Source organism: Faecalibacterium sp. An122, assembly GCF_002160895.1.
GTDB lineage: Bacteria > Bacillota > Clostridia > Oscillospirales > Ruminococcaceae > Faecalibacterium.
The window spans coordinates 1-57,671 of the sequence record NZ_NFLL01000005.1; the positions used below are offsets into that span (position 1 = coordinate 1).

A 57,671-nucleotide genomic window follows, 5' to 3' on the forward strand; every position below is an offset into this window, starting at 1 on the left:
GCGGGGCGGCCTGGGAGGGGGAGGACGTGGTGGTCAGCGGCCCGCCCTCCTGCTGTCGGATGCCTCTGGCCGAGACCGCCCGGATGCGGGCGTCGGTGCTGTTTGCAGCGCCCCTGCTGGCCCGGCTGGGCCGGGTGGAGACGGCTCTGCCCGGCGGCTGCCGGATCGGAGCCCGGCCGGTGGATTGGCACCTGGCCGCCATGGAACAGATGGGGGCCCAGATTACCCAGGCGGGGGACCGGCTGGTGCTGACCGCTCCCTGGGGGCTGCGGGGAACCGAAATCTGTCTGCCGGGGCCCAGCGTGGGGGCCACCGAGACGGTGCTGCTGGCGGGATGCACCGCCCGGGGCGAGACCATCCTGCACGGCGCGGCCAGAGAACCGGAAATTTGTGATTTGGCGCAGTTTTTGAACCGGTGCGGCGGAAAAGTCCAGGGAGCCGGCACCGACGAAATCCACATTCAGGGGGTGGGGGCGCTCCATGGGGTGACCTACCGCCCCATGCCCGACCGGATCTGTGCTTCCACCCTGGCCTGCGCCGTGGCGGCGGCCCGGGGCTGGATCACCATTGCAGGGTGCAGCCCCTCCCTCTATGGGCCGGTGCTGGATGTGCTGGAGCAGGCAGGCTGCACCGTCAGCCGCACCGCCGGCAGCGCCACGGTGGGCCGGATGGGCAGCCTGCAGGGAGCCGGCCGCCTGGTCACCGGGGGATACCCGGCCCTGGCCACCGACGCCGCGCCCCTGGTGGCGGCGGCCCTGCTCTTTGGGGAGGGAACCACCGTCCTGGAGGACCGGGTGTTTGAGGCCCGTTTCGGCTGCGCCGAGGGCTTTGCGGCCATGGGGGCCCAGGTGAAGGTGGAGGGCCGGACGCTGCAGATTCGGGGCGGGCGGCCCCTCCGGGGAGCGGCGGTCACCGCCTGCGATCTGCGGGGCGGGGCGGCCCTGGTGGTGGCGGCTCTGGGGGCGCAGGGCAAAACCAGGATCGCCGGGTGCGAATATATCGCCCGGGGTTATGCCTCTCTGGGGGAAATGCTGACCGGTTTGGGGGCACGAATTGAGTAGGAAATACGGATGTGAAGAAACAAATTCCAAAAAAGCGCCTTGAAAAGAAAAAAACAACTTGCAATCAAGGCCAAAAGATGATAGGATAAACTTGTGTAACTCACGAGAGTTTTATCTGTGCGGCTGGGGACAACAGGACCAGGGCTTGGCGGCACGGTGACCATATTGCCTGACGGAGGAACAAAACTATGGCTTTGATGCTTGACGAAGAATTGGACGAAAACGTTACCACGATTAAAGTGGTAGGCGTGGGCGGCGGCGGCGGCAACGCCGTGAACCGGATGGTGGCCGACGGTCTGCAGGGCGTGGAGTTCATCGCGCTCAACACCGACCAGCAGGCCCTGACCAAGAACCATGCCACGGTGAAGGTGCAGCTGGGCTCCAAGCTGACCAAGGGCCGTGGTGCGGGTGCAGATCCCGAGGTGGGCCAGCGCGCCGCCGAGGAGAGCAAGGATGAGATCGCCAATGTGCTCAAGGGGGCACAGATGGTGTTTATCACCGCCGGCATGGGCGGCGGCACCGGCACCGGTGCAGCCCCCGTGGTGGCTGAGGTTGCCCATGACCTGGGCATCCTGACGGTGGGCATTGTCACCAAGCCCTTTGCCTTTGAGGGCAAGCGGAAGATGGGCCTGGCCGAGCAGGGCATCGCCAATCTGCTGATGCACGTGGACAGCCTGATCGTCATCCCCAACGAGCGCCTGAAGATGATCAGCCAGGAGAAGATCACCCTGATGAACGCCTTCCAGGCCGCCGACAATGTGCTGCGCCAGGGCGTCGAGTCCATCTCGGCCCTGATCAACGTGCCCGCCTTCATTAACCTGGACTTCGCGGACGTCCGTTCCATCATGAAGGACGCCGGCTACGCCCACATGGGCACCGGCAGCGCCAAGGGCGCCGGCAAGGCAGAGAATGCCGCCAAGGCCGCCGTCAGCAGCCCGCTGCTGGAGACCAGCATCGCAGGCGCCCACGGCGTCATCATCAACATCACTTCCAGCCCCGACATCGGCCTGGAGGACATCGAGACGGCCGCAGGCCTCATCACCCAGAGCGCACACCCCGACGCCAACATCATTTGGGGTACTGCGTTTGATGAGAACCTGTCGGATGAGATGCGGATCACCGTGGTGGCCACCGGCTTTGAAAACCGGACCGGCGATGCTCTGCGCTCGGCTCTGGACAGCGCCAGCGCCGGCTCTGCTGCGTCCAGCGCGGCGGCTTCTTCTTCCACCACCAGCGGCGCTGTCTTCAACGCCGACGGCACGGCTCCCGGCTCTGCCAAGCCCGCCCCCGCTGTGGAGGAGGAGAACACCGATAACCGGTACTACGATGAGCTGCTGGCCATCCTGAACAAGCGCAAGTAAACACATCGGACAACGACACGTAAAGGGAAGCGGCTATGACGGAGGAGATGCTTCGGCTTTTGGCGGTGCAGAACCGCGAGAAGGAGAATCTTCTTTTGTGCATTGACCGCGCCTGGGGAATTTGTGCCCGGCAGGCCCGCCAGGCCCGCCGCAGGCTGCGCCGTTTGGAGGGGGTGCTGGCTTTGACGACCGAAGAGATCAAACTACAGCCGGACGCATCCGTGCCGGCGGCGGAAGAACCCAGACCGGGCGAGACCCAGCTGGAGGCCCTGAGCCGCCGGCTGGCAGCCGCCCAGCAGGAGATCCGGCAGTACGAGACCAAGCTCTTTGCCTGTGACCGGGCGATCCTGGCCCTGAAAAAGGAAAACGCCGAGCTGACCGCCCTGTGCAACAAGGCGCGGGAGCTGGGCTTTGTCCCGGAGGAAGAGGAGAATACCGGCCCCTTCTGGCCCGACGGCCTGGGCCCGGCCCCCAGCGAGGAGCGCCCTGCGGCAGAGGAGGAGCCGGCCGAACCGGCGGCCTTCGATGAGCCGGAGGACGAGCCCGCCTGGCTTGCGTCGCCCATGGAACTGCTGGAGCCTCCCGAGCCCCGCAAGGCCCCGGTGATGCTTCCCCCCGAGCCGGAGGAAGAACCCCGGGAGGCGGCGGCCCCTGCGGCCGAGCAGCCGCCGGTCCGCAGGCGCGGCCCGCTGGACGACATGACCTCTCAGGTTCTGGGCCAGCTGGATCTGCTGATGCAGAAGGAGCATATCCCTCTCAAGCAGTCCGCCTATCTGCGGGGAAAGATGGATTGACCCCGCCCCATTCGAACCCCAAAGCCCTGCCGGACCCCGGCGGGGCTTTTCTTTTGCGCCGATACCCGGACCCAAAACCGGAAAAACCCCATTTCCGCCCCGAAACAGGGGAAGAAATGGGGTTTTGTGCTGTGTTGGGAGAGTTGCGGGCGAACCGTCCGCCGCCCCGGCCAAAGCGTCACCGGACGCTGCTGGTGCGGTGCTCCATCAGGTAGGTGGCCGTCAGGTCGGCGATGTGGAGCTTGATGGCCAGGGGGTAGCGGTCGTAGGCCTCCGAGATGGCAAAGCTGCCGCCCCGGGCCGAGTCGTCAAAGCCGCCCATGTGCCAGCGGATGGCCACCGCCTCCTCGGTCTTGAGCCGCATGAACCGCTCGATGAGAAAGACGCTCTTTTCGCCGTGGCCGTAGGGGAACTGGTCCTCCACCGTGTAGTAAGGGACCTTTTCCCACTGGCCGGTGGCGTCGTTCTTGACGTTGCGGGAGGAGACTTTGTAGTAGTTGGCCTTGCACAGGTCGTGGAGCAGGGCGCAGATGGCAAAGCTCTCCTCGCTCTCGCCCTCCTGGAAAAAGCTGTCGTGAAGGGCGTGGTAGACGTTGAGGCTGTGCATGCACAGGCCCCCTTCACAGGCGCCGTGGAACCGGGTGGAGGCCGGGCAGGTGAAAAAGTCGGTGTTGTTGTCCATCCAGTCCAGCAGGCGCTCGGCCCCCGGCCGGGTCACGTGCTGGCGGAAGAGGGACAGGAATTCTTCCCGCTGGGTCATGTTATTCCTCCGGCAGCTCGGGCTCGTCGGGGACGGTGATCTCCTCCATATCCTCCAGGATGCCCTTCAGGATGCCCATTTCCTCGGCGCTGAGGGAAATGCCCTTGCCCATCCGGGTGCCGTCCGGGGACCAGTCCCGGATGTCGTATTTGGGCTCGCCGTCGTTCCAGCTGATGAGGTTGAGCTGGCGCTCCCAGCCCCGGGGCCGCTGGGACAGGACTGCGATCTTCTGGATGATGTCGTACTTGATTTCTGCCATTTTGCCATTACCTGCTTTCTTTCAAATGGTGTTCGTACTAACCATAATAAAGGAAGCGGGCCCGGATTGCAACGGGTTACGCAAAAATTTTTCAGGTGGGTCAGCCGTAGGGGGCTTCCTGCCGCCAGCAGACCAGGTCCCGGACGGTGTCCTCGTTCTCCAGGGTGGGGATGGGGGAGTCAGGCTCCCGCCCGCCGGAGCCATAGGTGGCCATCACGCCGGGGGTGTCCCCCGCCAGAAAGCCGGCGGCGTTTTTCTGGCGGCAGGGGGCGGGGGTGCCGTCGGTGGTGGGGACCCGGCCCTGGGGCGCGCAGGAAGGGGAAGGATGGGGCGTCTGGGTGGCGGGCGGCGGCACCGGGATGGCAGGTTCCCGGGGCTGGGCCGGGGGCGTCACAGCAGGGGCGTCCCCTTCCTGATGGGATTGTTTTGCAAAATAAACCATAAAGCTACACCTCCGCTGCCAGTGTGCCCGGCCCGGCGGGGGATTATGTGCTCCAACAAAAAGGGCCCGCAGGCCGTGAGAGGTCTGCGGGCCGGGACCGGCTTAGTTGTACAGTTTGGTCCAGGTGGCGCGTCCGATGACGCCGTCGGCGGTCAGGCCGCTGGCTTTCTGGAAGCTGACCACTGCGGAATAGGTCTTGCTGCCAAAGTTGCCGTCGGCGGTGAGGCTGGCGCCCTTGGCGTTCAGCCGCCGCTGAGCGCTTTTGACGGTGGCGCCCTTCTGGCCGCTCTTCATGTTGATGCCGGGATACTGCTCCTGGCCGCCGTGGATGGCGGCGTATTTGTCGTACAGGGCGTTCCAGGTCTGCTGGCCCACCTTGCCGTCGACGGTCAGGTTGTTCATGGCCTGAAACTGTTTGACGGCGTTGGCGGTCGAGGAGCCGAAGGCGCCGTCCACCGTCAGGACAGGATACTGGGTGCAGTTGCCCCGCACCCCGTTGAGCCAGATCTGGATCAGAGCAACATCGGGGCCGTTGGAGCCGGTCTGAGACAGAGAATAATATGCGGGTTTAGCCATTGTGTGATTCCACCTCCTGTCCCAGTGTATGCGGCGGGATGGAGATGTGCTACATCAAAGTGACCAGGGTTTTGTCCCGGCGGTCGGCGGTGAGCTGCTGCCACAGCTCCACCACCCGCAGCCGGAGGATGTAGTCCCCGCAGATCAGGTCATTTTCGGCGGGGTCGTCGTAACTGCCGCAGGCGGTGGTGCACAGGCCGGGGTAGAGGACGCACCACCAGTTCCGGCCGTAGCTGTCCGGCGCGCCGATGTCCACCCGCACTGCATCGTAGCGGCCAGCGGGCAGGGAGAAGCCGCCGTAATGGGTGGTGTCAAAGTACATGTTCACCAGGCTCACCCGGACGGCCCGGGCGGCGCCCAGCCGGGCCAGGGTCTGCTGGGCGGTCCACTGGATGTCCACCAGATGCCGGGCCGCCAGAGTGCGGGCCTCGGCGGCGGTGGAGGCGTCCTGGTAGAGACGTTGGGTCAGCTCCAGCAGGGCGTCCCGGACCGCCAGCTTGCAGGTCTGGTCCAGAACCGAATCGCTGTCCGCCCGGACATGGAGCCGGATGGTGTCAGCCCGGAGGGCCTCGCCGGTCTGCTGCTGGGCGTCCCACCAGCCGGCGGCCCAGGCCAGAAACAGCCCGCCCAGCAGGGCCAGGCATAGGGTCAGCATCTGGGTGCGGGTAAGTACGTTTTGGGAGGAATACATAAGGCGGCAGGCCCCTTTCCGGTGGATTTGCCGGAAGTATGGGCCTGCCGCCCCTGCTTTATGCCAGCAGAAAGGCGGCGCAGGAAAAATTTTCCTGTGCCGCCCGGGTGTGTATTGTGTTCAGCGGGTGACCTTGACCACCCGTGCCCCGCCCCGGTCGGGGCGAAGGACATAGACCTGGCGGCCGGGAGCCTCCAGAGCCGCGGCGGCCTGACGGGCGGTTTCCTCGGCGTCAAAGATGCCAAAGACCGCCGCGCCGCTGCCGGTCATCAGGGCAGCCCGGGCGCCGTGGTCGGTGAGAGCTTCCTTGAGGGAGGCGGTGTCCGCTCCGCCGGCGCAGACTTCCAAAGCGTTGCCGGCGGCGTCACAGATCCCGCCCAGATCCCCGGCCCGGATGGCCTCCTCCTGGGCGGCGCAGTCGGGATGGGTGGGGGAACCGATCTCGTCGTAGGCCGCGAAGGCAGCCGGGGTCGAGATGCCGTAGCCCGGCATCACCACCGTAAACCAGCAGTCGGGGCAGGGAGGCAGGGCCTTGATGAGGTCCCCCAGACCCTGAACCCGGCAGGTGCCGCCCATCAGGGCAAAGGGGACGTCGGCCCCCACCGAGGCCCCCAGGGCGCACAGTTCGGTCATGGACAGATGGGCGCCATAGAGGGCATTGAGGCCCACCAGAACGGCGGCGGCATCGGCGGAGCCGCCCGCCATGCCGGCCCGCACCGGGACGGTCTTGCGGATGGTGATGTCAGCCCCGGCCAGCAGGCCGGTGTAGTGGAAAAAGGCCAGAGCGGCCTTGTAGGCGGTGTTTTTGGGCCCGGTGGGAATCCGGGTGCCGGGGACCCGCAGGACCAGGTCCTCGCTGCGCCGGAGGGTCACCTGCTCGTACAGGTTGACCGCCTGCATGACCATATCCAGGGCGTGGTAGCCGCCCGGCAGGATGCCCACCACGTCCAGGGAGAGATTCAGCTTGGCCGGAGCCAGGACGCTGACGCTCTGAAGGGGTGCTGCCATGGGTGTTCCTCCTTACTTGGCCCGTTCCTGCAAAAAGGCGGCGATGCGGCGCAGAGCCTCCCGCAGATGGTCCACCGAATAGGCATAGGACACCCGGCAGAAGCCCTCGCCCGACGCGCCGAAGGCGTCGCCCGGCACCAGAGCCACATGTTTTTCCTGCAGCAGGGTGGTGCAGAATTCCTGGCTGGTCATGCCGGTGGACTGGATGCAGGGGAAGGTGTAGAACGCGCCCTGGGGCTCAAAGCAGGTCAGACCCAGATCGTTGAAGCCCTTGACCACCAGGCGGCGGCGCATGTTGTACTCCTCGCGCATCCGCTCGATCTCGTTGTCGCACTCCCGCAGAGCCACGATGGCGGCGTACTGACTGGTGGTGGGGGCGCTCATGATGGCGCTCTGATGAATCTTGGTCATGACCTTGATGATGGGCTCGGGGCCGCAGGCATAGCCCAGGCGCCAGCCGGTCATGGCGTAGCTCTTGGAGAAGCCGTTGACCACGATGGTCCGCTCCCGCATCCCCGGCAGGGAGGCGATGGACACGTGGCGGGGGCCATAGGTCAGCTCGGCGTAAATCTCATCCGACAGGACGATGATGTCGGTGCCCTGCAGCACCTCGGCCACCGCTTCCAGGTCCTCCCGGCTCATGACTGCGCCGGTGGGGTTGTTGGGGAAGGGCATGATCAGCAGCTTGGTTTTGGGGGTGATGGCCTGGCGCAGGGCCTCGGCGTTCAGGCGGAACTGGTCCTCCCGACGGCAGGGCAGATGCACCGGCACGCCCCCCGACAGGGTGGTGATGGGGTCATAGCAGACAAAGCAGGGCTCGGGGATGATGACCTCGTCCCCCGGGGAGATGAGGGTCCGGATGCACATGTCGATGGCCTCGCTGCCGCCCACCGTCACCAGAATTTCCCGCATGGGGTCATAGCGCAGGTCCATCCGCCGCTCCAGATAGCGGGAAATCTCGATCCGCAGCTCCTTCAGGCCGGCGTTGGAGGTGTACTTGGTGTGGCCCATCTCCAGGGATTCGATGCCGGCCTCCCGGATGGCCCAGGGGGTCTTGAAGTCGGGCTCGCCGACGCCCAGGCTGATGCACTCGGGCATCTCGGCGGCCAGGTCGAAAAATTTGCGGATGCCGGACGGACGCATGGCCGCCGCAGCAGGCGCAATCAGCTTATCGTAGTCCATCACAGCACGCACTCTCTTTCGTCGATCTCTTCCAGCTGGTAGAGCTTGCCCTCCCGCTTGTAGATGCGGAGGACAAAATGGGTGGCGGTGGACAGCACGTCGTCCAGGGGGGACAGGCGCTTGGCCACAAACAGGGCCACCTCCTGGAAGGTCTTGCCCCGGATCACCAGCTGCAGGTCGTAGCCGCCGCTCATCAGCAGCACGCTCTCCACCTCGTCGAAGGAGGCGATGGTGGTGGCAATCTCATCGAAGCCGCGGCTCTTCTTGGGGGAGACGTGGAGCTCGATGACGGCTTCCACCAGGTCAACCCCGACTTTTTCCCAGTCCACCAGGGTCTTGTAGCCCTTGATATAGCCCTTGGCGGCGGCTTCGTCCATCAGGGCGGCAACCTCGTCCACCGGTTTGTCCAGCATGGCCGCAATGTCCTCCAGGGGGAGGCGGGCGTTGTTTTCCAGTAATTTCAAAAGCTGTTCCATATCCTTACACTCCTTCTCTTTAACAGAATAAAACAAGTATAGCACACCCCCGGCCGGATTGCACCTGCTTTTTGGGTGGTTTGGGGGCGTGAAAGGGGCGGTTCGCCTTTTTTTCTAAAAGGAGTGTTCAAAATTCGTCAAATCTGCTATACTAAATACGTTGAGGGGCCGCCCGGCCCCGCCATTTGCCTGCAAGTGAGAAGAGGGACGGAATATGAAAGCGTTTATTACTGTCGTCGGCAAAGACACCGTAGGCGTTGTCGCCCGTGTATCCAGCCTGTGCAGCGAGCTGGGCATCAACATCGAGGACATCACCCAGAGCATTCTGCAGGGTATGTTCGCCATGATTATGCTGGTGGATCTGGGCGGTTGCAATGTGAGCCATGAGGAGCTGCGCCGCCGCATCGACGCCCTGGCCGGTGAGATGGATATGCAGATCACCCTGACCCGGCAGGAAGTCTTTGACGCCATGCACACCATCTGACGGGAGGGGAGTACATCAAATGAGTATGTTCAACACGGGGGATATCCTCGAAACCATTGAGATGTTCACCCAGGAGAACCTGGACGTCCGCACCGTGACCATGGGCATCAGCCTGCTGGACTGCATCGACCCCGACCCGGCCCGGGCCTGTGAGAAGATCTACCGCAAGATCACCACCCGCGCCGCCAAGCTGGTGTCCACGGTGGATGCCATCTCGGAGGAGTACGGCATTCCCATCATCAACAAGCGGATCAGCGTCACCCCCATCGCCATGCTGCTGGGTGCCTGCCCCGACGCCGACCCGGTGGACTTTGCCAAGACCCTGGACGCCGCCGGCAAGGCCGTGGGCGTCAACTTTGTGGGCGGCTACACCGCTCTGGTGCACAAGGGCTTCTCGGCCGGCGACAAGCGGCTGATTGAGTCCATTCCCCGGGCCCTGGCCCAGACCGACATTGTGTGCAGCTCGGTGAACATCGGCGCCACCAAGGCCGGCCTGAACATGGACGCCGTCAAGCTGATGGGCCAGGCCGTCCGCAAGACCGCCGAACTGACCGCCGACCGCCAGTGCATCGGTGCCGCCAAGCTGGTGGTCTTCTGCAACGCGCCCGAGGACAACCCCTTTATGGCCGGCGCCTTCCACGGCGCAGGCGAGCCCGACTGTGAGATTCACGTGGGCGTTTCGGGCCCCGGCGCCGTCCGCGCCGCCCTGGCCCGCCTGCCCAAGGACGCCCCCATCGATGAGGTGGCCAACCTGGTCAAGCGCACCGCCTTCAAGATCACCCGTGTGGGCCAGCTGGTGGCCAACCTGGTCTCCCGTGAGCTGGGCGTCCCCGCCGGCATCATCGACCTGTCCCTGGCCCCCACCCCCGCCATCGGCGACAGCGTGGCCAACATTCTGGAGGAGATGGGCCTGGAGACCTGCGGCTGCTGCGGCACCACCGCCTGCCTGGCCCTGCTGAACGATGCCGTCAAGAAGGGCGGCGTCATGGCCTCCAACCACGTGGGCGGCCTGTCGGGCGCCTTCATCCCGGTCAGCGAGGACGCCGGCATGATCCATGCCGCCGAGACCGGCTGCCTGACCATCGAGAAGCTGGAAGCCATGACCGCGGTCTGCAGCGTGGGCATTGATATGGTCATCATCCCCGGCGACACCCCCGCCTCGGTCATCAGCGGCCTGATCGCCGACGAGGCCGCCATCGGCATGGTCAACTCCAAGACCACCGCCGTCCGCGTCATCCCCGCCATCGGCCGCAAGGCCGGCGAGGTGCTGGACTTCGGCGGGCTGCTGGGCTATGGCCCCATCATGCCCATCAACCAGAAGGACCCCTCGGTGTTCATCAACCGTGGCGGCCGCCTGCCCGCCCCCATGCAGTCCCTGAAAAACTAAACGGAGCCGGGCTTTCGGCCCCGTCTGTGCATAAAACCCCCTTCCCCCGGGCAAGATACCGGCAGGAAGGGGGGCTTTTTGTGCAGACCTTTTATAAAATCTGTTTGTGTCTGATGATCGTCGGCGGCATCAACTGGGGTCTGATCGGACTGTTCCAGTTCGACCTGGTCGGCTGGCTGCTGGGCGGCAGCACCTCGCTGTGGTCCCGCATCGTGTTCACGGTGGTGGGTGCAGCCGCCCTGTGCGGCATCCCGGGCCTGTTCAGCAACATGGCAGAAGAATAACACAGAAAAAGGGCCTGCTCCCGCAAAGACGGGGCAGGCCCTTTTGGCTCAGACAGGGTTACAGCAGGGGGATGCCGGCCTTGGCGCAGGCTTCCCGGGTGTGGGCGTCCCAGACGGTGGCCTGGACTTCGCCGATGTGGGCGCTGCCCAGCAGCAGCATGCACAGCCGGCTCTGACCGATGCCGCCGCCAATGGTGTAGGGCAGCTCGCCGGCCAGCAGGGCCTTGTGGAAGGGCAGGGTGCGGCGGTCGTCGCAGCCGGCCTCGGTGAGCTGGCGGTCCAGGCTCTCGGGGCTGACGCGGATGCCCATGCTGCTCAGCTCATAGCTGCACTCCAGCGGGTCGTTCCAGAACAGCAGGTCGCCGTTCAGGTCCCAGTCGTCGTAGTCGGGGGCCCGGCCGTCGTGGGGCTTGCCGCTGCGCAGCTTGCGGCCGATCTGCATCAGGAAGGTGGTGCCGTGCTCCTTGACAAAGGCGTTTTCCCGCTCTTTGGGGGTCAGGTCAGGGTACAGGTCCTCCAGCTCCTGGCTGGTGATGAAGGTCACGTTGGGATTGTGGAGGGGCAGCTCCTGCAGCTGGGGGAACATGGCGTGGAGGTTCATCTCGGTGGCGCACACCGCCGACACGATGGCCCGCACCACGTTCTTCAGGTAGTCCAGGTTCCGGTCCTCCTCACGGATCACCTTCTCCCAGTCCCACTGGTCCACATAGACCGAGTGGAGGTTGTCCAGCTCTTCGTCCCGGCGGATGGCGTTCATGTCGCAGTACAGGCCCTTGCCCACATGGAAATCGTAGTCCTTCAGGGCTTTGCGCTTCCACTTGGCCAGGGACTGGACCACCTCGGCGGTGACGCCGGTGTCCTTCATGTCAAAGGATACCTTCCGCTCCACGCCGTTCAGGTCGTCGTTGAGGCCGGTGGACGCCTCCACAAACAGAGGGGCCGACACACGGCGGAGGTTCAGGGTGGCACACAGGGTATCGGCAAACAGCCGCTTGACGGTGCCGATGGCCATTTGGGTGTCGTAGAGGTTGAGGGCGGGCTTGTAGCCCGCAGGCAGGATGATGTTGCTCATAATACTTTCCCCTTTTCACACAGAGCACGCCGCGCACCGGCGCGCCATGGATATTACAAATTATCGCACAAGAAGGGACGATTGTAAAGGGGCAGGGTTGCAACAAAGGCCGCGCGGCGGTATAATGAAGGCAACACATTTTGTGCAACGAAAAAAGGAGAGAGCTGCCATGCAGATTTTTAATACCCTCACCAGGCAAAAGGAAGAGTTTATCCCCCAGGAGCCTGGGGTCTACCGCATTTATGTCTGCGGCCCCACCGTCTACAATTACATCCACATCGGCAACGCCCGGCCTCTGATCGTCTTTGACACCCTGCGCCGCTACCTGGAGTACCGGGGCAACAAGGTGCTGTATGTGTCCAACATCACCGACATCGACGACAAGCTGATTACCCGCGCCAAAGAGGAGGGCACCTCCATGCAGGAGGTGGCCCAGCGCTTTGAGGCCGAGTACAAGAAGGATGCCGCCGGCCTGAACTGCCTGCCTCCCACCGTCCAGCCCCGTGCCACCGAGCACGTCCAGCAGATTCTGGACATCGTGGCCGACCTGATCGCCAGCGGCCACGCCTATGTGGCCCGCAACGGGGACGTCTATTTCCGGGTCCGCAGCGACGAGGGCTACGGCAAGCTGAGCCACCTGAATCTGGACGACCTGGAGAGCGGCAACCGCGCCCTGCGCAGCCAGATGGACGACGACCTGAAGGAAGATCCCGCCGACTTCGCCGTCTGGAAGGCCGCCAAGCCCGGCGAGCCCGCATGGGACAGCCCCTACGGCCCCGGCCGTCCCGGCTGGCACATTGAGTGCAGCGCCATGAGCCGCACCCACCTGGGCAAGACCATCGACCTCCACTGCGGCGGCCAGGACCTGATTTTCCCCCACCACGAGAACGAGATCGCCCAGAGCGAGTGCGCCAACGGCTGCACCTTTGCCCGCTACTGGATGCACAACGGCTTCATCAACGTGGACAATCAGAAGATGTCCAAGAGCCTGCACAACTTCTTCACGGTGCGGGATGTGGCCAACATCTACGGCTATGAGCCCATCCGCTACTTCATGCTGACCGCCGGCTACCGGATGCCCCTGAACTACACCGTGGACCTGATCGAGAGCTGCAAGAACAGCCTGGAGCGGCTGTACACCTGCCGGGAGAATCTGGACTTCGTGCTGAGCCAAGGCAGCTTCGGCGCCGACGAGACCCTGAAGGAAAAGGCTGCCGCCGCCCGCCAGAAGTTCTGCACCGCCATGGACGACGACCTGAACACCCCCGATGCGCTGGCCGCCCTGTTCGACCTGGTGAAGGAGATCAACACCCTGTCGGCTTCCTCCACCAAGGAGGCCCTGGAGACCGCCGCCGCCGCCTTTGACGAGCTGGCCGGGGTGCTGGGCCTGCTGTACAACCGGAAGAAGGACGAGGTCCCCGCCGACGTGATGGAGCTGGTGGAAAAGCGGGCAGCCGCCAAGAAGGCCAAGGACTGGGCCACCGCCGACGCCCTGCGGGCCGAGATCACCGCCAAGGGCTGGGCCGTCAAGGACACCGCCCAGGGTCCCCAGCTGAGCCGGATCTAAAACTTCCCAAAATAGGGAAAGCAAGGGCAGTATAATCCCGTCATTGACCGAAACTGCGCTTTGCTGTAAAATAAAAGCGGGGCATGCCCCTATATCACCTGCTTTTTGTAAGGAGGGACATTATGCTGAGAAAACGGATCGCCGCACTGGCGCTTGCAGCCGTCATGGCCTGTACAGCGACTGTGCCGGCCCTGGCGGCGGCTTCCAACACCGAACAGCCCGCCGTCCAGGCCCTGAAGGAAGACAACGCACTGGTTGCCATCCGCATTGAGGCCACAGACAACGCTGTCTATGGTTCGCCCATCAATGTGACTATCCGCGCCACCCCCGAGGATACGCAGTACATCGCTGTGGTCCTGGGCATCAGCGGCGAGGCAAAGGGCTTTGTCACCCTGCTTATGCCCGAGAAGGTCCGCATCCTGCTCGAGCTGATCCCCCTGCCGTCCTCCATGTCGGCAGACCCCGCCAACACCAAGAACTTCAACCTCTACCGCTACCTGAAACAGCTGATTGACGGCAACGACGTCAGCGTCCTGATCCGGGTGGCCGAGGAGCTGACCTCCCTGATGGCTGTGCTGCAGTACTATGTACCGGCGCTGCAGGACGTGGTCTCGGGTATGAACGGCGCGCTGGAACTGATCCGCCGCTACCTGCCCGAGGACCTGGTCACCCACATCTATGTGGATGAGCAGCCTGTGGACTCCGGCAACTATGTGGCCGGCGCAGTCACCCTGAACAAGGGCGACGTCAACACCGGCGGCCTGGCCCTCTTCAAGGTGGCCCGCAAGAGTGAGGGCGTCCGGCAGTACTGGACCCAGCAGACTCCCGCCACTATGACCGTTGCGGAGGCACAGAACTTCAACTTCGCCGCGGTAGTGGAAGTGGACGGCGCCGTCCTGGAAAACCCCAAGGTCTCTTATACCTATAAGAAGAAGGGCGGTTTCCTGGGCCTGGGCAGCACGACCACCACCGAGCCTCCCACCGAGCCGGGCGAATACGTCCAGACCGCTGTGGTGGAGGGCAACTACAAGGCGGCCAACATCAGCCGCAGCTTCACCATCACCGGCTGATCCCCGCACCAGCGCATGACCCAAAAAGACCCCGCCGACCGGACAAGCCCGGCCCGGCGGGGTCTTTCTTTGCGCCGTCCGCGCCCCCGGACAAAACGAAAGCCCCGCCGCAGAGGAACTTCCCTGCGGCGGGGCTGTTTACGTGCTTTTCAGTTCAGGAAGAAATCAGCCCTTGCCGGCGCAGCCGAACAGCTCGATCTTCTCCTTGCACTTGTCGATGATGGCCTGAGAGCCGGGAGCCAGCAGCTTGCGGGGGTCGAAGCCCTTGCCCTGCTGATCCTTGCCAGCCTCGATATACTTGCGGGTAGCCTCAGCGAAGACCAGCTGGCACTCGGTGTTGATGTTGATCTTGCAGACGCCCAGGCTGATGGCCTTTGCGATCATCTCGTCGGGGATGCCGGTGCCGCCGTGCAGGACCAGGGGGATGTTGTTGGTGGCCTTGTGGATGCGGTCCAGAGCCTCAAAGTCCAGGCCCTTCCAGTTGGCGGGGTAGACGCCGTGGATGTTGCCGATGCCGGCAGCCAGGAAGTCGACGCCCAGCTCGGTGATGCGGGCGCACTCAGCGGGGTCAGCGATCTCGCCGGTGCCCACGACGCCGTCCTCGACGCCGCCGATGGAACCCACCTCAGCCTCGATGGACATGCCGTGAGCGTGAGCCAGAGCCACCAGCTCCTTGGTCTTCTCCACGTTCTCCTCGATGGGGTAGTGGCTGCCGTCGAACATGATGGACGAGAAGCCGGCCTCAACGCAGGCCTTGCAGCCCTCGTAGCTGCCGTGGTCCAGGTGCAGAGCCACGGGAACAGTGATGTTCATGGACTCCACCATGGCCTTGACCATGGCAGCGACGGTCTTGAAGCCAGTCATGTACTTGCCGGCGCCCTCGGACACACCCAGGATGACGGGGCTCTTGGTCTCCTCGCAGGCAGTCAGGACTGCCTTGGTCCACTCCAGGTTGTTGATGTTAAACTGGGGAACGCCATAGTGGCCGTCCCGAGCCTTCAGAAGCATTTCAGTTGCATTTACCAGCATTGTTCTTACCTCCAGCATCTATTTTCCTATGAAAAAAACATAGACTCAGCTTGTCCGCCGTCCTGGCGGACCCCTGCTTCTCCAGTATAACCGAAACAGAAGCCAAAATCAATCACAAGCCCGGTTTTTATGTGTTTTTTTTGTCAAACCTGTGGTGCGGGCCCAGGCGAAGATATACTGCTGGGCGATGCCGGCATAGCCGCCGGTTTTCCGGTTCAGATAGGCGGCGGGGTCCTTGACCCGGGCGGTGAACAGGGTCTGGTCCGCCCGGCGAATCCACACGTCGATGGGGTAGGCCTCCCAGCGCCCCAGTCCGTACAGCAAAACGCAGTCGGCCACCTTGGGCCCCACGCCGCGGACCTCCATCAGTTTGGCTTTGGCCTCGGCCAGAGGCAGGGCCCGCAGCTGGGCCTCGGTCAGGTCCCCGGCGGCCACCCGGCGGGCGGCGTCCAGAATGTAGCCGCTGCGCCATCCGGCCCGCAGAAAGGCCAGATCTTCCTCGGCCAGCGGAGCCAGACGCTGGGCGGTGGGAAAGGCGTACCGCTCCCCGCTGTCGTCCAGCGGTTCCCCCAGACCCCGGCAGAGCCGGTCCACAATCCCCTTGATCCGGGGGATGTTGTTGTTCTGGCTGATTAAAAAGGTAATCAGCGTCTCAAAAAAGGGCTGCCGCAGCACCCGGATGCCCGGGGCGCAGTCGATGCAGCCGGCCAGCCCCGGGTGGGCGGCTCGCATCTGTTCCAGCAGCCGGGGATAGTCCAGGTCCAGCGCGAAATACCCGGCCCAGAATTCCGGCTCGGCGGCGGGGTCGGGCCCGGCCAGGCCGGTGATTTCCAGCCGGTCCCCGGCGGTTTCCCGGACCTGCACCGCCCGGCCCTCCACAATGCCGGTCCAGCTGCCGTCGGGCTGGGGCTGCCAGCGGAAACACTGCCCGCAGTCCAGGGTCTGGGCCAGGGAAAGGCCCTGTGCGTTCCATTCCAAATGGGTGTCCTCCTTTGGTGCGACCAACGCCCCCGGCGCCGGTTTTGCACCGCCCGGGTGGAAAAGGGCGGCGGGGCAGGGGGCGGAATTTTTCACAGTCTTTTCAACAGTATATCACATTCGTCAAAGGGATGTCGGCATTTTCTGCAAAGCGGGCCAAATTTCGGGCTCGAAAATAGTCAGCTTTCCATCTTGAAAAATACAAATCGTAACCCACAGCCGCGGGGGCTTTCCGGTGGAATGGTTGAAAAGTTGGTTGAAAGGGTTGAATTCCACACCGGAAAGGGGCTTTGAGGCTAAAGTTTTTCACTTTTTCCACCGTGTTTTCAACTTGTGGAAAAATCAGGACCCATTTACAACTCGTATATGGGCCCGAATGTTGAAAACTTTTGCCTTTCTGGCGGCCTGCGGTATGGGTGCAGGGCCGCCGGCCCATACTCCCTGAAAAAGGAAGAAACCTCCGGTTTTGCCCGTCCGCACCCGGCGGGAAAATCAGGGCCCGGGGGCCGGGCGGGCGTTTCTTAACATCGCAGATACACCTCCACGCTGTCTCATTCTGACCCAAAGCGCATCTGCCGCGTTGCAGTTGCTTGCATTCCACCTAGGAGTGCGGCGCTCCTGCGCCTTGCAGCTGTATCTTTGGGGCGAAGGATCCAGCATGTTTGCATTCTCAGATACACCCTAGCAATACCGCGCGGCTTATGTTATACTTTATCATAGATTATCATTTTGCCGCGGCTTTTGGCCCATGCGGCAGATACAGGAGGACATATCATGCAAGAAAACAGACCGCGCAGCCTCCGCCCGGGCAGCAGGGCTGACAAGACCCAGCAGGGTCAGGAGTCGCAGCCGAACGAGCGCCTGGTCTATGGGAAAAATCCGGTGGCCGAGCTGCTCAAGAGCGGCGCCGGTGTGGACACCGTCATGCTGGCCGAGGGGATGGCCCCGGCCGTTGCATCCTATTACACCGCCCTGGCCAAAGAGGCCGGCGCCACCATTAAGCGGGTGCACCCCAACAAACTCCGGCTGCTGACCGGCACCGAGAGCCACCAGGGTGTGGCGGCCTTTGCCAGCGAGATCGCCTATGTGGAGGTGGAAGAAATGCTGGAGGCCGCCCGCAGCAAGGGCGAGCCCCCCTTCCTGGTCATCAGCGACGGGATGGAGGACCCCCACAACCTGGGCGCGGTGATGCGCTCGGCGCTGCTGTGCGGGGCCCATGGCATCATCATTCCCAAGCGGGGCGGCGCGTCGGTGACCCCTACCGTCATCAAGGCCAGCGCCGGCGCCGCCGAGCGGCTGCCGGTGGCCCGGGTGGTCAACATCAGCGAGACCATCCGCCGCCTGAAAGAGGAAGGCGTCTTTGTCTACTGCGCCGATATGGACGGCGTGTCCCTGCGCAAAAACAACCTGACCGGGCCCATCGCCCTGGTGCTGGGCAGTGAAGGCAGCGGGGTGTCGCAGCTGGTGAAAAAGCGGTGCGACGGGGTGCTGCGGCTGGACATGGCCGCCGCCAACACCGGCGTGGACAGCTATAACGTTTCGGTGGCAGCCGGGATCATTCTGTACGAGATTCAGACCCAGCGCGCCGGCGCGGTGAAATAACCGAGGGCCAGACAGCCCCCGGATGGGAGGGACAAGGATGCCAAAGGATTCCGAACGCCGGGAGATGACCCGGCAGGAGATGGAACAGAAGGAAAAAGAAAAGTTCAACACGTTTTTCACCACCAGCGTGGCCCAGGTGCCGGAGGAGATGATCAACCCCACCCGGACCGCCAGCCAGCCCGACCGCAAACACGGCCTGCTGGCCCGGTTCTTCGGCAAAAAGGAGAAAGCCGGCGGCCTGTCCCCGGAGAATGAGCCCGAGGAAGAGCTGTTCTGGGCCGAGACACCCATTGCTCCCGCCCCCACCGGTGAGATCATGCTGGACAGCTCGGCCCCCGCCAAAGAACCGCCGGTGGTCACCCCCTCTCTGGAGGAATTGACCCTGGAACTGGAGGGCGCGGACGAGAAGCCGGTCCGGGCTCCGGAAGCCCCCCGCCCGGCCTCCAAGGCCGAACCCGCCCGCACACCGGTCCAGGCAGCACCCGCTGTCAAACCGGCCGTCTCTGCCCCCGAGGAAAAGCGGGAGGAAGCCGGTTCCGCCGCCGCCAAACTGGCCGCCGAACTGGAAAAGCCCCCGCTCTCGGCGGCCGCACGGGCCGAGGCCCGGCGGGCAGCCGCCCGGCCGGCCGCTTCGGCAGCACCGCAGACCACCGTCCGGGCCGCTGCTCCGGCTCAGCCGGTCAAGGCAGCGCCGGTGGTGAAAGCCGCCGCCCAGGTCAAACCGGCGGCCAAGCCGGTGCAGACGGCCGTCTCCGCCGCCCCGGCCCAGAGTCCGGCCCCCGAGGCTGCTCCCAAAGCCGCCGCCAAACCCGCTGCAGCTGCGGCCCAGCCGGAACCCGTTTCCGCCCCGCCCAGCAGTGAGCGGGAAAAACTCCAGTGGATTCTGGACGGCGGCAAGGGGATTCCCACATCCCGGAAAAAGAAGGTCGTCCAGCCGGAGGAGGACAAGGAGATCACCCAGCAGGTGGGCGGCTTCCACTTCTTCGGCGTAGGGGAGGATGAAGCGCCCCGGGGCGATGCCTTTGGCCAGGGCATGGAGGATACCATGAGCCTGGAACTCCACGAGGACAGCGAAGAACCTGCCTCCGCCGGAGAGCAGGCCTCCGCCCCCGAGCAAGCCGTCAAGGCAAAGGGCCGCCGCAAGGGCAAAAAGGCCCGGGTTGAGGCAGCTCCTGCAGAGCACGCCGCAGCCCATACCGCCCCGGAACACGCCGCCGAGACCTCCGCCCAGGAGGAACCCGCTTCGGAGCCGGCCGCCGAGGCCGAGCTGCCCCAGACCGGCGAGGAGGCGGCCCAGGCTCTGGACCAGACCGTGGCCGCCATGAATCTGCGCTGTGCCCTCAGCGGCATTCTGGCCGCCGCCCTGATCTGGGCCGGGTTTATTTACGAGGGCTTCCTGCCCGGGATGGCAGGCCTCAGCCCCGACACCGCCCCGGCGGCCTTTATGGGCGCCAACCTGCTGCTGTTGGCGGCAGTGCTGGCAGTGTCCCGCAACACCATGCGGGATGGCCTGCTGGGCCTGGTGAAAGCCCCCTCCTATGACACCATGCCGGCGCTGGCCGGCGCGGCGGCATTGCTCCAGTCTCTGGTGGCTCTGCTGAATCCCGCCGCCTACCAGGGCACCACCCTGACCCTCATGAGTGGCGCGGCCGCTCTGGCCCTGTTCCTGAACAACCTGGGCAGCCGCCTGCTGGCGGTGTCGGTGCGGGATGGCTATAAGGTAGCCACCAGCGGGGTGGCCCACGAGGGCGCCTACCGGGTGCAGGACAAGGAACTGATCCACAGTCTGGACCCGGTCCAGGAAGCAAGGGATCCCTGGATTCTCCTCAGCCGCCCCGTGGAAGGGGACGGCTCCTTCCTGGCCCAGAGCTTCGGCCCCCACACCGGGGAAAAGAAAATCCAGACCTTCTCCCGCGTCCTGCTGGGATGCGCTGCGGTGGGCGGCGTCTATATGCTGCTGACCGGCAAGGGGATCAACGGTGGGGCAGCGGCCATCGCCTCCATCCTCTGCCTGGGCGCGCCTTTGTCCTCCACCCTGATTGCGGGCCTGACCGCCCTGCGGACCGAACGGACCGCCGGCGCCGTGGGCGCGGTGATTCCGGGCTGGGCCGGCGTGGAAGAGCTGAACGGCATCGACACCGTCCAGGTGGACGCCGGGGAACTGTTCACCCCCGAGAGCGCTCAGCTGGAGGATATCCGCATCTTCAAGGGCGGCCGCATCGACCGGGCTATCCTGTATACCGCCAGCGTCCTGAACCAGGGCTGCAATACCCTCAGCCAGCTGTTCCGCCACATCATCGCCGACCGCACCGACATCCTGCCTCCGGTGAAGGATCTGGAACGCCACATCGGTCTGGGCTTCTCGGCCTGGTGCGAAAACAACCGCATCCTCATCGGCACCCGTGCCTATATGGAACAGGAAGGGATTGCCCTGCCTGAGGTCAGCTACGAGGCCCAGCATTCCCGGGACGGCGAGCTGCAGATTTTGTATCTGGCGGTGTCGGGCAATATGTACGCCATGTTTGTGCTGCGGTATATCGGCGGCAAGCACGCCGCCCGCTGCCTGTCCATTCTGCAGAAGGAGAACATCCGGGTGCTGGTCACCTGCCAGGACCCCTCCCTGACGGCGGATAAGATTGCGGCGGCCTACCACCTGCCCGAGGGCCTGATTACGGTGCTGGACGAGACCCAGAGCAGCGCTCTGACCCCGGCCATCAGCCCGGTGAGCGACGCTCCCAGCTGCATGCTGCACCTGAAGGGTTTCACCAGCCTCACCGGCGGCCTGCGGGCCGCCCAGCGGGCCCAGGCGGCGGAATCGGCCGGCGTCATGATCCAGCTGGTCTCGACGGGCTTCTCGGCCCTGATCGGCCTGCTGCTGAGCTATTCCGGCAGCGTGGGCACCCTGTCTCTGCTGGTGGTTCTGATGTATCAGGCCGCTTGGAGCGGCCTGGGAATCGCCGTCGCCGCTATGAAACAGCACAACTGAAACCCTATTGTGAAATAAATGAGAATTATTCTTAAAAACTTCCCAAAACCCTTGAATTCTGAACATCTTTGAAGTATAATAAAGCCACAGCCTGGATGCAGGCAGCGAGTAAATGAACCCAACGCAAACCAAGCGTTCAACAAATCTATCAACGACAAAGGAGAGACAACTTATGGAACTGAAGGGCAGCAAGACCGAGAAAAACCTGATGGAAGCATTTGCCGGCGAGAGCCAGGCCCGCAACAAGTACACCTACTTTGCCAGCCAGGCAAAGAAGGAAGGCTATGTCCAGATGGCCAAGATCTTTGAGGAGACCGCCAACAACGAGAAGGAGCACGCCAAGATCTGGTTCAAGCTGCTGAACGGCGGCGAGATCCCCGATACCGCTACCTGCCTGAAGATGGCAGCCGGCGGCGAGCACGACGAGTGGACCGAGATGTACCCCCGCATGGCTCAGGAGGCCAAGGAGGAGGGCTTCAACCAGATCGCTGCCCTGTTCACCATGGTGGCCGGCATCGAGAAGGAGCACGAGGAGCGCTACCTGGCTCTGGCCGAGAACCTGGCCAACAATCAGGTCTTCGCTCGTGAGGAGCAGCAGGTTTGGCAGTGCTCCAACTGCGGCTACACCTATATCGGCAAGTCCGCTCCTCTGAAGTGCCCCGTCTGCGCACATCCCCAGGCTTACTTTGAGCTGAAGGTCAAGAACTACTAATTCCTGACCCCCAGGGGCAAAACAAAACCAAATAAAAACTCCCCGGTGCTGCAAAGCATCGGGGAGTTTTTTGCTGTGCGGCGGCGGTCAAAACCGCCGGCCCGGCGCCGGACGCCGGAGCCTTCGGAGGCAAGCAGGGACCTGGCCGGGACGGGCGCAGAGCGCCGGATGGACCAAAGCGGCCAGGCCGGTGCGGAAAGTTACAGATCCAGTTTGCCTTCCACCTTGTTGACCACATAGTAGGCGGCGCCGTCCTCGGGCTTGATATAAATCTTGCAGGACTGGACACCCACCTTGTGGGTCAGACGGTAGTCGGCCTTGGCCCGCTCCACAATATCGGTCACGTTGTACTGGTGACCGCCCGTTTCGATATAGATCTCGGGAGAAAGAGGCGGGCGGCCCCGGCGCGGGGTCGATTTTGCGGATTTCTGGGTTTTGCGCTTGGGCTCAGAAGCCGGAGCATCTTGCGCCGGAACTTCGGGCAGGGGCGTATCGACGGATGCGGCAGCTTTCTTTGCGGACATTTCCATCCACCTTTCTTTCGTTTTTTTATGGGGAACCGCCGCAGCACCCGGGCTGCGGGGCAGAAACACGGACTATTTATATAATATAAAGTTGTGCTTCATTTGTAAAGTCTTTTTTGAAAAAAGATGCCCCGCAGCGCCCAGAAATAACCCTATAAATACCTGGCTGTGAAAAAGATCCTGTGCTGCCTGCTTTTGCCATTTCCGCCCCATAAACCATCGCCCGGCTGCCGCCGGCGGAAAACTGCTTTCGGGGCACAAACAAAATCCCCGATCTGTGTTTTACGGCGCGGTCAAAAGCCGGGCCGCCGGGGGAAACCCGGCCGTTCCGCGGCCCCCGGCCCGGAGCCGGAACAGGAGACAAATGACGCCGCCACGACGCAGACACCCGGCCGCATGGGCGGGACGCCCGGCGCAAAATCCGGGGCGAGAAACTTTCCGCTTGATTTTGACCTCCAAATACGCTATAATAACGTAGAAGATAAGCCGGTGTGTCGGAATGGCAGACGAGGGGGACTCAAAATCCCTTGTGCTAATCACACGTGTGGGTTCGACCCCCACCACCGGCACCAGATACAGGCCCGGAATCCAACGGATTCCGGGCTTTTTGTTTTGTCGGCTGGGTCCGGGCGGTGCGCCCGGGCCCTTTCTTTTTCTCGACGGATGGCGAATTTTACGCATAGCCCCTCGGATTTGGAATAACTGCTTTTTCACTGGGGCGGGGGCTATAAAATGAAAACAGAATACATGGAAACCGGCCCGGCTGCGCTGCAAAACCGGGTGCGGACAGCACCCCGGTGAGAGACGAAACAGTGGCAGACGGGGGCCGGCGCGCATAGTCTGGATAAGAGTACATAGTCTGTAGGGACGGGAAGCCCGCACAAGCGCCTGTCCCCAGAGGAAAGGGAACGGGAAATGGAACAGACGAATGGAATGGTATGGGTGATTGTTCCGGTGTACAATGCGGCGGATACCCTTCCCAGATGCCTGGACAGTCTGCTGCGGCAGACCTATCCCCGGTGGACGGCCTGCCTCATCGACGACGGTTCCACCGACAACAGCATGCAGATCTGCCAGAAATACGCCAGGCTGGACCTGCGGTTTGAGTGTCTGGCCAACCCCGGCCATTTTGGCCCCTCGGCCACCCGCAACCGGGGCCTGGGCCGGGCCCGGGGCACGTATGTGGCGTTTCTGGACAGCGACGACTGGTGGGACTGCGAGTTTCTGGAAGAGATGGTGGTCATGGCCCGGCACTTTCAGGCGGATTTTGTCCAGTGCGGCTGGACCCTGGAGTGGCCCAATGGAAAGAGCCGCCCGGAGGAAAATACCTATCCGGATTTTCGCGTCTTTGACCGGGAGAACTTCTCCGGGCCGCTGACCGAAATGCTGCGGGGCATCTCTATGAACCATGTGGCCCGCAAACTGGTGCGGCGGTCCCTTTTGGAGGGGCTGACCTTCTCCACCAAGCTGGACACGGCGGAAGATCTGGCCATGAGCTTTCAGCTTTTGATGCGGGCCCGGCGGATTGCCTTTGTGCCCGACCCCCTCTATCACTATTACCGCCACGGCGGCGGGCTGACCGGCCGCAGGCTGAGCTTTGGCCAGAAGTGGGCGGCCAACCGGGCGGTGGCCCGGATGATGCAGGCCGCCATCCGGGGAACCGACTTTGACACGGTGCGGTTCCGGTTTCTGATATGGGCCCGCCCCTATCGTCTCCTTGCCTCCAAGGCCGTGCGGCTTTTGCGGGATCAATTCCATCAGAGTAAGGATCGTGTTCTGGAATGAGGAATGATGCGAGGAAATCATGCCGGACCCGCTCTCTGCGGGCCGAACGGAGCAAACGCCTGGGGGCCGACTGCGGGGTGACGGCGCTGGTCTGCGCCGTGCTGGGGGCCTGCTTGGTCCGGGTGGGCTGGATGGGCTGGCTCTGGTATGCCTGTCTGGGGATGGGGCCGGGTCTGACCCTTCTGTTCATGCGGTGGATGGAGGCCTATGACCACTTTACGGCCCGCCTGCGGGAAATCCTGATCTGCGTGGTCCTGTCCAATGTCTATGCCTTTGGGCTGGGCTGCGCGGCGGGGTTCGGACTGTTCCGGTCCCGGATGCTGCTGGCCCTTCAGGGGGCGGGTTTCTGCCTGCAAATGGCGGGAATGCTGCTGTGCAACGGGGGACTGTACCGGCGGTTTCATCATCCCGGCATCTACCGCAATCCATCCCTTCTGGTGGTGGCGGCCCAGGGCTGTGAGGCCCGGCTCCGGCGCTTGAAATACGGGGTGCTGTCCGACTTTGACGCCTGGTATATGGTCATCGGCCAGCCCGGCCAGGAGGGACCGCCGGAGCTGTGGGAACGCCTGGAACGCTCGGACGCCCTTTGCATCTTTGACAACGTGTGGGGCCCGGTCTATGACCGGCTGATGGACTGTGCCATGAAGGCGGGAAAAGAAGTCTATACCATCCCCCGCATGACCGAGACCAACGTCAATCACAGCTGCCTGACCCATTTTGACGATATCCCGGTGCTGTACCGGAACGACTGCCGCCTGTCCCTGGGCCAGCGGTTCTGGAAGCGGACGCTGGACCTGACGGTGGCCCTGGCGGCTCTGGCGGCGGCAGCCCTGCCCATGGCGGTGATTGCCCTGTGGATTCGGCTGGATTCCCCCGGGCCGGTGATTTACCGACAGGAGCGGTATACCCAGGACAAACGGACCTTCCGGATCATGAAATTCCGCACCATGGCGGCGGACGCCGAAAAGCAGACCGGCCCGGTGTTCGCCCGGAAAAACGACCCCCGCGTCACCCGGGCGGGAAAGTTTCTGCGCCGGTTCCGGCTGGATGAACTGCCCCAGATTTTCAATATCCTGAAAGGGGAGATGAGCCTGGTGGGCCCCCGACCCGAGCGCCCCTTTTTCGTCGAGAAGTTTGAAAAGGAGGTTCCCCAGTACGACAGCCGCTTTGCGGTGAAGGCCGGTCTGACCGCCCTCTCCCATGTGTACGGGCGCTACTCCACCTATATCTGCGACCGGACCTATTACGACCTCCGGTACATCGTCAACTACTCTTTCCTGCTGGATATCCGGATTTTGCTGCTGACCAGCAAAACCCTGTTTATCCCCAACGCCGCGGAAGGGGAGGACGAATTCAAAGCCAAACCCATAACCCAGACAGGAAGCAGGTGAATCCCATGAAACGAAACCAGCGAACGGCAGGAAGAGGCGCGTCCGCTCACCTGCGCAGGAAAAAACCTCCCCGCCCGGGCCCCAATCTGAAATGGAGGGTCAAGCGGGCAGGCTACAGCCTGATGGCAGGCAACTGGCGGGGCACCTGGATCGGAGCGGTGGCGTTTGGCCTGGTGTGCAGCCTGCTCTTCACCAGCTATCACTATTACAGGAGCTATGCGGCGGCCAAAGCCTCCATCTCGGTGGTTTACCCCGAGATTGCCGGCGGCACCTACCCCGACGGCAGCCGCTTCACCATGTACAGCCTGGCCGATGAGGAAGCGGTCCAGGCCGTGCTGGACGAGATGCAGGCCGAGGGAAAATACAGCTCCTTTACCGCGGCGGACCTGATGCAGGGCATCCGCGTGACCGCCGTCATCGACGATTCGGTGGGGGAGACGGTGGCCTCCATGCAGTCGGAGGGCAACGACTATTCCTACTATTCCAGCCGGTACGAGATCTCCTTTGTGCAGCCCCGGGCGGGGGAAAACTTCTCGCTTTCCCAGCTCGTGGAGGCCAACCACACCGAGGAATTTCTCCAGCGGCTCATCGCCTGCAAGCAGGAGGAAATCGCCTGCTTTTACGGCAAACTCACCGCCTTTCAGGAGATGACCCGGGCGGATGTGCCCGACACGCTGGACTACGACGAGTGGGTCACCACCTTTGACGCCAACAACCGGGCCATCCGCAGCTTCCTGCGGAACATCAACCAGTCGGCGGGGAATTTCCACTCCGACACCACCGGCAAAACCATCGGGGACCTGATCGGCATGTTCACCACCATGGGGGAGGAGCGGCTGACCGAGATCTCCAACTATATCAAAAATTCCGGCCTCACCAGGGACCGGGAGAGCTTCCTCAACAAACTCAACGTCCGGATCGAAAACGCCGCCCTGGCCTGCGGCAAGGCGGTGGAGGAGGCGGCCATCAACGGCTACGCTATGAACGCCTACGACCACACCTTCACCGAAAACCTGCTGATTGTGGCCACCAGTGCGGACAACGGCCTGTACCAGGCCCGGCCCAAGACGGTGTTTGACACGGTGGTCAACCAGTACAACGACGCCACCAACCGGTCCATCGAGTATGCCAACAGCATCCAGGATATGCAGGATGAGCTGGCCATCTATCAGCAGACCGACGAGACCTCGGCCGAGTATCAGCGGATGGCGGCCCGGTGCAGCGAACTGATGGAGGCCTATGAGGCCGACTATCGGGACCTGTGCGCCCTGGCCATGACCACCCTGACCGATTACCTCTCCTTCCACAACAACGGCTACCTGGAAGGTCAGGTGGAGCCCGACCGCCTGTTCAGCCTGCGCTTTGTGCTGCGGATACTGGGGGTGTTCGGGATGGGCAGCCTGGTGGTGGTGATGATGCGGGTGGTGCTCTCGCCGCTGGGAGACCGCCGGACACTGCGGCGGCGCCGCCGTGAGATGGAGCGGAACCAGCAGGACCAGGCTGAGGGCAGACCTGCCCCGAAACACAGCGCGAAAGGAGGCCGGAGAAGATGCTCACAATCACCGAACTGTTTCTGATGATGAAAAAGTACCTCCTGCCTGCGGTGGCTGCGGCGTTTCTGGGGGCGGTGGCCACCTATCTGGGGGTGCTGCTGGTGCGGGATTACACCTGCACCCTGACCTTTCAGTACAACTATGAGGGGGCGGAGGAAAATCTGGCCCCCGACGGGGCCAGCACCCTGGACCCCTACCAGATGCAGAACCCGGCGGTCATCCACTCGGCCCTGGACCGGATGGGGATTTCCACCGCCGGCAGCGACATTCAGGTGGAGGACATCCGCAACAACATCTCCATCAGCAAGGTCTATACCTCCCAGGACCAGGAGGTGGCCGAGGCGGCCGCCGTTCTGGGGGAGAATTACGCCCTGAAAACCTCGGAATACCGGCTGACCTATACCTATCCCGCCCTGCTGGGAGAGAACTATGGGAAACTGATCTGCAACGGCCTGATCAACGCCTACGATGACTTTTTCATCGAGAATTACTACGACAAAGACGTCATCCCCGATTTCATGCAGAACATAGCCCGCTCCAATGTGGACTATCTGGATTTGGCCAGCGTCATCAAGAAAAACTTTGACGACGTCATCGCCACCCTGAACGACTACGCGGCGGCCTATCCCAATTACCGCTCCAGCCGCACCGGCTACAGCTTTGCCGAGCTGGCCGAACTGTACCAGAACGCAGAGAACGACCTCTACGCCCAGCTGGAGGGGAATATCCGGGCCGGAAACCTGGCCAGGGACCCGGAACTGGTGGTCAAGAACTACACTACCACCGTCCGCAGCCTGCTGATCAGCGAGGAGACCTACAACGAGATCGCCGAGAGCTACAAAACCCAGATCAAAACCTTCTACGACAGCTACAAGGCCACCGGTCTGTACAGCCAGGCGGCGGGCACCCAGGTGACCCAAAACTCCTCCAACAACCGGGACCAGAACGTCCTGCGGGACTATGAGCACGACTTTGAAACCCTCATCAATACCTACGACAGTATCGTTCTGTCCTATACCCAGCAGGCGGCCCTGGCCTCGGAGGCCCGGCTGGACCGCACCTATTACCTGAACATCATCCAGGCCCTCCAGGCCGACCAGGTGGCGCAGGACACCAAGACCCGCCTGGTCGAAAAAAATGAGGCCCTGCTCCAGACCATGACCGAGATCACCGGCCGTTACTGCGGCTGGGCAAACGAGAGCATCGACGAGCTGTTTGACCAGATTGTGGCGGAGGATATCCAGTATCTGATTTCGGCCAACGTGACCAGCGATATCTCCATCCCCTTTGCCCTGGCCTTTGCGGCGGTGGTGATGGGGGCCATGGTGATGCTGGCGGGGATGGTCCGGGAGGTTCTCCTGAAAAACAACCCCGAGCTGGCAGCCCCCGGCGAGCCGGAGAGCGAAACGGCCCAGCCCCGGGACCGGGAACACGCCGCGGCCTATGAGCAGTACAAACAGGGCTTCCCCGAGTTCTTCCTGGTCTATCAGGAGATGCAGGCCGGCATCCGGGCCGGAGCGCCCCGGTACGAAGCCTATGTGCGCTGGAACAGCGCCCAGCTGGGTCCGGTGTCCGTCCGGCAGATGTTCCGGTATTTCGGCGACCTGAACCTGATGATGGAGCTGAACGACTGGATTGTGGAGACCGTCTGCCGGGATGTCCGGCGGTTTGAGGCCGAACTGGGCGTGGCGCCGGTGATCCATATCAACTGCATGTTCTCGGAGGTGGCCGACTTCGGCATGACCGATATCCTGCACAAAAACAGTCAGGCGTCGGGTGTGGCGGCCTCCTGCCTGTGCGTGGAGATGGACGGCCGGGACATCATGTCCTGCGTCCGGGAAATGATGCTGATGCAGAAGATGGGGTATCCGGTCTGCGTGGACCACTTTGAGGATAAGGCCCAGGCGGAGGAGATTCTGGCCATCTTCCGGCCCGACTATGTGAAGGTGTCGGGCAATATCTTCCGGGCCGATGAGGCCGCCCCGGCCGGGGAGGGCCTGCAGAACCGGCGGGACATCCTGGACTACCTGAAAACCACCATCCGCTCCTGCCACGAAAACGGCATAGGCTTCTGTATCAGCGGCATCGAGAACCAGGAGGAAGACCTGCTGATTTACAGCCTGGACATTGACTACAAACAGGGGTACTACTATGGCTATCCTGCCGCCATGGATGACCTGCTGAAGGATCTGCGGGAGACTGCAGAATGATGCGAAAGACGCGGCTTTCCCTGCTGGCGTGAGCATGGGGAAACGATGACGAGCTTTGTTTCCCGCGGTGCGATGGCGGCGGGTTTCAGAAGCCGGGGACACCCCCGATTGTCAGCGGCGGCTGCGGCAGCAACCCGCCGGAACTGGTTCCGGCGCCCCTCCGCCATGGGAAAGCCAATGTGTCCTGAGCTGGGAGAGGAGGGGCCGCAGATGGTCTATGTGGTGGTGCCGGTGTACAACATGGAGCCCTATCTGGAACGGTGCGTGGAATCGGTTTTGAACCAGACCCTGCGGGAGATCCGGGTGGTCCTGGTGGACGACGGTTCCCGGGACGGCAGCGGCGCCCTCTGCGACCGGTACGCCGCAGCCTGTCCCGGCCGGGTGTGGACGGTGCACCAGCCCAACGGCGGCTTGTCCGCCGCCCGGAATGCGGGGCTGGCCCGGTGCTTTGCACTGTCGCAGGACCCGGCCCGGGACTATGTGCTGCTGCTGGACGCGGATGATTTCATCCGGCCTGATTTCCTCGCCTATGCGCTTTCCGTCTGTGAGAAAGAGAACTGCGACGGCGTCCAGGTGGACTGGGTCCGGGGGATCGGCAGCCGCTTTCCCCCGGAAACCCGGGACCCGGGGCCGGTGCGGATTCTGACCGGGGCCGGGGCCCTGCTGGACCCCGCCGTCAAGACCACCTTCTGCACCAAACTCTACCGGCTGGAACTCTACCGCGGCGAATCCTTCCCCCTGGGGAAGATGAACGAGGACGAATTTCTCTTTTACCGCCTGCTGTGGAAGTGCCGCCGCTTTGGGGTCAGCCGGGCCAAAATGTACTATTACTTCCAGCGCCCGGGCAGCATCATGGACACGGTGGCCCGCGCCCTCAAAGACAATCCCCGCCGCCGCGACTGGCGGGAGGCCTTTGGGGAGCGAATCGCCTTTTTTACCGCGCTGGGGGAGAAGCGGCAGGTCCAGCGCTGCTATGAGCGGATCTGCATTGAGCTGATGTTCCGGTACGCCGAACAGATGAACCTGCCCCGGGACCGCCGGGCTGCCGAGGCGGCCGACGGCACCATGGTGCGGGAATACCGTGCCTTTTACCCCAAAATGATCGGGCTGGACACCATCCGCCCGCTGCGCAGGCTGCTCTTCACCCTGTTTTATCTCTGCCCCATGGGGGCGGTGCTGGCCTCCAGAATCCACCCCCTGCGCCGGTAAGGAGGGACTGTCCGGATGATTTCATCACTGAGCCCGGGACGGCTGAAAGACCGGCCCCGGCTGGAGCTGTATTACGACGCGGCCTTTCTGGTCAGCCTGCTGTGCTGCAGCCTGGTGGGCGCGTTCCCTCAGTACAGCTTGCTTTTGTCCTGCGGGATGGTGCTGTGTTTTGGAACCAGCCTGTTCAGCGACAACTTTTTTCTCTATGCGGCCCTGTTCCTGTTCATGCGGAACAAGATGGTCATCGGAGACACCACCGCCTATCGCTTTTACTCCTATCTTCTGGTGCTGAAATGCGTCTGGGAGCTGCCCCGGTTCAAAATCCGGGTCGCCTATCTGCCGGTGCTGTTTGTGCTGGCCATGCACTGCGTCTTTGCGGCGGGCCGGTACAATCTGCGGATGGGCCTGAACGTCATTGTGGACGTGGTGCTGGTCTATCTGATTCTGGCCCGGGTGGAGCAGGACGACGCCCTGACCCGCCGCCTGCTGACGGCCTTTCTGCTGGGCATGGTGCTGTCCGGCATTTACGGCTTCACCGCCTCCGACGCTTTCAAGGATATTCACGTCACCGGCGCCGGCTCCGAGACGGTCAGCCGCAATTTCGGCGCCCTGGGCGACGCCAATTACGCCGGCTTTTTCTATGACGCAGCCGTGCTGACCGCCCTGGTGGTGAAGGGGATTCCCCGGTGGCTGCGGGTCTTTTTTGTGGGGCTGGGCCTGGTGCTGGTGGTCCGCACCGCCAGCCTGTCGGCCCTTGCGTCCCTGGGCCTGGCCCTGTGCTTTCTGCTGATCCTGAAAATGCGGAGACGGGCGGTGCCGGTTTTGCTGTGTGCCGGGCTGGCCGGCGCGGCGGGAATTGCCCTGGTGATGTCTGTGCCGTTTCTGGGCAATCTGCCCGGCATCCACGGCCTGGTGCTCCGCCTGACCGAGAAACTCTATTACATCCGGCTGGGCCGGTGGGATATGCTCACCACCGACCGCGCCGTCCTGTGGGCGGCGGCCTGGAGCCTGTTTGTCAGCAAGGGCCTGGCAGGCCGGCTGCTGGGGGGCAGCGTCATCACCTATATGATCCAGGAGACCGCCCTCCTGTCCTCCTACATGGCCTGTCACCAGTCCTATCTGCAGGCGCTGCTGAACTTCGGCATATTGGGCACCGTGGGCATTTACGGGCCTTTGCTGCTGCTGTTCCTTTACCGGCTGGCCAATCACTTTCTGCGCCCGGCGGGGTACGACAGGGAGGACATCAAAATCATGCAGCTGGTGTATGCGTTTCTGTTCTTTGTGTTTGGGTTCACCATTGACTTTTTCATCGACTGGACCTTTCTCTTCTTCTGCTTTTTCTGAGGGCCGCAAAGGAGGGTGCGCATGGGAAACACGCTGGAGGAAATTCATGCCGTGCAGCTGTCTCTGCTGGAGGACTGCCGCCGCATCTGCGAGGCCCACGGGATTCCCTATTATCTGGCCCAGGGCACCCTTCTGGGGGCGGTGCGGCACCGGGGCTTTATCCCCTGGGACGACGACATCGACCTGCTGTTCCAGGCCGACGACCTGGACCGGTTCATGGCGGCCTTTGCGCAGGACCCGCCTCCCGGCGTGTCTCTGGAACACTGCAGCCAAAACCCCTGGATGCCCTATCCCTGGGTCAAGCTGAAACGGCAGGGCACGGCGTCCATGCCTCTGGCCTATCGGGAAATCCCCCTGGACTGGGAAATTGGCATCGACCTGTTTCCCTATTACCGGGTGGGGGACGGCCGGCTGGCCCATGGGCTGGCCCGGGCCCGGTTTCTGGGGGCCAAGCGGCTGCTGGGGGTTACCCTGACCTTCTGTGAGAAAAAGGTCAAGTGGCTCAGCCGTTTGATCCGCCGCCTGCCGGTTGCATGGCGGCAGCGGGCGGCCCTGTGGCTTCTGGAGGGGCTGAAACGGCATCAGGCGGAAGGCGAGGATGTCTTTGCCCTGTGCCGGGGCGGGAAATTTTTAAAGCGCAGCTGGATCGAGGGAGCCCGGTGCAGCGGCATCTTTGAGGGGCGGGAATACCCCCTCCCGGCGGACCCGGACGCCTTTCTGGCGGCCATGTTCGGGGATTACTGGCTCCTTCCGCCGGAAGACCAGCGGAAGGGCCACGACTTGAAACTGGGGGAGATCGTGTGGGACACCGAAAGAAGCTATCGGGACTATCTGTGACCCTGCCGCCGGCGAAAAAGAGGGCTTTCAAACCCGGGACAGGAGATGAGAGGATGGAGCACCCCGAACACAAAAAGAAAAGGCTTCTGGTAGTCTTTTCCCATAACCACATCGGCGGGGCCATGACCGCCCTGGTGAACTTTGTCAACAGCCTGGACCCCCGCCGGTACCAGGTGGACCTGCTGTTTTATGAGCTGCGGGGCCCGGTGGAAGGCATCCGGCCCGAGGTGCGGGTTCTGCCCCCGGCCCGGGAAAACCGGCTCTGTCCGGCCCGGTTTCTGGACCCGGTCTATCTGGCCGGGTATCTGGGAGCCCGGTACCTGATCCGGGTAAAACGCAATGAGCTGCTGGCCTGGCAGCTGTTCTCCCGGCGGTCGTGCCGCTATGCCCGCCGTCTGAACCAGAAGTACGACGCCGCCCTGGCCTTTGAGCTGGGCTGGCCTTTTTATTACACCATGCAGTATGTTCGGGCGGACAAAAAGCTGGTGTGGCACCACAACGATTACCACGCCATCGGCTACCGCTTTGAATGGGACAAAAAGTACTTTGACCGGGCGGACGGCCTGGTATTTGTCAGCCGGGAATGCCGAAAGAAATTCGCCGCCCTGCACCCGGCGTACCGGCCCCGGTGCTTTTTCATGCCCAACATCCTGACCCGGGAACAGGTGGAAGCCCGGGCCCGGGCCTATCGGCCCCGGCTGCCCTTTGAGCTGGCGCGCCCGGGTCTGAACCTGGTGACGGTGGCCCGGATTTATTTTGCCACCAAAGGGCTGGACCGGGTGCTGGACGTTTTGGTCCGTCTGCGGGAGGAAGGGTTTTTGGAGCGGGTGCGGTGGATGGTCATCGGCAAAGGGGACGACCTGCCCCGGTTCCGGCAGATGATCGCGGACCGGGATCTGGAACAGGTGGTGTACCCGGTGGGGGCCATAGAAAACCCACTGCCTTACCTGCCCCTGTTTGACGCCTTTTTGCTGCCCTCCCGCAATGAGGGCCGGCCGGTGGCGGTGACCGAGGCCCAGATTCTGGGCCTGCCGCCGGTGGTGACCCGGTACGCCTCCGCCGCCGAGCAGGTGGAAGACGGGATGGACGGGTTTATACTGGAAAACCAGGACCAGGCCCTTTATCAGGGCCTGCGGGACCTGGTGCTTCACCCGGAAAAGCTGGACCGGGCGCGGGAAGCGCTGCGCCGCCGCAGCTATTCCAACCAGGAGGACATAGCCCGCTTTGACCGGATTCTCCGGGCGGTGGAGCAGGGCGGAGAAGGAGGAGACGCCCATGATTTCGGTGGTGATACCGGTGTATAATGGGGAGGCGTTTGTCGCCCGGGCGGTGCAGAGCGTGCTGGACCAGACCAGCCCCCGGTGGGAGATTGTGGCCGTGGACGACGGCTCCCAGGACGGGACCCGGGCCATTCTGGAACAGTTTGCCGCCCGGGACCCCCGTATACGGGTTCTGCACCAGGAGAATGCCGGCGTTTCCGCCGCCCGCAATGCCGCCATGGCGGCGGCCCGGGGGGAGTATCTGGCCTTTCTGGATGCGGACGATTGGTGGTATCCGGATCATCTGACCACCCTGGAACAGATGATCCGGATTTATCCAAAGGCGGGATTGCTGGGGACGGCCTGTGATATCCGTTTCCACGATGGCCGGACGGGAAACACCGCCGGCTTTTTTGAGGGCAAGCCCAAGACGTTGTATCTGGAGAACTTTCTGGAAGCCTACAGGGCGGACAAGCGGGCCAAATGCTTTGCCCTCAGCTCCACCTGTGTCCGGGCCGATATGGCCCGCCAGGCGGGCGGATTCCGGGTGGGATGCCGCATAGGGGAGGACCTGGGCCTCACCCTCCGGATCGCTGTCGCCGCGCCGGCAGTCCTCTGCGCCCGGCGGACCGTCCTGTACAACAAGGCCCAGAGCACTGCAACCCGGGTTCAGTCCTTTGACCCCGACTGGTATTTCTTTGAGGAGGCCAGGGCCCTGGCGGAGGACCCGGCCCTGACCCCGGAACGCCGGGCCAGCCTGGCCCGGGTGATGGCCTGGTTTGAGGTGCGGCGGGTCCGCCATTACCTCATCGACGGGCGCCGCCGGGAGGCCTGGGCGGCCTTCTGCCGGCGGGATGCGGCCCCCGGTCTGGCCGGGGACTGGCTGCTCACCGGGCTGCTGTTTCTGCTGCCCTGCGCTCTGGTGCGGCGGATCTTTCTGTTCCGCTGGCGGAACAAGGCGTAAGGGAGGGGGCAGCCATGACAAACGACAGTCCCCGCCGCAGAGACGGCATTGCATCCGGGCTGTTCTGGTCCTTTGGGGAGCGGATGTCGGCCCAGGCGGTGGCCACGCTGGTGGCTATGCTGCTGGCCCGGTTGCTGGACCCCGCCGACTACGGGATGATCTCGGTGGTGACGGTGTTTGTCAGCCTGTGCAATATCTTTGTCACCAGCGGTCTGGGCACCGCCGTGGTGCGCAAACCCGGCGCCGGCCCCGCCGATTTCAACACCGCCTTTTGGCTGAGTCTGGGCCTGGCGGCGGTACTGTACGGCCTGCTGTTCTGGGCGGCCCCCGCCATCGGCCGGTTTTACGGCCTGCCCGCCCTGACGGCGGTGATGCGGGTGATGGGTCTGCGGCTGATATTGGCCGCCCTCAACAACATCCAGCGGGCCAGCGTCCAGCGAGAGATGGCCTTCCGCCGGTACTTTGCCGCCTCCCTGCTGGGGACGGTTCTGTCCGGGGCGGCGGGGGTGGCGGCGGCGCTGGGCGGTCTGGGCGTCTGGGCGCTGGTGATTCAGTCTCTGTCCAATCTCGCCGTCCATGCAGGCGTTTTGCTGGCGGTGGGCCGGTGGCGGCCCCGGTTCCAGTTCTGCCCGGCCCGGGCCCGGTACATCGTCTCCTTTGGCTGGAAGGTCCTGGCCGCCGATCTGGTGCCCGGCCTGCAGCAGAACGGCCGCAGCCTGATTGTGGGAAAAGTCTTCGGCTCGGCCGAGCTGGCCTTTTACGACCAGGGGAGCAAGTATCCTGCCCTGCTGGTGGACAATGTGAACAGCTCCATCAACAGCGTCATGCTGCCCGCCTATGCCCGGGTGCAGAATAACCCGGAGGCTTTGCTGGGGATGCTGCGGCGGTCCATCCGGATGGGAATGTTTCTGCTGGGGCCGATGCTGGTGGGATTTGCGGCGGTGGCTGAAAATTTCGTGCGGGTGGTCCTGACCGACAAGTGGCTGCCCTGCGTGCCCTTTCTGCAGATTTTCTGCGCGTCCTGTTTGACCCGTCCCCTGGAAACCTGCTGCCACAAAATCCTGCTGGCAGTGGGACGGGAGACGGCCCCGCTGCGGATCATTGCGGCGGTGAACCTGACGGCGGTGGCCACGGTGCTGGCGGCAGCCTTTTGGTTCCACAGCATCCTCCTGATGGCGCTGGGAAACCTGCTGGTGACCCTGGTGAGCCTGGCGGGCTTTATGGCGGCTTCCAGCCGGTATGTGGGGTACCGGCTGGGCCGGCAGATGGAGGATATTCTGCCCTCGCTGGCGGTCTCGGCCCTGATGGGAATTCTGGCCGGCCTGGCGGGTCGTCTGCCGCTGGAACCGCTGCCCCTGCTGGGGGTCCAGATGGGGGTAGGAGTGGTGTCCTATGGGGTTCTGTCCGCCCGGTTCAACCGCGGCCCGCTGGATGAAATGCGGGCCCTGGCGGCCCGCCGGCTGCACAAAACCCCATGACGTTCGGACCAATCCGGGCTTGCCCTGTTTCGGGGCGGGCCCGGATTTTCTTTTGGGAATCCGGCGCGAAAAAAGCCGTCTGCCGCCGCAGGTTTGCCATTTTGTTCCGCCCGTGATACAATAAAAGGACCTATGAGATTTTTTGCTGAGAGGTACAGGGAATCAATGGCGAGAAAGAAACGAAAATCCGGCGCCCGGGGCAAAAATGCCCGGGCCAGGCAGGAGACCCAGCGCCGCCTGCTGGCCAGCAGCATCACCCTGTTTGGAGGGATCCTGCTCTTATTGCTGGCCTTTGTGGATGGACAGTCGGTGTGGCACACCGCCCACGATATACTGTTCGGCCTGTTTGGGGCCGGCAGCTTTGTGCTGGGTCCGGCGGTCTGTTATATGGCGGTGCTGATCGCCCGGGACGAGCCGGTGCTGGGCTGCATAGCCAAACTGCTGCTGGGCCTGGTGTTTTTGAGCGGCGCGGCGGTGGTCTTTTCGGACATCCCCACCCAGGGCATGACGGTCCTGCAGATGGGGATTGCCTGCTACGACAACGGCGTCAACGCATGGTTTGGCGGCGGCTCCATGGGCGGGCTGCTGGGCGGCACGCTGCTGCTGCTGTGCGGACGTCCCGCGGCCAATCTGATTGTGGTGGCGCTGGCCATCTGCGCCAGCTGCTATATCTTTGACGTGACCCCCGCCGACATCTGGCAGTGGCTGTCGGCGGTGCTGGGCGGAGCCCGGGAAAAGGGCCTGGCCGTCTATGCCGACGGCCGCGCCGCCCATGAGGAGCGACGGGCCGCCCGTCTGGCGGCCAAGGCGGAGGCGGAAGCCGCCGCCGAGGCCGAGGAAGCCCTGGAGGACGGGGACGATTACCTCATCGACGACACCAGCCCCGACGATGACCTGGAGCCCGAACCGGGGTTCCATCTGGGAATGCCGGCCTGGCTGTCCAACATTCTGGGCAAGGGCCGTCTGCCCGACGAGGACGGCAACACCCAGGAGCCTGACCCCAAGCCCGAGACGCCCCTGCAGTCGGCGGCGGTGAGCCATCCCCGGGCCCCCTTCGACATCGACCTGGGCCCCGACCCGGCGGCGGTGTCGGACGGCGGCAGCGAGCCCATCGAGCCCATCATCACCGGGCCGGGCGGAACCTTTGGCCTCAACCCTTTGCGTCCGTCCACGACGGACCCTGCGGTCCGGGCGCATCATGCGGCCTTCTACGACCAGGACAAGGACGAGGGAACCGCGGGCCTGCATGTGCCCTTCCAGGCCGATGTAACCCCCACCGCAGCGCCTGTGACGCCGGTTCCGCCGGTGTCCACTGTGTCGCCGGTAACCCCGCCCCCCGCCGCGGTTTCCACGGCGGCCCCCGCTCCCGCCTCTGCCCCGGCTGAGGAGGAAGACGGATGGATTCGGGTGGAGGAGGATGCCGCCGGCGACTCCGGCGACATTGCCACCCTGGCAGCGGCCGCCATGGAAAAGCCCGCCGATGCCGAACAGGCCGCGGCGGCTTCCGCCCCGGCTCCCGAGGAGAGCACGGTCCCGGCGGCCTATGAGTATCCGCCCATCGAGCTGTTTGACAAGCCCGCCGAGGAGACCAACGAGGGCGCCCAGAGCGAGCTGCAGGCCAACGCCCAGAAGCTGGTGGATACCCTGGAGAGCTTCGGCGTCAAAACCCGGGTGCTGGATATTTCCCGCGGACCGGCGGTCACCCGGTATGAGGTGCAGCCCATGGCCGGCGTGAAAATCAGCCGCATCACCTCCCTGGCCGACGACCTGGCCCTGAACCTGGCGGTGGCGGACATCCGCATGGAGGCTCCCATCCCCGGCAAGCCGGCGGTGGGTATTGAGGTGCCCAACCGCAAGCGGGCGGCGGTCAGCATCCGCAGCATCTTCGAGAGCCAGAGCTTCCGCCACATGACCAGCCCCCTGACCATCGCCCTGGGCAAGGACATTGCCGGCGTGGCCCAGGTGGCCGACCTGTGCAAGATGCCCCACCTGCTCATTGCAGGCAGCACCGGCAGCGGTAAGTCGGTCTGTGTCAACAGCATCATCATGAGCCTGGTGTTCCGCTCGGGCCCGGAGGATGTGAAACTGATCCTGATTGACCCCAAGGTGGTGGAACTGGCCGAGTACAACGGCATCCCCCATCTGCTGATGCCGGTCATCACCGAGCCCAAGAAGGCTGCCGGCGCGCTGAGCTCGGCGGTGGCCGAGATGGAGCGGCGGTACCGCCTCTTTGCGGACAACAACGTCCGCGACATCAAGACCTTCAACAAGCTGGCGGCCGAGGACCCCATGCTGGAGAAGCTGCCCTACATTGCCATCATCATCGACGAGCTGGCTGACCTGATGATGGTGGTGGGCAAGGACGTGGAGGACTCCATCTGCCGCATTGCCCAGAAGGCCCGTGCCGCCGGCATGCACCTGATTGTGGCCACCCAGCGTCCCAGCGTGGATGTCATCACCGGCCTGATCAAGGCCAATGTCCCCAGCCGCATCGCCTTTGCGGTGTCCAGCCAGGTGGACAGCCGGACCATTCTGGACGGCGCCGGCGCCGAGAAACTGCTGGGCATGGGCGATATGCTGTTCATGCCGGTGGGCGCACCCAAGCCCATCCGCATCCAGGGCACCTACGTCAAGGATGAGGAGATCAGCCGGGTGCTGACCTTCATCAAGGCCTCGGGCACCGTCCAGTACGACGAGGCCATGATCCAGGCCATGGAGGAGCACACCATCCAGGACAAGAACGGCAAGGACCACGATGAGGACGGCGGCGAAGCCGACGATCCCATGCTGAAGGCCGCCGTGGAGGTGGTCATCGACGCCGGCCAGGCCTCCACCAGCCTGCTGCAGCGGCGGTGCAAACTGGGCTATGCCCGGGCCGCCCGCATCATGGACGAGATGGAACAGAAGGGGATCATCGGTCCCTACGAGGGCGCCAAGCCCCGTGCGGTTCTCATCAGCCGGCAGCAGTGGCTGGAAATGAATCTCAACCAGCCCGACAACCCCTAAGGTGTATCTGAAAACACCTCCACGCTGTCTCATTCTGCCCCAAAGCGCATCTGCCGCGTTGCAGTCGCTTGCATTCCACAAAGGAGTGCGGCGCTCCTGCGCCTTGCAGCTGCATCTTTGGGACGAAGGGTCCGGCGTGTTTGCGTTCTCAGATCCACCCATAACCAGTGAGGAAAACTATGAGCAATACAACGACAGCCGGATATCCGGAATACACCGAGTTCCTGCCCATCTGCCGGGAGGACATGGAAAAGCGCGGCTGGGATCAGCTGGACTTTGTGGTGGTGGGCGGCGACGCCTATGTGGACCACCCCAGCTTTGGCACCGCCATCATCAGCCGGCTGCTGGAGGCCGAGGGCTACCGGGTGGGCGTGCTGGCCCAGCCCCGCTACACCGACTGCGAGGACTTCAAACGGTTCGGCAAACCCAAATACGGCTTTTTCATCGGCGGCGGCAACGTGGACAGCATGGTCAGCCACTATTCGGTGGCCAAGATCCCCCGGGCCGAGGATGAATACTCCCCCGGCGGCAAGGCCGGCGGCCGTCCCGACCGCAGCGCCACCGTCTACACCCGCCTGGCCAAAGAGGCCTACCCCGACCTGCCGGTGATTCTGGGCGGCCTGGAGGCCTCTCTGCGGCGGTTCGCCCACTACGACTACTGGCTGGACACCGTCCTGCCCAGCATCGCCGAGGACTCGGGGGCCGACCTCATCAGCTTCGGCATGGGTGAGCACCAGACGGTGGAGATTGCCCGCCGCCTGGCGGCCGGGGAGTCCATCGACACCATCACCGACGTGGACGGCACCTGCTATATGACCGACTTTGACCACCTGCCCGCCCACTATGTGGAGTGCGCCGGCTACAAAAAGGTGGCCTCGGACAAGGTGGCCTATGCCAAGGCCTGCCGCATCCAGATGGACAACCAGGATGTGGTCAGCGGCCAGATCATCGTCCAGAAGCAGAGCGAGAAATACCTGGTCCAGAACCTGCCCGCCAAGCCCCTGGTCCGCTGGGAGCTGGACAAGGTCTACGCCCTGCCCTATACCCGCCGCTATCACCCCATCTATGAGCCCATGGGCGGGGTGCCCGCCATCCGGGAGGTGCAGTTCTCCATCATCCAGAACCGGGGCTGCTTCGGCGGATGCAATTTCTGCGCCATCCAGCTCCATCAGGGCCGGCGGGTCACCAGCCGCAGCGCCGACAGCATTGTGGCCGAGGCCGAGCGGATGACCCATGAGCCCGACTTCAAGGGTTATATCCATGACGTGGGCGGCCCCACCGCCAACTTCCGCTTCCCCTCCTGCGGCCAGCAGATGAAGAAGGGAATGTGCACCGGCGGCAAGCACTGCCTGGCTCCCCAGACCTGCCCTCACCTGATTGTGGACCACAGCGACTACCTGAACATCCTGCGCCGGGTGCGGGAGCTGCCGGGGGTCAAGAAGGTCTTTGTCCGCAGCGGCATCCGGTTTGACTACCTGATGGCCGACCCCGACGACACCTTCTTCAAGGAACTGGTGGAGTACCATGTGTCGGGCCAGCTGAAGGTGGCCCCCGAGCACTGCGCCCCCAACACCCTGGCCTATATGGGCAAGCCCCCCATCGAGGTGTTCAACAAGTTCAAGGACAAGTTCTATGAGCTGAGCCGCAGGGCAGGGAAGAAACAGTACCTGGTGCCCTACCTGATGTCCAGCCACCCGGGCAGCACCCTGAAGGACGCGGTCTACCTGGCCGAGTACCTGTACAAGAACCATATGCGGCCCGAACAGGTGCAGGATTTCTACCCCACCCCGGGCACCGTCAGCACCTGCATGTTCTACACCGGCCTGGACCCCTACACCCTCAAGCCGGTCTTTGTGGAAAAGACCGCCGAGGGCAAGGCCCTCCAGCGGGCGCTGCTCCAGTACTATGAGCCCCGCAACGCCGAGAAGGTCATCAAGGCCCTCAAGATGACCCATCGGGAGGACCTGATCCCCCTGCTGGTGCCGGCGGCGGGACGCCGTGCGGTGCAGCGGAGCGCCAAACAGACCCAGGCCCGGGACGTCACCATCCATCCGGACGGCAGCTATACCGTGCATCCCAAGGGCGCCGGACGGGAGGAAAAGCCCGCCGGCCGCAAGCCGGTGCCGGGGGCCCGTTTTGCACCCCGCACCGCCCCCAAAAAGACCACCAAAAAGGAGGGCGGGGCCGGTCCCCGCAAGGGTAAGAAATGAAGAAACCAAACACCATCACCGGGCGGCTGCTGCGCCGCCTCACCGCGCTGGCACTTGCAGCGGCCCTGACTCTGAGCCTGGCCGGATGCCAGGATCTTCTGGCCCTGCTGGGGGAGGGCGGCTATCCGGCCTCCAGCACGGTCCAGACCCAGACCCCGGCCGAGGGCAGCAGCTTTTCGGTGAACTTCATCGATGTGGGCCAGGCCCTCAGCGTCCTGGTGACCTGCGACGGCCAGAGCATGCTGTATGACGGCGGCAATGTGGCCGACGGCAGTCTGGTGGTCTCCTATCTGGAGAGCGCCGGCGTGACCCGGCTGGAATACGTCATCTGCAGCCATGCCCATGAGGACCATGTGGGCGGCCTGGCGGCGGTGCTGGCCAAGTTCCCGGCGGGGCACGTCTATGCTCCCGTAACCCAGAACGACACCCAGTGCTTCCAGGATTTTGTCAAGTACACCCAGCAGCAGGGCCTGAACGTGGAAATCCCGGCGGTGGGCACCAGCTGGCAGCTGGGCAGCGCCACCGTCCAGGTGCTGGGTCCGGTGGCCCAGTATGACGACACCAACGACACCTCCCTGGTGCTGCGGATTGACTATGGCCAGACCAGTTTCCTGCTGACCGGCGACATGGAGCAGAAGGCCGAGAGCGACCTGGTGAACTCGGGGGCCAACCTGGACGTGGATGTGCTCCAGGTGGGCCACCACGGCAGCGAGACCTCCACCGGCTATGTCTTTCTGAACAGCGCCCTGCCTGAGGTGGGCGTCATCTCGGTGGGGGAGGGGAACAGCTACGGCCACCCCAGTGAGAACACCCTCAGCCGTCTGCGCGACGCCGGCGTGGACGTCTGGCGCACCGATCTGGCGGGCACCGTGACCATCACCAGCGACGGGACCAACTACACCGTCTCCAGTGAGAAGTACGCCGCCCCCGAGCAGCAGAACCCCACCCTGACCGACGGCAGCGGCCAGCAGAGCAGCTCCACCCAGACCATTCAGGCCTATATCGGCAACGCCAACTCCAAGAAGTTCCACCTGCCCAGCTGTTCCAATCTGCCGGACCCCGCCAACCAGGTCCTGTTCTCCAGCTATGAGGAGGCCGTCCAGGCGGGCTACACCCCCTGCGGCAACTGCCTGGGATAACGTTTGAAACCCAACCGGCCCGTCCCTGGACCAAGTCTCCCGCCCCGGCACAGAGGCGGGAGAACGGCAGGGCCAAAAGCCCCGCCCGGGGGCGGGCTTTGACTATGCCCTAGAAGTATGGTAGGATATACAGGACAGGTATTTGCCTTCCGGCCGGTTTGGTGCTATAGTATGTAAGCCCCCGACTGTACCTGCCGGGCCGAAAGTCCTGTGAAAGAAAAGGTTTCTATGATGTTTGAGACACTTTTGCAAAACCGCACCGTTCAGGTGCTGATCGAATCCTTCCCCCGCATCCTGCTGCCGGGCCTGGCGGTCACCATCCCGCTGACGGTGCTGTCCTTTGCCTTTGCCCTGGTGATTGCGGCGGCGGTGGCCCTGGTGCAGTTCGCCCAGGTGCCGGTGCTCCGCCAGCTGGCCCGGGTATATATCTGGGTGGTCCGCGGCACTCCGCTGCTGGTGCAGCTGTTCATCATCTTTTACGGCCTGCCCAGCATGGGCATCGTGCTGGACGCCTTCCCCACGGCGGTCATCGCCTTCTCCATCAACGAGGGTGCCTACTGCGCCGAGACCATCCGGGCGGCGCTGGAATCGGTGCCGTCGGGCCAGCTGGAGGCGGGCTACTGCGTGGGCATGTCCTGGTGGCAGGTGATGCGGCGGATCATTCTGCCCCAGGCCCTGCGCACCGCTTTCCCGCCCCTGTCCAACTCCCTCATCGGCATGGTGAAGGACACCTCCCTGGCGGCCAATATCACCGTCGCCGAGATGTTCATGGCCACCCAGCGGGTGGCGTCCTATACCTACCAGTTCCTGCCGGTGTACTGTGAGCTGGCCGTCATCTATCTGATGTTCTGCACCGTCCTGACCTGGGTGCAGAAACAGGGCGAGAAATACCTCAACGCCCACGGGTTTAATTGAGGAGGGGATACCATGCCGATGCTGGAAGTACATGACATTCACAAATCCTTTGGGGACCTGCAGGTCCTCAAAGGGGTGGACCTGTCGGTGGAAAAGGGCGAGGTGGTGGCCATTCTGGGCCCCTCCGGCTCGGGCAAAACCACCCTGCTGCGGTGCATCAACTTTCTGGAAAAAGCCGACAGCGGCCGTCTCACCTTTGACGGGGAGCCCTTTGACCTGGCCCGGGTGTCCCACGCCGACATTGCCCGCATCCGCCGGAAAACCGGCTTTGTCTTTCAGAGCTACAACCTGTTCCGCAACAAGACCGTCCTGCAGAACGTCACCGAGGGCCTGATTGTGGCCCGGAAGATGCCCAAAGCCCAGGCCGAGGAGATCGCGGTGCAGATGCTGGAAAAGGTGGGAATGGCCGACCGGTGCAGCCACTATCCCCATCAGCTGTCGGGCGGCCAGCAGCAGCGGGTAGCCATTGCCCGGGCCCTGGCCACCAGCCCCGAGATCATCTATTTCGATGAGCCCACCTCGGCTTTGGACCCCGAGCTCACCGGCGAGGTGCTGGACGTCATGCGCCAGCTGGCCGCCGAGGGAATGACCATGCTGGTGGTGACCCACGAGATGGGCTTTGCCCGGGACGTGTCCACCCAGGTGGTCTTTATGGAGGACGGACAGGTGGTGGAGACCGCACCCTCCGCCGCATTCTTTGCCAACCCGCGGCAGGAGCGCACCCGCGCCTTCCTGAGCCGCATTGCCAACCGGTAACCAAACACAGAGAGGATTTTTTCATGAAACGCAAAACCTTTATTTCCCTGATGGCCGTCATGGCCGCCGCAGGGGTTCTGCAGCTGTCCGGCTGCAGCTCGGACGCTTCTTCCACCGCCGGCAGCGCCGCCGCTTCGGGGTCTGCCTCCGGGGCCGCCTCGGGCGCAGCCGACCGCCTGGAGGCGGTCCGCCAGCGTGGCACCCTGATTGTGGCCATGGAGGGCGCCTGGTCCCCCTGGACCTACCACGATGACACCGACACCCTGGTGGGCTATGACGTGGAGGTCTCCCGGGCCATTGCCCAGTACATCGGGGTGGAGCCCGAGTATGTGGAGGGCGAATGGGACGGCCTGTTCGCCGGCCTGGACGCCGGCCGCTACGACATCGTCTGCAACGGCGTGGAGGTCACCGAGGAGCGGGCCAAGAGCTATGACTTCTCCGAGCCCTACGCCTACATCCACACCGCTCTGGCGGTGAAGTCGGACAACACCGACATCACCAGCTTTGAGGACCTGGATGGCAAGACCACGGCCAACTCCATCGCCAGCACCTACATGACCCTGGCCGAGAGCTACGGCGCCGAGGTCCTGGGGGTGGACACCCTGGATGAGACCATCCAGATGCTGGTGTCCGGCCGTGTGGACGCTACCCTCAACGCCGACGTGTCTTTCTACGACTATCTGAACGTCCATCCCGATGCCGATTTCAAGATTGTGGCCCAGACCGAGGACGCCAGCCACGTCTGCATCCCGGTCAAGAAGGGCGGCGAGTCCGACACCCTGCTGGCCGCCATCAACGAGGCCATCGAGGCTCTGCGGGCCGACGGCACCCTGACCGAAATTTCCGAGAAGTATTTCGGCAGCGACATCGCCACCGAGTCCTGAATTTTCCCCTGCCTTCCGCCCCCGCCGCCCTTTGGGCCGGCGGGGGCTTTTTCTGTGGCATAAAGTCCCCCGTTTGGCGCATACACTGTTCCAGACTGAGGGTGCATCTCAGTACGTTGCATTTTGTCAGATACACCCTGGCAGAGGGTAGGGGAGGCGGAACTATGTTTGTAGTGACATTGAACCGGACGCGGCTGCGCCACATTGGTGTGGGCGTCATGTGCTGCGCGGTGGTGGTGTGCAGCGCCCTGCTGGGGCGGTACATCAGCAACCAGACCGTGGAGACAGCGGCCGGTACCAGCAGCAAAATTGAGTCGGCCCAGGATATTCAGACCTGGTTCACCGGCTACGGCATGGAGGTGGACGGGGCGTCCATCACCGCCGACAAGGTCAAGATCCCCCGCAAGTGGGACGACAGTTTCGCGGCCTTCAACGAGGTGGTGGGCCAGAGCGGGATGGACCTGTCCCGCTACAAGGGCAAGACGGTGGAAAAATGGCAGGCCCTGATCCCCTCCGCCTCCAGCGGCGAGGAGAGCCGCTACGGCGTGCTGCTGGTGTACAAGAAAAAGGCCATCGGGGCCTATCTGCTGTCAAAGCCGTCGGGGGTGGTCACCGGAATGGGTGACGCCCAGGCTGCCATGGCCGCCATGGAGGACACGACAGTGGTGGCCATCCCGGAGGGCGCGGCCCAGCAGACCTCCGGAGAACCCGGCGTCTACACCGAGGAGAGCACCGCCCTCTACACCGACCTGCCTTTGGACTCGGAAGGCTATCCGGTGGAGTAACTTGTTCAAACCCGTCAGATGCGTGAAAGCACGCTCTGACGGGATTTTTTGTTGTATACCAATAAAAGGCAGGGGGAGGAAAATACATTTTGTTCAATAATCACAAAAAACGCAATGAAAAATTGGCAAAATGAAAGGGTGAAAAAAATCGGTGCAGGGTTTATAATAATGTTATCGAAAAATGTGTATGCCTGTATGCACATGATTTGAGCGCAGCTGCGCTGCTGCAAGTTTACGCCAGATATAAGGAGAAATGATCTATGAAGGAATTCCAGTATACCATTAAGGATGCATGCGGCATCCACGCTCGTCCGGCCGGCCTGCTCGTCAAGGTGGTCAAGGGCCACGCCAGCACCGCCACCCTGGAGAAGGACGGCAAGAGCTGCGATATGCGCAAGCTGATGGCCCTGATGGGTATGGGCGTCAAGCAGGGCGACACCGTTACCATCAAGGTTGAGGGCGACGATGAGGACGCTACTGTGGCCGACATCGAGAAGTTCATGACTGAGAACCTCTAAGAACAACCGTTCCTGAGCCCTCGCGGTAAGCCTGCGGGGGCTTTTTTTGAAGGCAGCCGTCCAGCTGCCCCGTACAGAGGCAAACGTCTGGACGGAGAAAGGATACAGTTATGCAGGTAGGTACCGGCAAAAGCGTTTTGAACGGCATTGCCATCGGCAAGATCAAGATTTACAAGAAGAAAGATACCACCATCTCCACCAAGCCCGTCACCGACACCGGCGCGGAGCTGCTGCGCTTTGAGGATGCCCAGCAGAAGGCCATCCAGCAGCAGACCGCCCTGTACGAGAAGGCTCTGGAGGAGGCCGGCGAGGAGATCGCCGAGGTGTTCAATATCCACGCCATGATGCTGGAGGATGACGACTTTGTGGACGCCATCCGCGAGATCATCACCAAGCAGAAGATGTGCGCAGAGTACGCCATCAAGACCGCAGGCACCAACCAGGCCGCCGTCTTTGCAGCCATGGACGATCCCTATCTCCAGGCCCGCAGCGCCGACGTCATCGACATCGCCCAGGCCATGCTGGACATCCTGCAGGGCACCGATGTGGACAGCATGCAGGGCACCGAGCCCACCATCCTGGTGGCCGAGGACCTGGCTCCCTCCGAGACCGTCCGTCTGGACAAGAGCCTGCTGCTGGGCTTCATCACCCGCGAGGGCAGCACCAACAGCCACACCGCCATTCTGGCCCGCAGCATGAACATCCCTGCCCTGATCCAGTGCAAGGAGATCGACGACGCATGGGACGGCAAGATGGCAGTCATCGACGGCTACAACGCCTGCGTCTACGTAGATCCCACCCCCGACCTGCTCAAGAGCCTGCAGAAGCGTCAGCAGGAGGACAAGAAGAAGCTGGCCCTGCTCCAGGAGCTGAAGGGCAAGCCCAACACCACTCTGGACGGCACCACCGTCAACGTCTACGCCAACATCGGCGGCATCGGCGACGTGGGCTCGGTCCAGCAGAACGACGCCGGCGGCGTGGGCCTGTTCCGGTCCGAGTTCGTCTACCTCAACAGCAAGGACTACCCCTCCGAGGAGTACCAGTTTGAGGCCTACAAGCAGGTGGTGGAGACCCTGGCCCCCAAGAAGGTCATCATCCGCACCTGTGACATCGGCGCCGACAAGACCGTCGATTACATGAAGCTGGACCACGAGGAGAACCCCGCTCTGGGCTACCGCGCCATCCGCATCTGCCTGACCCGCAAGGACTTCTTCAAGACCCAGCTGCGGGCCCTGCTGCGGGCTTCGGCCTACGGCAATGTGGGCATCATGTTCCCCATGATCACCAGCCTGCGTGAGCTGCATGACGCCAAGAACATCCTGGATGAGTGCAAGGTGGAGCTGGCCGCCGAGGGCAAGAAGATCGGCGAGATCGAAGTGGGCACCATGATCGAGACCCCCGCCGCCGTTCTGATCGCCGACGACCTGGCCAAGGAGTGCGACTTCTTCTCCATCGGCACCAACGACCTGACCCAGTACACCTGCGCCATCGACCGCCAGAACGCCAAGCTGGAGCCCTTTGCCAATCCCCATCACCCCGCCGTCCTGCGCGAGATCAAGATGACCATCGACGCAGGCCACCGCCATGGCATCTGGGTCGGCATCTGCGGCGAGCTGGGCGCAGACACCTCCCTGACCGAGACCTTCCTGCGCATGGGCGTGGATGAACTGTCGGTGAACCCCAAGAGCATCCTGCCGGTCCGCAAGAAGATCCGCAGCATCGATCTGACCAAGCCCGCTGTGGACACCGCAGACGCAGAGGACGCCAAGGCCTGATCCGGAAAAAAGAACCCTGTACGGCCCGCCTGACCCGGCGGCCGTTCCATCAACACCATGGTCCCCGGAGAACAGTGTCCTTCGGGGACCTTTTTGAGAGAAAAAGCAAGGAGGAATACCGTTATGTCTCTGCCTGAAAATTTCCTGTGGGGCGGCGCTACCGCGGCCAACCAGTGCGAGGGCGCCTACAATGAAGGCGGCCGCGGCCTGTCCACCGTGGACGTGATTCCCTTTGGCCCTGACCGTATGCCCGTCATGCGGGGCCAGATGAAGATGCTGGACTGCGATGCAGACCACAGCTATCCCGCCCACCAGGCCATTGATATGTACCACCACTACAAGGAGGACATCAAGCTCTTTGCTGAGATGGGCTTCAAGTGCTACCGCCTGTCCATCGCCTGGACCCGCATCCTGCCCAACGGCGACGACGACACCCCCAACGAGGAGGGCCTGAAGTTCTACGACGACCTCTTTGACGAATGCCACAAGTACGGCATCGAGCCCCTGGTCACCATCTGCCACTTCGATACCCCCATCGCCCTGATCAAGAAATACGGCGGCTGGAAGGACCGGCGGATGATTGACGCCTACCTGAAGTACTGCACCGCCATCTTCCGCCGCTACAACGGCAAGGTCAAGTACTGGCTCACCTTCAACGAGATCAATATGCTGCTTCACCTGCCCTTCATGGGCGCCGGCATCCTGTTCGAGGAAGGGGAGAACCCCACCGAAGTCCAGTACCGCGCCGCACACTATGAGATCGTGGCCAGCGCCAAGGCCGTGCGCCTGGCCCATGAGATGATGCCCGGCGCCATGGTGGGCTGCATGCTGGCCGCCGGTGAGTATTATCCCCGCACCTGCAGCCCGGCCGATGTCCGGGCCGCCCTGGAGGCCGACCGGGATAACTTCTTCTTCATCGACGCCCAGGCCCGGGGCGCTTACCCCGTCTGGGCCAAGAAGCGGATGGAGCGGGACGGCATCGTTCTGGACTGCACCACCGAGGATGAGGCCGACATGAAGGCCGGCACCGTGGACTTCATTTCCTTCAGCTACTACTCCAGCCGGTGCGTCACCACCGACAAGGAGCTGCTGGCCAAGGACGGCGCTTCGGGCAACGCAGCCTTCGGCGGTGTCAAGAATCCCTACCTGAAGGCCAGTGACTGGGGCTGGGCCATCGATCCCGAGGGCCTGCGCACCACCATGAATGCTCTGTACGACCGCTACCAGAAACCCCTGTTCATCGTGGAGAACGGCCTGGGTGCCAACGACACGGTGGAGGCTGACGGCAGCATCCACGACAGCTACCGCGTGGACTATATGCGGGCCCACATCAAGGAGCTGATCAAGGCGGTGGACGAGGACGGCCTGCCGGTGATGGGCTATACCATGTGGGGCCCCATCGACCTGGTGTCCGCCTCCACTGGTGAGATGAAGAAGCGCTACGGCTTCATCTATGTGGACAAGGACAACGCCGGCAACGGCACCCTGGCCCGCAGCCGGAAGGACAGCTTCTACTGGTACAAGCAGGTCATCGCCACCAACGGCGCCGACCTGGGCGAATAAGCTGGAAATGTGTTATAAAACCAGAGAACTATCCGATCTGTAAATGAGAAGAGCGCCTGGCCTGTGGCCGGGCGCTCTTTTTGTGCCCTGGTGTGAAACACTGCCCCCCTGTGGTACATCTAACAGACAGAATCCACAACAAAGACCGGACAGGGGAGCGCGCCGCCTGTCCCGGCCGGTGACAACAAACGGGAGGAAACGAAGATGCTGTATCTTTATGTTCTTGGCTGTGAAATGGCGTGCCTGGTCCTGATGGGGGCCAGCAGTATGGAGACGGTGGACGTCCGCCCGGCCCGGGCGGCGGCCCAGATTGTTTTCTGGCCGGCGGCACTGCTGTGCTGGCTGAAAGACCGGTGGAAAAAACGGTAATGGGAGAAGGGCGGAAAAGGCCGGGCCGGGGGCGAATGCCCCGGCTTTTTGGATGCAGGGGAGGGAAATTTCCCGAAAGCACTTTCCAACAGTAAAGTAAAATGCTATACTAAAGAGGTGCAGCCGCAGGAAAATGCCAGAGCTGCCAACAAAAGGTATATTTTGCTGAAATCTGTACAGAAGGGAGATCCTTTCCTTGACACAGCTGCTGATACGCGCTTTCGTCAAAGATTATAACAACCGCCAGGACCCGGTGGTCCGGGAGCGGTACGGCCGTCTGGCCGGTATGGTGGGTGTGATCTGCAACCTGATTCTGTTTGCCGGCAAGCTGGCGGTGGGCACCCTGTTCGGGTCCATCGCCATCACGGCCGACGCCATCAACAACCTGTCCGACGCCTCCTCCAGCGTGGTGAGCCTGGTGGGCTTCAAGCTGGCGGCCAAGGCCCCCGACGCCGAACACCCCTACGGCCACGCCCGCTATGAGTATGTGGCGGGCCTGGCGGTGAGCACCATGATTATGGCCATCGGCCTGAGCCTGCTGAAGGAGTCGGCGGTGAAGATTTTCCATCCCGAACCGGTGGGCTTCAGCCTGCTGACGGTGGGGGTGCTGTGCGCATCCATCGCCATGAAGCTCTGGATGAGCGTTTTCAACCGGCGGGTGGGCCTCATCATTGAGTCCGAAACCCTCATCGCCACCGCCACCGACAGCCGCAACGACGTGGTGTCCACCAGCGTGGTGCTGATTTCGTCCATCCTGTGCAAGATCACCGGCCTGGACGTCATCGACGGCATCATGGGCGTGGGCGTGGCGGCCTTCATCCTGTGGTCGGGCTGGGGCCTGGTGCAGGATACCCTCAGCCCCCTGCTGGGCGAGAGCCCCTCGCCCGAGCTGGTGGAAAAGCTGGAGAAAAAAGTCCTGTCCTATCCCCGGGTGCTGGGCGTTCATGACCTGATGGTCCACGACTACGGCCCCGGCCAGCAGTTCGCCTCTCTCCATGTGGAGTTCCCCACCGAGGTGGACCCCCTGGACGCCCATGACCTGATCGACAACATCGAGCGGGATGTGCGGGAGGAAATGAACATCCTCCTCACCATCCACTATGACCCCATCGTCACCTCGGATGCCCAGGTGGGGGTGCTGCGGGCCCGGCTGAGCGCCGAAATCCGCTCCATCGACCCGGCCCTCTCCATCCACGACCTGCGGCTGGCGCCGGGGCCCACCCACACCAACGTCCTGTTTGACCTGGTGTTCCCGGCGGGCTATCAGGGGGACAAACAGGCCGTCCGGCAGCAGCTGGAGACCTTTGTCACCCAGCAGGACCCGGCCTATATCTGCAAGATCAAAGTGGAACAGAGCTATGTGGCGGCCCCGGCCGCCCCTGCCGCCAAAAAGGGGGAATCCTGATGCTGAATGAGATGTACCGCCGGATGCTCTCCAACAAGAGCGTCATCCGGGAAACCGCCGCCTACGGCCACCAGCGGGCCGCCCAGATCGGCTATGAGAACGTGTTCGACTACTCCCTGGGCAACCCCAGCGTGCCCTGTCCGTCGGCTTTTACCAAAGCTATGCAGGACCTGCTGGCGCAGGAGGACCCGGTGGCCCTCCACGGCTACTGCCCCAACCAGGGCGATCCCGGCTTCCGCACCGCGGTGGCGGCCCATCTGCGGGCCAAGTTTGGCCTGCCCTATGAGCAGAAGGATATTTTCCCCACCACCGGCGCCGCCGGCGCCATCGCCCACGCCCTGCGGGCTGTGACGGTGCCGGGGGATGAGGTGCTGACCTTTGCCCCCTATTTCCCCGAGTACGGCCCCTATGTGGAGGGCACCGGCGCCTGCCTCAAGGTGGTGCCGCCCCAGGCCCCGGCCTTCCAGCCCAACCTGGATGCCTTTGAGGAAATGGTCACCCCCAGCGTGGCCGCCGTCCTCATCAACACCCCCAACAACCCCACCGGCGTGGTGTACTCCGCTGAGACCCTCACCCGGCTGGCCGCCATCCTCACCCAAAAGAGCCAGGCCTACGGCCATGTGATCTATCTGGTCAGCGACGAGCCCTATCGGGACATCGTGTTTGACGGTCAGACGGTGCCCTATCCGGCGGCCTTTTATCCCCATGCATTGACCTGCTTCTCCTTCTCCAAGAGCCTGAGCCTGCCCGGCGAGCGGCTGGGCTACGTGGCCGTCCGGCCCGGCTGTGAGGGGGAGGAGGTGCTGGTGGACATGATGGCCCAGATCTCCCGGTTCACCGGCCACAACTGCCCGCCCAGCATCATCCAGAAGGCCGCCGCCCGGTGCCTGGACGTCACCAGTGACCTGGGGGTCTATCAGACCAACATGGACATCCTGTACGACGCCCTCACCGCCCTGGGCTTTGAGGTGGAACGCCCCGGCGGCACCTTCTACATCTTCCCCAAGGCCCTGGAGGACGACGCCAACGCCTTCTGCCGCAGGGCCCGGGACTTTGACCTGTTGCTGGTGCCCAGCGACACCTTCGGGGTCAAGGGCTATGTCCGCCTGGCCTACTGCATCGGGACCGAAAAGGTCCGCCGCAGCCTGCCCGCCCTGGAAAAGCTGGCGGCATCCTACCGGTAACTGCGCCGTGACGCACGGCGTACGATCACTATAGAGAGGAAGGAACGAATCATGGAAAAGATCAAGATGACCACCCCCCTTGTCGAGATGGACGGCGACGAGATGACCCGCATTCTGTGGCGGAGCATCAAGGACGAGCTGATCCTCCCCTTTGTGGACCTGAAAACCGAGTACTATGACCTGGGCCTGCCCAACCGGGACGCCACCGGCGACCAGGTGACCATGGACGCGGCTCTGGCCAACAAGAAGTATGGTGTGTCGGTCAAGTGTGCCACCATCACCCCCAACGCCCAGCGGATGGACGAGTACAAGCTCCATGAAATGTGGAAGAGCCCCAACGGCACCATCCGCGCTGTGCTGGACGGCACCGTGTTCCGCGCTCCCATCATGATCGACTGCATCAAGCCGGCCGTCCGCAGCTGGAAAAAGCCCATCACCATCGCCCGTCACGCCTACGGCGATGTGTATAAGTGCACCGAATTCCGTGTGCCCGGCCCCGGCCGCGCCGAGCTGCGGTTCACCGGCGAGGACGGCTCCAAGCAGGAGGCCGTCATCTATGATTTTGAGTGCCCCGGCGTGCTGCAGGGCTCCTACAACAAGGATAATTCCATCGCCAGCTTTGCCCGCAGCTGCTTTGCCTATGCCCTGGACGCCAAGCAGGATTTGTGGTTCGGCGCCAAGGACACCATCTCCAAGAAGTACGACCACACCTTCAAGGATATCTTCCAGGAGATCTACGACGCCGAGTACAAGGAAAAATTTGAGGCGGCCGGCATCACCTACTTCTACAGCCTCATCGACGACATCGTGGCCCGCGTCATCCGCAGCGAGGGCGGCTTCATCTGGGCCTGCAAGAACTACGACGGCGACGTCATGAGCGATATGGTCTCCACCGCCTTTGGTTCTCTGGCCATGATGACCAGCGTCCTGGTGAGCCCCGACGGCAAGTATGAGTTTGAGGCCGCCCACGGCACCGTCACTCGCCACTATTACCGCTGGCTCAAGGGCGAAAAGACCTCCACCAACCCCATGGCAACCATCTTCGCCTGGTCCGGCGCCCTCAAGAAGCGGGGCGAGCTGGACAACCTGCCCGACCTGGTGGCCTTTGGCGAGGCCCTGGAGGCCGCCAGCCTCCAGACCCTCAACGACGGCATCATGACCAAGGACCTGTGCGCCCTGGCCGAGGGCGTCACCCCCACCGCCGTGGACAGCGAGCAGTTCATCCAGGCCATCCGTCAGCGCCTGGAGGCCAAGCTGGGCGCCTGATAGCCCCTTTCGTATCCCCGCAAATAAAAATCCCTGCCCCTTTCCCGGGACAGGGATTTTTTCTTTTGCCTGCTCTGTGATAGAAATAAATACACCCCCGCTCGCTGAAAGAGCAGGGGCGTATGTAAAGCAGCAGTAACTGTGTCTTAAGAGCCCCGCTGGCAACGTAGGCGAGGCGCGTCCTGCGGACGAAACAGCCGAGCCGGAGTTGGGGCAGCGGTCTGCCTTTTGCGAGGGCGCGGCGACGCCCGAAGCAAAAGCAGGGCACCGCAACCCGGAGCCGCGCTCCCATTTTCACAAGGGCATTTATGCCCGCGGGGAAAATGGGCTAAGCGCAAGAGGGAATTGCCCGCCGCTGTTTGGCGTTTGGCGACTTAGGAGTTCTTCATGACCACGCTCTCGACGTTATCGGCGATCTCCTCGCAGGCGTCGGCGCACTTTTCCAGGTAGGTGTAGATCTCCTCCCAGGCCATGATGTCGCGGATGTCCAGCCCCTGCTCGACGTGCAGCTGGCGCATATTGGCGATGAAGAGGCGGTCGCTCTCCTCTTCCAGGGAGTTGATGTGGATGGTGTACTCCTTCAGTTTTTTGGAGTGGCGGAAGTCGGCGAACTCGGCCAGCATCTTGCAGACCTCCTCGCAGCCGCGGATGACCACGTCCAGCATGGTGATGGCGTCGGGGCGGATGGTCTGCACGTTGTGGATGTACACCCGCATACAGACCTCTTCGATCTTGTCGGTCAGGGTGTCGATGTTGGTGCTCAGGGCCGAGATGTCCTCCCGCTCGATGGGGGTGATAAAGGCTTTGGCCAGTTTGTCGGTCATGCCGTGGCGGCACTTGTCGGCCGCGTGCTCGATGCTGTGGATCTGGTCCATCCACTCGGGCATTTTGGCGGGGTCAAAGTTGCGGAAGATATCCTTCAGCATCAGAGCGGCCTTGCTGGCGTAGCCGGCGCACTCGATGAAATTGTCAAAATAGATGGCGTCCTGCTTTTTCGACATAATCGCTTACTCCTTTTTGGTTAAAAGATCTGCATGAATACCTTGGCCATGACAAAGCTGATCAGGCCGCAGCCGGGGAAGGTGAAGATCCAGGTCAGCATCATATCCTTGACGACGCCGTAGTTGATGGCCGACAGGCGCTTGACGGCGCCCACGCCCATGATGGCGCTGGTCTTGGTGTGGGTGGTGGACACCGGGATGCCGAACAGGCTGGAATACAGCAGGCAGAGGGCGCCGGCAAGGTCGGCGCAGAAGCCCTGGTAGCGCTCCAGCTTGACCATGTCCATGCCCACCGATTTGATGATCTTTTCGCCGCCGACGCTGGTGCCCAGGGCCATGACCACGCTGCACAGCAGCATCAGCCAGACCGGGATCTCCATGCCGGCCACCGAGCCCTGGCCGTGGGCAAAGGCCAGGCCCAGAAACAGCACGCCGATGAACTTCTGGCCGTCCTGCGCGCCGTGCATGAAGCTCATGCCCGCGGCGCCGGCGATCTGCGCCAGCCGGAAGAACCGGTTGGCGGCCCGCCGCTCAACATTGCGGCAGAGGATGGTGACGGCCTTGCAGATGATCCAGCCGGTGGCAAAGCCCAGCAGCAGGCTGAGGGCCAGGCCGTACAGCACCTTGACCCACTCGTCAAAGTTGATGCCGCCCACGCCGCCCTGGATGGCGATGGCTGCGCCGGACAGGCCGGCGATCAGACTGTGGCTCTCGCTGGTGGGGATGCCAAAGATGGATGCGCCCACGCTGTACACCACAATGGACAGCAGGGCGGCGCACAGGGCGATGAGGGCGCTGGATGTGTCGGCGCCGAAATCCACCATGTTGCTGATGGTGGAGGCCACCGAGCTGTTGATCTGGGTCATGACAAAGACGCCCAGAAAGTTAAAGACCGCGCTCATCCAGATGGCCTGGCGGACGCCCAGACAGCGGGTGGTGACGCAGGTGGCGATGGCGTTGGGGGCATCGGTCCAGCCGTTGACAAAGATGACCCCCAGGGTAAAGACTACCGTGATGATGAGGATCGGGTTGCCGGCCAGCTGCCCCCAAAATGAGGTGAATGACAGATCCATAAACTTGAAACAGTCTCCTTTCGGCAAAACCGGGGCCGCGACGCCGGGGCCGCCGCCCGGGACGAAAAACGAACGCCTCTGTCGGACCGAAGCCGCAAAACGTCCAGGATCAGAGTTTGGCGGCACAGGGTTTGTGCGCCAAACGCTTACATCTATTTTACTTAATCCATAAGAGATTTTCAAGAATGATGTCATATTCTGCACCATGTGTGCAGGCCCAGGCAACAAAAAAGCGGCCCCCAAAAAGGAGGCCGCCTCAGGGCGAAAAATGGATGTTACGGGAGCAGGGCGTAGTCGGCGTCGCTCACCGGCTCGCACCACTCGTTGCGGGCGTTTTCGCCGGGCACTTCCACCGCAATGTGGGAGAACCAGCTGTCCCGGGCTGCGCCGTGCCAGTGCTTGACCCCGGCGGGAATGGTGACGGCGTCACCGGGGGCGAGAGGCTGGGCCTCCTTGCCCCATTCCTGATACCAGCCGCGGCCGGCGGTGCACAGGAGAATCTGGCCGCCGCCCTGGTCGGCGTGGTGAATGTGCCAGTTGTTGCGGCAGCCCGGCTCAAAGGTGACGTTGGCGGCGGTGACACCGTTTTCGCCCGCCAGCATCTTGAGATAGCTGTGGCCCACAAAATACTGGGCGTAGGCGTCGTTGGGCTGGCCCAGACCGAAGATGCCGCCGTGAGGCTCCTGGGCGGGATCCTCGTCGGCCCAGACCTCCTTGGCCATCCGGAACGCGGCCCAGGCCTTGGGCCAGCCGGCGTAAAAGGCGGCGTGGGTGATGATCTCGGCGATCTCGGTGCGGGTGATGCCGTTCTGCTTTGCGGTGGCCAGATGATACTGGAAGGAGCTGTCCACCAGGCCCTGGGCCAGCAGGGCCACCACCGTCACCAGAGACCGGTCCCGCAGGGAGAGGGCGTCCTCCCGGCTCCACACCTGACCGAACAGGACATCGTCGTTCAGCTGGGCAAATTGGGGCGCGAAGGAGCCGAGCTGGTCGCGTCCTGCTGTCTGTTTCACTGCCATGAGTTTCTGCCTCCGTTCTGGACCGGGCCGCAGAAAGGGGCGGCCGGTCATAAAGAATTCTTGTGCTTCTATTGTAGCGCGGCGGGGCTGAAATGTCGAATACCTATCCTGCATCCTGGAAAATGCACTCAGAGCATGGATGCCGGGCGGGGCAAAACAAAAAATCCGGCCCCGGCCAAAGGCCGGAACCGGACAAAACGGGAACGGGATATCAGACGCTCATCTTGATCTTGGAGGCGGGGAGCTTGTCCATGGCGCTCTGGTCCAGGCTGACGGTGAGAGCGGCGCCGGCCTCCTCCATGTCGGCCTCCACCAGGTCGGTGGCCATGTCGGACAGGATGGTGGTGCGCAGGGTGTCCAGGGTCAGGGTCTCCAGGGGATCCATCCGCATGGCGATGAGGATGGAGCTGCTGCCGTACTGGACAGCGCAGCTGTCACCGAAGGCGAGGCCCCGCAGGGTCTCGGCGT

General features: G+C 63.2%; 52 protein-coding genes and 1 tRNA gene (1 of these 53 running past the window's edge). 36 read left to right on the forward strand and 17 right to left on the reverse strand.

Annotated features, from left to right (window positions below; genetic code table 11):
* The 3 genes from B5E67_RS05090 to B5E67_RS05100 form a co-directional block, all read left to right on the forward strand.
* Positions 1–1,061, forward strand: a 1,061-nt coding sequence (locus B5E67_RS05090; RefSeq protein ID WP_143405382.1) for a UDP-N-acetylglucosamine 1-carboxyvinyltransferase, incomplete at its 5' end; no start/stop codon positions are given.
* A 188-nt stretch (positions 1,062–1,249) separates the two neighbouring features.
* The gene (gene ftsZ, locus B5E67_RS05095) at positions 1,250–2,422 is read left to right on the forward strand and encodes a cell division protein FtsZ (RefSeq protein WP_087383516.1); all 1,173 of its coding nucleotides are present in this window, start codon (positions 1,250–1,252) and stop codon (positions 2,420–2,422) included.
* A 35-nt stretch (positions 2,423–2,457) separates the two neighbouring features.
* On the forward strand, positions 2,458–3,216 hold the full coding sequence (locus B5E67_RS05100; RefSeq protein WP_143405383.1) for a hypothetical protein: 759 nt from the start codon (positions 2,458–2,460) through the stop codon (positions 3,214–3,216).
* 178 nt (positions 3,217–3,394) lie between these two features.
* Here B5E67_RS05100 and B5E67_RS05105 read toward each other — a convergent pair whose 3' ends face one another.
* The 8 genes from B5E67_RS05105 to B5E67_RS05140 form a co-directional block, all read right to left on the reverse strand.
* Positions 3,395–3,976, reverse strand: coding sequence for a hydrolase (locus tag B5E67_RS05105; RefSeq protein ID WP_087249680.1), 582 nt, complete (start codon positions 3,974–3,976; stop codon positions 3,395–3,397).
* A gap of 1 nt (position 3,977) precedes the next feature.
* Positions 3,978–4,235: a PC4/YdbC family ssDNA-binding protein gene (locus tag B5E67_RS05110; protein WP_087249678.1), complete on the reverse strand. Its 258-nt coding sequence runs from the start codon at positions 4,233–4,235 to the stop codon at positions 3,978–3,980.
* A 100-nt stretch (positions 4,236–4,335) separates the two neighbouring features.
* Positions 4,336–4,677 (reverse strand): hypothetical protein, encoded by a 342-nt coding sequence (locus B5E67_RS05115; RefSeq protein ID WP_087383518.1) that lies wholly within the window; start codon positions 4,675–4,677, stop codon positions 4,336–4,338.
* Positions 4,678–4,779: 102 nt separating this feature from the next.
* Entirely contained in the window at positions 4,780–5,253 is a 474-nt protein-coding gene (locus B5E67_RS05120) for a peptidoglycan-binding protein (RefSeq protein WP_087383521.1), read from the reverse strand.
* A gap of 49 nt (positions 5,254–5,302) precedes the next feature.
* Positions 5,303–5,944 (reverse strand): stage II sporulation protein R, encoded by a 642-nt coding sequence (locus B5E67_RS05125; RefSeq protein WP_087383524.1) that lies wholly within the window; start codon positions 5,942–5,944, stop codon positions 5,303–5,305.
* Between the two features lie 120 nt (positions 5,945–6,064).
* Positions 6,065–6,952 (reverse strand): 4-(cytidine 5'-diphospho)-2-C-methyl-D-erythritol kinase, encoded by an 888-nt coding sequence (ispE, locus tag B5E67_RS05130; RefSeq protein ID WP_087383527.1) that lies wholly within the window; start codon positions 6,950–6,952, stop codon positions 6,065–6,067.
* Positions 6,953–6,964: 12 nt separating this feature from the next.
* Entirely contained in the window at positions 6,965–8,134 is a 1,170-nt protein-coding gene (locus tag B5E67_RS05135; RefSeq protein ID WP_087383530.1) for an aminotransferase class I/II-fold pyridoxal phosphate-dependent enzyme, read from the reverse strand.
* The gene (locus tag B5E67_RS05140; protein ID WP_087247742.1) at positions 8,134–8,610 is read right to left on the reverse strand and encodes an Lrp/AsnC family transcriptional regulator; all 477 of its coding nucleotides are present in this window, start codon (positions 8,608–8,610) and stop codon (positions 8,134–8,136) included. The genes B5E67_RS05135 and B5E67_RS05140 overlap by 1 nt, the downstream gene beginning before the upstream one ends.
* 214 nt (positions 8,611–8,824) lie before the next feature.
* Here B5E67_RS05140 and B5E67_RS05145 point away from each other — a divergent pair, with 214 nt between their 5' ends.
* From B5E67_RS05145 to B5E67_RS05155, 3 genes are all read left to right on the forward strand, one after another.
* Positions 8,825–9,094 (forward strand): ACT domain-containing protein, encoded by a 270-nt coding sequence (locus tag B5E67_RS05145; protein WP_087367138.1) that lies wholly within the window; start codon positions 8,825–8,827, stop codon positions 9,092–9,094.
* Between the two features lie 19 nt (positions 9,095–9,113).
* Complete coding sequence (locus tag B5E67_RS05150) at positions 9,114–10,481, forward strand: PFL family protein (RefSeq protein ID WP_242956792.1); 1,368 nt, start codon at positions 9,114–9,116, stop codon at positions 10,479–10,481.
* An 80-nt stretch (positions 10,482–10,561) separates the two neighbouring features.
* On the forward strand, positions 10,562–10,765 hold the full coding sequence (locus B5E67_RS05155; RefSeq protein WP_087247736.1) for a DUF378 domain-containing protein: 204 nt from the start codon (positions 10,562–10,564) through the stop codon (positions 10,763–10,765).
* Between the two features lie 58 nt (positions 10,766–10,823).
* Here B5E67_RS05155 and asnA read toward each other — a convergent pair whose 3' ends face one another.
* The gene (gene asnA, locus B5E67_RS05160; protein WP_087367141.1) at positions 10,824–11,837 is read right to left on the reverse strand and encodes an aspartate--ammonia ligase; all 1,014 of its coding nucleotides are present in this window, start codon (positions 11,835–11,837) and stop codon (positions 10,824–10,826) included.
* 169 nt (positions 11,838–12,006) lie between these two features.
* Between asnA and cysS the strand changes: the two genes are divergently transcribed.
* A complete protein-coding gene (cysS, locus tag B5E67_RS05165; protein WP_087247732.1) occupies positions 12,007–13,404 on the forward strand; it encodes a cysteine--tRNA ligase in 1,398 nt (465 codons plus the stop codon).
* Positions 13,405–13,526: 122 nt separating this feature from the next.
* Complete coding sequence (locus B5E67_RS05170; protein WP_087383533.1) at positions 13,527–14,474, forward strand: hypothetical protein; 948 nt, start codon at positions 13,527–13,529, stop codon at positions 14,472–14,474.
* Between the two features lie 165 nt (positions 14,475–14,639).
* Here B5E67_RS05170 and fba read toward each other — a convergent pair whose 3' ends face one another.
* Together fba and B5E67_RS05180 are read right to left on the reverse strand one after the other, a co-directional pair.
* Positions 14,640–15,503, reverse strand: coding sequence for a class II fructose-1,6-bisphosphate aldolase (gene fba, locus B5E67_RS05175; RefSeq protein WP_087247726.1), 864 nt, complete (start codon positions 15,501–15,503; stop codon positions 14,640–14,642).
* 108 nt (positions 15,504–15,611) lie between these two features.
* Positions 15,612–16,481 (reverse strand): DNA glycosylase, encoded by an 870-nt coding sequence (locus B5E67_RS05180; RefSeq protein WP_242956794.1) that lies wholly within the window; start codon positions 16,479–16,481, stop codon positions 15,612–15,614.
* A 774-nt stretch (positions 16,482–17,255) separates the two neighbouring features.
* Between B5E67_RS05180 and rlmB the strand changes: the two genes are divergently transcribed.
* From rlmB to rbr, 3 genes are all read left to right on the forward strand, one after another.
* Positions 17,256–18,083, forward strand: a complete 828-nt coding sequence (gene rlmB, locus B5E67_RS05185; protein WP_087247722.1) for a 23S rRNA (guanosine(2251)-2'-O)-methyltransferase RlmB — start codon at positions 17,256–17,258, stop codon at positions 18,081–18,083.
* Between the two features lie 37 nt (positions 18,084–18,120).
* Positions 18,121–21,069, forward strand: coding sequence for a hypothetical protein (locus B5E67_RS05190; protein WP_087383537.1), 2,949 nt, complete (start codon positions 18,121–18,123; stop codon positions 21,067–21,069).
* Positions 21,070–21,241: 172 nt separating this feature from the next.
* Positions 21,242–21,781 (forward strand): rubrerythrin, encoded by a 540-nt coding sequence (gene rbr / locus B5E67_RS05195; RefSeq protein ID WP_087247718.1) that lies wholly within the window; start codon positions 21,242–21,244, stop codon positions 21,779–21,781.
* A 200-nt stretch (positions 21,782–21,981) separates the two neighbouring features.
* On the opposite strand, the gene B5E67_RS05200 is transcribed toward rbr, so the two are convergent.
* Positions 21,982–22,374: a DUF6465 family protein gene (locus B5E67_RS05200; protein ID WP_275539311.1), complete on the reverse strand. Its 393-nt coding sequence runs from the start codon at positions 22,372–22,374 to the stop codon at positions 21,982–21,984.
* Positions 22,375–22,381: 7 nt separating this feature from the next.
* A complete protein-coding gene (locus B5E67_RS15405) occupies positions 22,382–22,564 on the reverse strand; it encodes a hypothetical protein (RefSeq protein ID WP_143405384.1) in 183 nt (60 codons plus the stop codon).
* Positions 22,565–22,790: 226 nt separating this feature from the next.
* Here B5E67_RS15405 and B5E67_RS05205 point away from each other — a divergent pair.
* The 25 genes from B5E67_RS05205 to B5E67_RS05320 all read left to right on the forward strand — a co-directional run bounded on the left by B5E67_RS05205 (position 22,791) and on the right by B5E67_RS05320 (position 54,110).
* Positions 22,791–22,877: transfer RNA gene (locus B5E67_RS05205), tRNA-Leu, on the forward strand.
* Positions 22,878–23,220: 343 nt separating this feature from the next.
* Positions 23,221–24,090 (forward strand): glycosyltransferase family 2 protein, encoded by an 870-nt coding sequence (locus B5E67_RS05210; RefSeq protein WP_087383540.1) that lies wholly within the window; start codon positions 23,221–23,223, stop codon positions 24,088–24,090.
* Positions 24,087–25,481 carry a sugar transferase gene (locus tag B5E67_RS05215; RefSeq protein WP_087383544.1) on the forward strand — a complete coding sequence of 465 codons (1,395 nt, stop codon included), beginning with the start codon at positions 24,087–24,089 and terminating at the stop codon, positions 25,479–25,481. The genes B5E67_RS05210 and B5E67_RS05215 overlap by 4 nt, the downstream gene beginning before the upstream one ends.
* Positions 25,482–25,486: 5 nt before the next feature.
* Positions 25,487–27,058 carry a hypothetical protein gene (locus B5E67_RS05220; protein WP_143405385.1) on the forward strand — a complete coding sequence of 524 codons (1,572 nt, stop codon included), beginning with the start codon at positions 25,487–25,489 and terminating at the stop codon, positions 27,056–27,058.
* Positions 27,031–29,244 carry an EAL domain-containing protein gene (locus B5E67_RS05225; protein ID WP_087383550.1) on the forward strand — a complete coding sequence of 738 codons (2,214 nt, stop codon included), beginning with the start codon at positions 27,031–27,033 and terminating at the stop codon, positions 29,242–29,244. Before B5E67_RS05220 ends, B5E67_RS05225 begins: the two co-directional genes overlap by 28 nt.
* A gap of 210 nt (positions 29,245–29,454) precedes the next feature.
* Positions 29,455–30,453: a glycosyltransferase family 2 protein gene (locus B5E67_RS05230; protein WP_158098847.1), complete on the forward strand. Its 999-nt coding sequence runs from the start codon at positions 29,455–29,457 to the stop codon at positions 30,451–30,453.
* Between the two features lie 15 nt (positions 30,454–30,468).
* On the forward strand, positions 30,469–31,797 hold the full coding sequence (locus B5E67_RS05235) for an O-antigen ligase family protein (RefSeq protein ID WP_087383556.1): 1,329 nt from the start codon (positions 30,469–30,471) through the stop codon (positions 31,795–31,797).
* A 21-nt stretch (positions 31,798–31,818) separates the two neighbouring features.
* Entirely contained in the window at positions 31,819–32,634 is an 816-nt protein-coding gene (locus B5E67_RS05240) for a LicD family protein (protein WP_087383559.1), read from the forward strand.
* A gap of 53 nt (positions 32,635–32,687) precedes the next feature.
* Positions 32,688–33,938 (forward strand): glycosyltransferase, encoded by a 1,251-nt coding sequence (locus B5E67_RS05245; protein WP_087383561.1) that lies wholly within the window; start codon positions 32,688–32,690, stop codon positions 33,936–33,938.
* Complete coding sequence (locus B5E67_RS05250; RefSeq protein WP_087383564.1) at positions 33,910–34,857, forward strand: glycosyltransferase family A protein; 948 nt, start codon at positions 33,910–33,912, stop codon at positions 34,855–34,857. Before B5E67_RS05245 ends, B5E67_RS05250 begins: the two co-directional genes overlap by 29 nt.
* A 14-nt stretch (positions 34,858–34,871) precedes the next feature.
* On the forward strand, positions 34,872–36,335 hold the full coding sequence (locus B5E67_RS05255; protein ID WP_087383569.1) for a lipopolysaccharide biosynthesis protein: 1,464 nt from the start codon (positions 34,872–34,874) through the stop codon (positions 36,333–36,335).
* Between the two features lie 165 nt (positions 36,336–36,500).
* Positions 36,501–39,341 (forward strand): DNA translocase FtsK, encoded by a 2,841-nt coding sequence (locus B5E67_RS05260; protein WP_087383572.1) that lies wholly within the window; start codon positions 36,501–36,503, stop codon positions 39,339–39,341.
* A 179-nt stretch (positions 39,342–39,520) separates the two neighbouring features.
* Positions 39,521–41,551 carry a YgiQ family radical SAM protein gene (locus tag B5E67_RS05265; protein WP_087367187.1) on the forward strand — a complete coding sequence of 677 codons (2,031 nt, stop codon included), beginning with the start codon at positions 39,521–39,523 and terminating at the stop codon, positions 41,549–41,551.
* Complete coding sequence (locus B5E67_RS05270) at positions 41,548–42,690, forward strand: MBL fold metallo-hydrolase (RefSeq protein ID WP_087247693.1); 1,143 nt, start codon at positions 41,548–41,550, stop codon at positions 42,688–42,690. The genes B5E67_RS05265 and B5E67_RS05270 overlap by 4 nt, the downstream gene beginning before the upstream one ends.
* 231 nt (positions 42,691–42,921) lie before the next feature.
* Positions 42,922–43,605 (forward strand): amino acid ABC transporter permease, encoded by a 684-nt coding sequence (locus tag B5E67_RS05275; RefSeq protein ID WP_087247750.1) that lies wholly within the window; start codon positions 42,922–42,924, stop codon positions 43,603–43,605.
* A 12-nt stretch (positions 43,606–43,617) separates the two neighbouring features.
* Positions 43,618–44,361 carry an amino acid ABC transporter ATP-binding protein gene (locus tag B5E67_RS05280; RefSeq protein ID WP_275539312.1) on the forward strand — a complete coding sequence of 248 codons (744 nt, stop codon included), beginning with the start codon at positions 43,618–43,620 and terminating at the stop codon, positions 44,359–44,361.
* Positions 44,362–44,384: 23 nt separating this feature from the next.
* Positions 44,385–45,245, forward strand: a complete 861-nt coding sequence (locus B5E67_RS05285) for a transporter substrate-binding domain-containing protein (protein ID WP_087247690.1) — start codon at positions 44,385–44,387, stop codon at positions 45,243–45,245.
* A 164-nt stretch (positions 45,246–45,409) separates the two neighbouring features.
* Entirely contained in the window at positions 45,410–46,030 is a 621-nt protein-coding gene (locus B5E67_RS05290) for a DUF4830 domain-containing protein (protein ID WP_087383581.1), read from the forward strand.
* Positions 46,031–46,290: 260 nt separating this feature from the next.
* Positions 46,291–46,548: an HPr family phosphocarrier protein gene (locus tag B5E67_RS05295; RefSeq protein ID WP_087247686.1), complete on the forward strand. Its 258-nt coding sequence runs from the start codon at positions 46,291–46,293 to the stop codon at positions 46,546–46,548.
* A gap of 110 nt (positions 46,549–46,658) precedes the next feature.
* Complete coding sequence (ptsP, locus tag B5E67_RS05300) at positions 46,659–48,323, forward strand: phosphoenolpyruvate--protein phosphotransferase (protein WP_087247684.1); 1,665 nt, start codon at positions 46,659–46,661, stop codon at positions 48,321–48,323.
* A gap of 123 nt (positions 48,324–48,446) precedes the next feature.
* Complete coding sequence (locus B5E67_RS05305) at positions 48,447–49,886, forward strand: 6-phospho-beta-glucosidase (protein ID WP_087383583.1); 1,440 nt, start codon at positions 48,447–48,449, stop codon at positions 49,884–49,886.
* Positions 49,887–50,090: 204 nt separating this feature from the next.
* On the forward strand, positions 50,091–50,255 hold the full coding sequence (locus B5E67_RS15575; RefSeq protein WP_158098848.1) for a hypothetical protein: 165 nt from the start codon (positions 50,091–50,093) through the stop codon (positions 50,253–50,255).
* A 196-nt stretch (positions 50,256–50,451) separates the two neighbouring features.
* Entirely contained in the window at positions 50,452–51,660 is a 1,209-nt protein-coding gene (locus B5E67_RS05310) for a cation diffusion facilitator family transporter (RefSeq protein ID WP_087383586.1), read from the forward strand.
* On the forward strand, positions 51,660–52,844 hold the full coding sequence (locus B5E67_RS05315; RefSeq protein WP_087383590.1) for a pyridoxal phosphate-dependent aminotransferase: 1,185 nt from the start codon (positions 51,660–51,662) through the stop codon (positions 52,842–52,844). Before B5E67_RS05310 ends, B5E67_RS05315 begins: the two co-directional genes overlap by 1 nt.
* 51 nt (positions 52,845–52,895) lie before the next feature.
* The gene (locus B5E67_RS05320) at positions 52,896–54,110 is read left to right on the forward strand and encodes an NADP-dependent isocitrate dehydrogenase (RefSeq protein ID WP_087247760.1); all 1,215 of its coding nucleotides are present in this window, start codon (positions 52,896–52,898) and stop codon (positions 54,108–54,110) included.
* A gap of 374 nt (positions 54,111–54,484) precedes the next feature.
* Here the strand turns inward: B5E67_RS05320 and B5E67_RS05325 are convergent, their stop codons facing one another.
* The 4 genes from B5E67_RS05325 to B5E67_RS05340 form a co-directional block, all read right to left on the reverse strand.
* A complete protein-coding gene (locus B5E67_RS05325; RefSeq protein ID WP_087383593.1) occupies positions 54,485–55,111 on the reverse strand; it encodes a DUF47 family protein in 627 nt (208 codons plus the stop codon).
* Positions 55,112–55,131: 20 nt separating this feature from the next.
* Positions 55,132–56,184 (reverse strand): inorganic phosphate transporter, encoded by a 1,053-nt coding sequence (locus tag B5E67_RS05330; RefSeq protein WP_087383595.1) that lies wholly within the window; start codon positions 56,182–56,184, stop codon positions 55,132–55,134.
* 275 nt (positions 56,185–56,459) lie between these two features.
* Positions 56,460–57,203 (reverse strand): carboxymuconolactone decarboxylase family protein, encoded by a 744-nt coding sequence (locus B5E67_RS05335; protein WP_087383598.1) that lies wholly within the window; start codon positions 57,201–57,203, stop codon positions 56,460–56,462.
* A 211-nt stretch (positions 57,204–57,414) separates the two neighbouring features.
* Positions 57,415–57,671: the 3' portion of a hypothetical protein gene (locus B5E67_RS05340; RefSeq protein ID WP_087383601.1), read on the reverse strand. It continues 820 nt past the right edge of the window; only the last 257 of its 1,077 coding nucleotides appear in the window; its start codon lies off the right edge, out of view; its stop codon occupies positions 57,415–57,417.

Bases quoted from the DNA above. Each gene is read 5' to 3' on its own strand.
- B5E67_RS05255 (WP_087383569.1), top strand. From the start codon at position 34,872: ATGACAAACGACAGTCCCCGCCGCAGAGACGGCATTGCATCCGGGCTG.
- fba (WP_087247726.1), bottom strand. From the start codon at position 15,503: ATGCTGGTAAATGCAACTGAAATGCTTCTGAAGGCTCGGGACGGCCAC.
- B5E67_RS05190 (WP_087383537.1), top strand. From the start codon at position 18,121: ATGCCAAAGGATTCCGAACGCCGGGAGATGACCCGGCAGGAGATGGAA.
- B5E67_RS05315 (WP_087383590.1), top strand. From the start codon at position 51,660: ATGCTGAATGAGATGTACCGCCGGATGCTCTCCAACAAGAGCGTCATC.
- B5E67_RS05110 (WP_087249678.1), bottom strand. From the start codon at position 4,235: ATGGCAGAAATCAAGTACGACATCATCCAGAAGATCGCAGTCCTGTCC.
- B5E67_RS05335 (WP_087383598.1), bottom strand. From the start codon at position 57,203: ATGGCAGTGAAACAGACAGCAGGACGCGACCAGCTCGGCTCCTTCGCG.
- B5E67_RS05305 (WP_087383583.1), top strand. From the start codon at position 48,447: ATGTCTCTGCCTGAAAATTTCCTGTGGGGCGGCGCTACCGCGGCCAAC.
- B5E67_RS05295 (WP_087247686.1), top strand. From the start codon at position 46,291: ATGAAGGAATTCCAGTATACCATTAAGGATGCATGCGGCATCCACGCT.
- B5E67_RS05280 (WP_275539312.1), top strand. From the start codon at position 43,618: ATGCCGATGCTGGAAGTACATGACATTCACAAATCCTTTGGGGACCTG.
- B5E67_RS05145 (WP_087367138.1), top strand. From the start codon at position 8,825: ATGAAAGCGTTTATTACTGTCGTCGGCAAAGACACCGTAGGCGTTGTC.
- B5E67_RS05120 (WP_087383521.1), bottom strand. From the start codon at position 5,253: ATGGCTAAACCCGCATATTATTCTCTGTCTCAGACCGGCTCCAACGGC.
- cysS (WP_087247732.1), top strand. From the start codon at position 12,007: ATGCAGATTTTTAATACCCTCACCAGGCAAAAGGAAGAGTTTATCCCC.
- B5E67_RS05320 (WP_087247760.1), top strand. From the start codon at position 52,896: ATGGAAAAGATCAAGATGACCACCCCCCTTGTCGAGATGGACGGCGAC.
- B5E67_RS05170 (WP_087383533.1), top strand. From the start codon at position 13,527: ATGCTGAGAAAACGGATCGCCGCACTGGCGCTTGCAGCCGTCATGGCC.
- B5E67_RS05275 (WP_087247750.1), top strand. From the start codon at position 42,922: ATGTTTGAGACACTTTTGCAAAACCGCACCGTTCAGGTGCTGATCGAA.
- B5E67_RS05220 (WP_143405385.1), top strand. From the start codon at position 25,487: ATGAAACGAAACCAGCGAACGGCAGGAAGAGGCGCGTCCGCTCACCTG.
- B5E67_RS05325 (WP_087383593.1), bottom strand. From the start codon at position 55,111: ATGTCGAAAAAGCAGGACGCCATCTATTTTGACAATTTCATCGAGTGC.
- B5E67_RS05265 (WP_087367187.1), top strand. From the start codon at position 39,521: ATGAGCAATACAACGACAGCCGGATATCCGGAATACACCGAGTTCCTG.
- B5E67_RS05125 (WP_087383524.1), bottom strand. From the start codon at position 5,944: ATGTATTCCTCCCAAAACGTACTTACCCGCACCCAGATGCTGACCCTA.
- rbr (WP_087247718.1), top strand. From the start codon at position 21,242: ATGGAACTGAAGGGCAGCAAGACCGAGAAAAACCTGATGGAAGCATTT.
- B5E67_RS05250 (WP_087383564.1), top strand. From the start codon at position 33,910: ATGATTTCGGTGGTGATACCGGTGTATAATGGGGAGGCGTTTGTCGCC.
- ispE (WP_087383527.1), bottom strand. From the start codon at position 6,952: ATGGCAGCACCCCTTCAGAGCGTCAGCGTCCTGGCTCCGGCCAAGCTG.
- B5E67_RS05230 (WP_158098847.1), top strand. From the start codon at position 29,455: ATGGTCTATGTGGTGGTGCCGGTGTACAACATGGAGCCCTATCTGGAA.
- B5E67_RS05215 (WP_087383544.1), top strand. From the start codon at position 24,087: ATGAGGAATGATGCGAGGAAATCATGCCGGACCCGCTCTCTGCGGGCC.
- ftsZ (WP_087383516.1), top strand. From the start codon at position 1,250: ATGGCTTTGATGCTTGACGAAGAATTGGACGAAAACGTTACCACGATT.
- B5E67_RS05135 (WP_087383530.1), bottom strand. From the start codon at position 8,134: ATGGACTACGATAAGCTGATTGCGCCTGCTGCGGCGGCCATGCGTCCG.
- B5E67_RS05210 (WP_087383540.1), top strand. From the start codon at position 23,221: ATGGAACAGACGAATGGAATGGTATGGGTGATTGTTCCGGTGTACAAT.
- B5E67_RS05235 (WP_087383556.1), top strand. From the start codon at position 30,469: ATGATTTCATCACTGAGCCCGGGACGGCTGAAAGACCGGCCCCGGCTG.
- B5E67_RS05270 (WP_087247693.1), top strand. From the start codon at position 41,548: ATGAAGAAACCAAACACCATCACCGGGCGGCTGCTGCGCCGCCTCACC.
- B5E67_RS05290 (WP_087383581.1), top strand. From the start codon at position 45,410: ATGTTTGTAGTGACATTGAACCGGACGCGGCTGCGCCACATTGGTGTG.
- B5E67_RS05150 (WP_242956792.1), top strand. From the start codon at position 9,114: ATGAGTATGTTCAACACGGGGGATATCCTCGAAACCATTGAGATGTTC.
- ptsP (WP_087247684.1), top strand. From the start codon at position 46,659: ATGCAGGTAGGTACCGGCAAAAGCGTTTTGAACGGCATTGCCATCGGC.
- B5E67_RS05240 (WP_087383559.1), top strand. From the start codon at position 31,819: ATGGGAAACACGCTGGAGGAAATTCATGCCGTGCAGCTGTCTCTGCTG.
- B5E67_RS05140 (WP_087247742.1), bottom strand. From the start codon at position 8,610: ATGGAACAGCTTTTGAAATTACTGGAAAACAACGCCCGCCTCCCCCTG.
- B5E67_RS05115 (WP_087383518.1), bottom strand. From the start codon at position 4,677: ATGGTTTATTTTGCAAAACAATCCCATCAGGAAGGGGACGCCCCTGCT.
- B5E67_RS05330 (WP_087383595.1), bottom strand. From the start codon at position 56,184: ATGGATCTGTCATTCACCTCATTTTGGGGGCAGCTGGCCGGCAACCCG.
- B5E67_RS05225 (WP_087383550.1), top strand. From the start codon at position 27,031: ATGCTCACAATCACCGAACTGTTTCTGATGATGAAAAAGTACCTCCTG.
- B5E67_RS05260 (WP_087383572.1), top strand. From the start codon at position 36,501: ATGGCGAGAAAGAAACGAAAATCCGGCGCCCGGGGCAAAAATGCCCGG.
- B5E67_RS05285 (WP_087247690.1), top strand. From the start codon at position 44,385: ATGAAACGCAAAACCTTTATTTCCCTGATGGCCGTCATGGCCGCCGCA.
- asnA (WP_087367141.1), bottom strand. From the start codon at position 11,837: ATGAGCAACATCATCCTGCCTGCGGGCTACAAGCCCGCCCTCAACCTC.
- B5E67_RS05245 (WP_087383561.1), top strand. From the start codon at position 32,688: ATGGAGCACCCCGAACACAAAAAGAAAAGGCTTCTGGTAGTCTTTTCC.
- B5E67_RS05100 (WP_143405383.1), top strand. From the start codon at position 2,458: ATGACGGAGGAGATGCTTCGGCTTTTGGCGGTGCAGAACCGCGAGAAG.
- B5E67_RS05105 (WP_087249680.1), bottom strand. From the start codon at position 3,976: ATGACCCAGCGGGAAGAATTCCTGTCCCTCTTCCGCCAGCACGTGACC.
- rlmB (WP_087247722.1), top strand. From the start codon at position 17,256: ATGCAAGAAAACAGACCGCGCAGCCTCCGCCCGGGCAGCAGGGCTGAC.
- B5E67_RS15575 (WP_158098848.1), top strand. From the start codon at position 50,091: ATGCTGTATCTTTATGTTCTTGGCTGTGAAATGGCGTGCCTGGTCCTG.